The following is a 55464-nucleotide window of genomic DNA, read 5'->3' as shown; positions in this document are numbered from 1 at the left end:
GTCCGCCTGCGGACAACCGCCGCAGCCTCCGCTTGTTTGCCGGCCGCGATCAACTTCGCGTTCCGCTGGAGCCGCTGAACGAACACGCTGCCGAATTTGGCTTCGAGCATCTCGTACGCCACTCTCAGCTCGAACGGCCTTCGCTCGCAGTCGTGCGCATCCGAGGCGACCAAGTGGATGTAGCCCCGCTTGCACAGCGTCAAGGCCGCGGTCTGCGTCTCCTTCCCGAATCTCCCGGTCAGGGAATGCGAGGTGAGCTGGCATAGGGCTCCGGCTTCCACAAACGGAAGAAGCCGCTCCGGATGCTTCGCGATTTCGCGATTCCGCTCCGGATGCGCGATGATTGGCCGCCAGCCGAGGACGCCCATCTCGTGTATCGCGTGGGGTAGATGCTCAGGAATGCCGGCGGAGGGCAGTTCGATGAGCGTGTAGGTGGTGCCGGACAGGGGCAGCAACTTGCCTTCATAAGCTTCGCGCAGCCATTCCGGCGTCATCCGGATTTCCTGGCCCGCACGGACCTGGAGCGGAATTTTTGCCGCCCGGAGCGCTTCGGACAGTCTGGCGACCGCCTTCACGACCGTTGACCGTTCGTTGTCGTAAGGGGGCAGCAGATGATGGGGCGTCGCATAGACGACCTCGATCCCCTCGCGAACGGCCATGCGGGCCATTTCGAGGCTCATCTCCAGGGACGCAGGTCCGTCGTCCATCCCGGGCAAAATGTGACTATGCAGGTCGACCAAGCTTCACTCCCCTTTCCAAGCGATCTTGTCAACATTATGTCACAGCCCTTTCCGGCCGATGGAGAGAGGAAAGACTTAAATTGATTTAGACCGACGCGATTATTTTCAGAAAATAGACAAAGGAAGAAATCCCCATTGTTTTTGGCGAAACAACAGACACAGAGGGAGGTTTTTCCACCCAACGAATTCCTGTAAATGGATATTGTTTAATTTAATTTACTTTATATGGTTATTTTTAAAGCATAAATTATCGAGACTTTAGCATGAACGCCGAGAATGCCCCCAACCCGCTCCATTGCTGGGTTTTCGTCTTCTGCCATCCGACTTGCGTCGATCTGTGGCAATTCTGCCGCTTGGGCCTTGCCGCACGTCCGACGGCTGCGCTTAGTCCTTTCGACACGCAACGTCGGCGAACGACGGCGGATCACTCCGGCCATTTGTCGAATCAGCACCCGCGCCGACTGTCCCGGAATACCCAATTTTCCTCTTGGCAAATCGGGATTCGCGGTCGTGCGAAGGTCCATTGGCGTTCGCTCCGCTCCCAAATACCGGGTTCCGAGCGAATGGGCTTGGGCGGATGAAACAAATGTACAACCATTGTCATCTCGGATCGCATCCCGTTCCCGAACTTTGTAAAATTTCGCGGACCGGGACCCGGTGTTTACATACGGCGGGTCGCTTGTCCGGGTACCGATTCGGGGCATTTGGGCCGTACCTCCTAACGACGGGGCTGAACCGTGTCTGGGCGCCCGCGCCGGAAAGCCGTCTTGGCGGCCCTCCTTGCCCTCGCAACGTCGGAATGTACTCAGGTGCAGTACGTTTACCGCTCATCGTTCGCATGGAGTCACATCATCTGCATGTGCGGCACATCTTCCCGTTCCTCACTCGCCTCGTCTCTTCGTCCCTCGCGGAACTTTTCACCACTCATCGCCTCCCTGGCGCCCCCTTCATTCGCATGTACGGAACATCTTTCCGCTCATCATCCGCCTAGCGAGCCCCATTATCCGTGTGTACGGAACTTATTTCCACATCTATTTCTCCTGCCGCCCCTTTATCCGCAGGTCCTCCTGGCGCCCCATCCTCCGCATGTATGGTACTTCTTCCCACACATCATTCTCCTGGCGCCCCATCATCCATATGTACGGAACTTCTTACCGCTCATCATCCTCTCGGCTCTCCGTCCCTCGCATGTACGGAACTTTTTACCGCTCATTGCCATCCCGACGCCCCCATTATTCGCATGTACGGAACTTCTTTCCGTTCATCATCCTCCCACCGCCCCGCTGCCCCTCAGGAAAGATGCTTTTCACCGCCTATCCCCCTCCGCCCTTGGTCCGCATGCCTCCCGAATCTAAAGAAAAAGCCGCCCCCCGGACCGATTCGGTCCTGGGGACGGCTGCTAATCGAACTTGGCGAATTAGAGGCGCGCTTCCAGTTCTTTTTTCTTGTCTTCGAAGCCGGGCTTGCCGAGCAGGGCGAACATGTTCACCTTGTAGGCTTCGACGCCGGGCTGATCGAACGGATTGACGCCGAGCAGATACCCGCTCACGCCGCACGCGATCTCGAAGAAATAAACGAGCTGGCCGAACGTATGCGGAGTCAGGTCCGGCAGCTGCACGACGAGGTTCGGCACTTGACCGTCCGTGTGCGCGAGAATCGTGCCCTCAAACGCCTTTTTGTTGACGAAGTCCAGCGTTTTGCCGGTAAGGAAGTTCAGGCCGTCGAGATCCGCGGCGTCGCTCTGGATCGTGATTTGGTCCTGTACTTGGCCAACCTGGAGCACCGTCTCGAAGATGATCCGGTTGCCCTCCTGCACGAACTGCCCCATGGAATGCAGGTCGGTGGAGAAGTCGACGGACGCCGGGTAGATGCCCTTGAAGTCCTTGCCTTCGCTCTCGCCGTACAACTGCTTCCACCATTCGGAGACGAAGTGCAGGCCCGGCTCGTAGTTAACGAGAATCTCGACCGTCTTGCCCTTGCGGTACAGAGCGTTGCGGATCGCGGCGTACTGGTAAGCCGGATTCTCGCTGAGGTTCGGATTGTTCAATGCGGTGGACGCGTCCTGCGCGCCCTTCATGATCGCCTCGATGTCGATGCCGGCCGTCGCGATCGGCAGCAGGCCGACCGCGGTCAGCACGGAGTAGCGTCCGCCGACGTCGTCCGGAATGACGAACGTCTCGTAACCTTCGGCGTCCGAGAGCGTCTTCAGCGCGCCGCGCGCCTTGTCGGTCGTCGCGTAGATGCGCTTGCGGGCGGCTTCCTTGCCGTATTTCTTCTCCAGCGCCTCGCGGAAAATGCGGAAGGCGATCGCCGGCTCGGTCGTCGTGCCGGACTTGGAGATGACGTTGATCGACCAGTCCTTGCCCTCCAGCGCCTGGAGCAGATGCGTCACATAAGTGGAGCTGATGTTGTTGCCGGCAAAGAAAATTTGCGGCGTCTTGCGCTGTTCCTTCGTCAACGTGTTGTAGAACGAATGGGACAGCATCTCGATCGCCGCGCGGGCGCCGAGATAGGAGCCGCCGATGCCGATGACGACGAGCGCCTCGGAGTCGGATTGGATCTGCTTGGCCGCCTGCTGGATGCGGGCGAACTCCGCCTTGTCGTAGTCGAACGGCAGGTTGATCCAGCCGAGAAAGTCCGAGCCTGCTCCGGTACCGTTATGTAGCTGCTCATGGGCCAGCTTGACGGCGGGTGCCAGGTTGTCGATCTCGTGCTGACCGACAAACTGCAGTGCTTTGGAATAATCGAGACGAATGCTTTGGCTCACTTTTCCTTCAAACCCCTCTCAGTCCATGTTGGCCGCTTCGTTGAAGCATGTAGCCTTAGCATACTGAAATTTGTCCCGCGGCACAAGTTGAGGGGGAGACGGCGGTCCGGCAAGCGCGCGAGAACTAGTCGAACGAGCGGCGGGAAGGCCAGGAGCCCTGCAGCTTGCGGGTCTGAATGACGGCTCCGGTATGATACGCGTCGTGGGCGATCAGGCTCATGTACCGCTTCCCGATCTCCGCCTTCAGCACCCGCTTCGCCAGCTCCTCCTCGTCCATCCGGTCGAGCTCGGCCGCGAGCGCCCGGTGCACGGAGTCGAGCCGATTCAGGAGGACGTTCCAGGAAGCTTCGTCCGTGCCGTCCGTTCGGAACGTGTCGTCGTTGGTCAACCCCTCCGGGTAGTCGGCATTCCCGGTCCTGAGCATCTGCAGCAACCGTTCCTTGAAGAAGACAAGGTGATGCACCGTCTCGCGGATCGTGTTCGCATGCTCTCCCTCCGGACGCCAGTCCGCTTGTTCGGACGTCAGCCCGCTCACCGCGTCCCGCAGTGGCGGAAACCAGTCTTCCTTATCGTAGGCGAATTCCCAATATTGCTTCAGAAGCTCCAATGTGCTCATGGCTATGTCCTCCCGTCGGGCGATCTCGCCGCCCTTCATTTCGTAATCATATAAACCAGTTATACTGATTACATATGAAGTTTAGCACATCTTCGAACGATTTTCGAGGGAATGTCCAAGGATTAGCGCTTAACCGCTAAAAACAATTATCGCTTTACCGCTTTATAAGGACTACCGCTTTACCGCATTAATGTGGTATTCTAAGGGAGGAGAAAGCGAGGTGCGACGGAAATGAGGTTATGGATTGATTTTGCGAACAGCGAATGTCATGATTGGCGAGGCAGCGGCGTATCCGAAGATTGGCTGGGAGATCCCGCATGGGTCGAAGAATGGCTCAGACGGCATGACCTGCCCCCGATGGATTACCCGACGCCCGACGAACTTAGACGGCTCAAGCAGCTCCGGTATCTGATTCTGCGCATGGTGAGCGCTTACGCTTCCGAGTCGGTGCCCGGTCCCGAGGACCTGATCGAATTAAACCGCTTTCTGGCCGAAGGGATGTCGATCCGCTCTCTGACGGCGGCCGACGGCTCCTACCGCGTCGAGTCGCTGCCCGCGGGACGCGACTGGAGGCAGATCCGCGCGGAGATCGCGGCTTCGTTCGCGGCGACCCTCTCCGAAGGCGAAGCTCGGCGTATCCGGATTTGCGACAATTCGGACTGCATGTGGGTGTACTATGACGATACCCGCAACCGCTCCAAGCGCTTCTGCGACGACAAGCTCTGCGGCAACCTGATCAAGGTGCGGCGTTTCCGCGCCCGCAAGAAAGCGATTGCCCGCGGCTTAAACGGCTCGGAAGAGCTGAATGTCGGCCTCGCCGAATAGGCCGGACCGCTCGGGCGACCGGGGACGGACGCCCGGCTTTCGAAAACGTGAACAGAAATCTCATCGCGCCATAAATGAAATCGGGCAGTTCCGATCGTTGTCGGAACTGCCCTTTGTTTTGCTATTGAATTTTGCGCAGGCGGCAGGTGACGCTCTGAAAGTCTCCGTGCAGCTGCGGAATCGGCAGCCCCGCGTACATCAACTGGTCGCCGCCGAACCGTTCGCCCGTCTCGACCACCTCGTAGTCCGCCTCGGCATCGAGACCGCTCAGCCGCAGCCAATCGAGCGGCTCGTTCGGCTGCGCCAGCACGCGGAAGAACGCGACGAACGCTTCGCTCCGGTCCTCGGACACGACCATCCACGCCGTATCGTTGCCCTCGAACGGATTCCGCAGCCGGTACAGATCCCCGAACTGCACGAGCTGCCGCAGCTCCTTGTACTGCGCCACTTGCCGCTTGACCTCTTCCTTCTCCTCGTCCGAGAACTTCGTCAGGTCCAGCTCGTAGCCGAAGTTGCCGGACATCGCGACGTCCGCGCGCGTCTTGAGCGACGTCATCCGGCCCACCTGATGGTTCGGCACCGCGGACACATGGGCGCCCATCGTGCTGATCGGATAGACGAGGCTCGTGCCGTACTGGATCTTCAGACGGCAGACGGCGTCCGAGTTGTCGCTCGTCCACGTCTGCGGCATGTAATGGAGCATGCCGGGATCGAAGCGGCCGCCGCCGCCGGAGCAGCTCTCGAACAGGACGTGCGGGAAGCGCGAGGTGATCGATTCCAGCACGCGGTACAGCCCCAGCATGTACCGGTGCGCCGTCTCCCGCTGGCGCTCGGGCGGCAGCAGCGCCGAGCCGATCTCGCTCATGTTGCGGTTCATGTCCCACTTCACGTAAGCGATCGGAGCCGAAGCGAGCACGCCGCCGATCGTCTCGATCAGGTAGTCGCAGACGTCGTCGCGCGACAGATCCAGGATGAGCTGGTTGCGTCCGCGCGTCCGGCGTCGGCCTTCCACGTGGAGACACCAGTCCGGATGGGCGCGGTACAGATCGCTGTCCGGCGACACCATCTCCGGCTCGAACCAAAGGCCGAACTGCAGACCGTAGCCGTTCACGCGCTTCGCCAGATCGTCGAGGCCGTCCGGCAGCTTGTTGCGGTCGACCGACCAGTCGCCAAGCGACGTCGTATCGTCGTCGCGGTGGCCGAACCAGCCGTCGTCCAGCACGAACAGCTCGATGCCGAGCTTCTGCGCCTCGGCCGCGATGCTCGCGATCTTGTCGGCGTTGAAGTCGAAGTAGGTGGCCTCCCAGTTGTTGACCAGCACGGGCCGGGTCCGGTCGCGGAACTCGCCGCGGCACAGTCGGGTGCGATACAGCCGGTGGTACGTGCGGGACATGCCGCCGAGACCTTCGGCCGAGTAGACGAGCACGGCTTCGGGCGTCTGGAACGACGCGCCCGGCTCGAGCCGCCAGCCGAAGTCGAACGGATTGATCCCGATCGAGACGCGGGCGGTGCGGAACTGGTCGACCTCGGCCTGGGCGGCGAAGCTGCCGCTGTACACGAGGCTGAAGCCGTATACTTCGCCGGCTTGCTCCGTCGCGTCCGGAGACAGCAGCGCGACGAACGGATTGTGCTGGTGAGAGCTCGAGCCTCTGCGGCTCTCGATCGCCTTCGCTCCGGGCCTCAGCGTCTCGCGTGCCATGCTGCGCTCGTTGGCCCAGGCCCCGTATAGATGCACCAGATCGTAACGGTCGTGCTTGAAGTCGACGCTGGCGCTTAACGCGCGGAGCAGCTCGACCGGCGCCGCGCTCTCGTTGACGAACCGGACGGAGCGCGCGATCGCGTCATGGTCGCGGAAAACCGTATAGTTCAGGACGGCGCGCAGTCCTGCGACGCGGTCGACGAGCGTCAGCTCGAGCGTCTCGGCTTCCTCGTCGGTTTCCGCATAGGTCGCGGGAAGTCCTTCAAGTCCCGGCTTGCCCGCGTAAACGCGATGGCTCTCATAGACCAGCTCGGTGATCGTCGAGCCGTTTGCCAGCTTCACCTGATAGGCCGGATGGCGGAAGTCGCTCGTCCCGTATGCCGGGTACTCTTGCGACAGCGTATCGAACGAAATCGTGCGGTCGTCCGGGTACGGATTCGGCGAGAAGCTCGCCCGCTCGCGAAGCGTCAGCATGCCCGGGCCGGCGGCGGAGCGCAGCTTGGGGCCCCAATAGACGTGGGCCGGATGGCCGTCCTTGATCAGTTGAATCACATAGCTCGAACGCGGGGTCTGCAGATGGAACAGACGCTGCGCTTGGTCGAATTGTATCGGCATGACGATCCTCCAGCTTCCAATATAGGCGCGTTTTCCTCTCTTTGATTCAACCTGTTCACCGGGAGGATGTCAACCCCTCTCCAGAGATTGAAACGGATATCGTCACGAATCGGAGATTTGCAGCAAAAAAGGCGCGAGAGGGCTTATTCCCTCTCCGCGCCTTCCAGCATGAGCGGTGCATAACGCCGCAGCATGTCCTCGTTGACATGATGATAATGAAACGTTCCCGACTTCGTGATCTCGACGAGGCCGCAATCCGTCAGTTGCTTCAAATGGTGGGACAGCGTGGATCCCGCGACTTGGTCCAACCGATCCCCGATGTCGCTGCAGCTCAGATCCCGATGCCGGACGAGGAGCTCAACGATCGACAGGCGCGTCGGTTCCCCGAGCGCTTTGTATACTTTTACCGCATCCTGAAAGGAATCGTGGTCGTTTGCCATGGACCGAACCCCCTATCAATACATCCTTCTAAAGAATAAAAGGTAGCACATGCCCGGCCCGTCTGTAAAGGTGGAAAAGCCTTTTGGGAGCGGGGAAAAGGTTCCCTTTTGGCCGCCGGTTGTGATACAAAGGAAAGAGAGCGAACGCTAGCGCGTACGGAAGGAGCGAACGACAATGAAATCAATCGGATTCATCGGTCTGGGGACGATGGGGCTGCCGATGGCCGCCACTCTGCTCCGCAAGCACTACCCGGTTACGATCTACAATCGCACGCCCGGCAAAGCGGAGGAGCTCGTCCGGCTCGGCGGCGAGGAAGTATCGAGCCCGCTGGAGGCAGCCAAACGCAGCGATGTCGTCGTTACGATGATCAGCAACGACGCCGCCGTGGAGGAAGTATACTACGGGCGGAACGGCATCATCGCCGGCCTTAAGCCCGGCATGGCCGTCATCGACAGCAGCACGATCTCGCCCGCGTTGGCGCAGAGGCTTGCACGGGATATCGCCGACGCCTTCTGCGACTTCCTGGACGCTCCCGTGACGGGCAGCAAGCCGGCCGCGATCGACGGCACGCTGCTGTTCATGGTCGGCGGCGACCGGGGGACAGTCGAAGCGCAGCAGGACGTCCTGCTGGCGATGGGCCGGGAGGTCATCTATATGGGGCCGAGCGGCAGCGGCGCCTCCGCGAAGCTCGCGCACAATACGATCGTCGGCATCAATGCCGCCGGCCTCGTCGAAGGCATGGCGCTCGCAGCCAAGGCGGGCATCGACGCCTCGTCCTTCCTCCGCGTCGTTCAGGGCGGCGGAGCCGCGAGCAAGCAGGCGGATCTGAAGGGCCGCAAGATCATCGAACGCGACTTTGGCGTGCAGTTTTCGCTGGCGCTGATGCTGAAGGACCTCAAGCTGTCCTCCGTCCTGTCGGACGGGCTAGGCGTGCCTACCCCGATGCTGGAGGCATCGAAGAGCCTGTTCCAGACGGGCGCTGCTGCGGGATACGGCGAAGAGGACCTGGCCGCGCTTGCGAAGGTGTACGAGCAGTGGATCGGCGGCGCCATCGGCGGCGGGAACGAGACGGCCGCTGCCGCGGAGCCTGCTGTCGCCGGGGCGGATCCGGTCGGCCCGGAACGGCGTCGGCAGACGCGCATCTCCCTGGACGTCCCGATCATGATGTCCATTTACCAATGGGAGCAAGCCGGCGCGTTTGCGGGCCAGAGCGTGGAAGGTACGCTGCGCGACGTTTCGGAGGACGGGCTGCAGATCTCCTCGACGCTCCCCTTGGAGAAGGACATGTTCGTCGTCCTCCACTTCAAGCAGGAAACGGGGCTGCCGCCGATGACAGCCCGCATCATTCGAATCGAGCGCAGCAACAACCAGTTCCAATACGGCTGCATGCTCTCCGGGCTCGCGCTGTATCAGCGGCTGCAACTGAAGGAATATATCGAGCGGCATGCGGGGGATTGAGGGTTTGGGGTGACCAATAGGAATTGACGGGAAAAGGCGTATGCAAACTCCGGGCGGAGTGGCATGCGCCTTTCGTATATAAAGATAGAAAGCCGCATGGAGATTTACGCTAAAACTTATAAAGTCATAAAAAATTTGAAGTCTCCCTTCTACTCTCATTCAATATACCACTATTTACAAGATAACCAACGCCCGTTCACGCAAAAAATCCCCGACCCATCTCGGATAAGCCGGAGATTTCTATTCCTTTCGATCAGCGCAGCAGCTTGAGAAACTCCCGCATGAAGCCGGGCAGGTCCGGCCAGGCATGGCCGCTGACGAGCTTGCCGTCGACGTGCAGCGTGCCTTCCGGATACTTCGCCCCGAGCGACTCGACCTCGAGCCGGCAGGCGTTGTAGGCTGTCAGCGTCTTGCCTGCAAAGTAGGACCGGTCCTTGAGCGCGAGGAACACCTGCGCCCCATGGCAGATCGAGCCGACCGGCTTGTCCGCGTCCAGAAAGTGCGAGATGATCGCGGGCAGGTCCTTGTCGTTGCGAATGTACTCGGGCGCGCGTCCGCCGGGAATGATCAGCGCGTCGTATTGCGAGGGATCGACATCCGCAAACGCGACGTGCGATTGCAGCAGGTGAGCCGGCTTTTCCGTGTACGTATCCCAGCCTTCGATGAAGTCGTGGCAGACGGTGTGCAGCGCCTTGACTTGCGGCGAAGCGATGACCGCTTCGTAGCCTTCCTCCTGAATGCGATAATACGGATAGTAGACCTCCAACACTTCCGCGGCATCGCCGGTAACGATCAACACGCGCTTGGACATCGGAACACTCCCTTTGGAAAATGGTAGGCGTTTCTTCCATTATTCCGAGGCGCGCATAGGACCGTCAATAGTTCGCAGGGCGGGAGTGGTCGACAGATTTCCGCATCAAAAGTGGCCGCAGAGCTGCCGCCAAGGTTCAACCCAGACGCGCGCTGACAATCTTCTCGAAACAGCAGTAGCGCTGGTGCCCCTCAGGCTTGAACGGCAAGATGATATCGCCCCGATGGCTGTAGCCCTGCTTGACGTAGAAGGCTAGCGCCGTCTCGTTCTCCGTGAAGACGTCAAAACGAAGGCCGTCATAGTCTCCCGCACGCGCCGTCTCCTCGCAAAAATTCAGCACCTTTTTCCCCATCCCGCCCCCTTGCGCCTCCGGATGAACGAAGAGGGCATGAAGGACGAGATACCGGCCCTCTTCATAAACCCAAGTCGCCTGAGACCATTCGGGAATCTGATACTCGTCGAGGACAAAGGCGCCCGCAACGCCTTCTTCTCCTTCCAGCACGTACAACTGGGATTGCGCGAGCTTGTCTTCGAAATACGCCGCATTCGGATATTCGTCGGTCCACTGGTAGATCCCCTTTCGCTCGAGATCCAGCTTGCACGCTGCGAGCACGTCCAGCATTCGGGAGATATCCGCGGAGATGGCCTGTCGAATCCCGACCGCGAGGGGGATGCGTTTTGTCATGGCATAGCCTCTTTTCGAATGGATCGTTGAGAGCATCTCGACCAACTAGTTGCAAAAGTACACTACCTATGACGTCGATCGCGCCAAATTCCTCGATTTGTTGCAAATCTACATCTATTATTGTGAAAACGGGGGTTTTGCAAAGTTTTTCCAACTTTTTACATGTACAAATGCAACTAAACGACTCTACAGGTCCTCAAACGTGAAAATTAGATGTAACGATTGCAATTAACCAAGCGTCTAGCGAGCAAACCAAGTCAAACCGGCTTCCTCTATGCGTAAAAAGGGACCGAGCGGCGGCTCGGTCCCTTCTTCTCCATGCCCTTTGTCCCCGCGTCCTGGCTTAAGCGCTCAGATACGAGCAGACATAGTCGGCGACCTGGGTCACCTTGAGCTTGAACTTGCTGTTGGCCGGGACGGTGAATTCGCCCGTGCCGGAGATCGCGATCCACTCGTCGCTGCCGGGCAGCTGGACGGTCAGCTCGCCGGCCAGAAATTCCATGATTTCGGCTTCGGCGGTACCGAACTCGTACTCGCCCGGGAGCATGATGCCCAGCGTCTTGCGCGTGCCGTCCGCGAACAGCACGGTGCGGCTCGTCACTTTGCCGTCGAAGTAGACGTTGGCTTGCTTTACTACGCTTACGTTATCGAATTGCGACATGAACGGACAGCCTCCTATGGATCAGCAACGGTGCGAATTACACCAGCTTCTTGAATTGCGCGACGACGTTCTCGACCGTAAAGCCGTATTCCGCGATGACACGGTCGCCTGGCGCGGATGCGCCGAACGTGGTGATGCCCAGCACGGCGCCGCTATCGCCGACATAGCGCTCCCATCCGAACGGAGAAGCCATCTCGATCGCGAGACGCGCCTTGATCCCCTTCGGAATGACGCTGTCGCGGTACTCCTGCGATTGCGCTTCGAACAGATCCCAGCTCGGCAGGCTCACGACGCGGACATGAATGCCCTGCTCCGCCAACGCCTTCTGGGAAGCGACCGCGAGCTGCACCTCGGAGCCCGTCGCGATCAGGATGCCTTGCGGCTGCCCGTTCGCGGCTTCGGAGACGATGTAGCCGCCTTGCTTGATGCCTTGGCGCGCCTTTTCGGCCGTGCCCGCCAGGATCGGCAGATTCTGACGGGTCAGCACCAGCGCGACCGGGTTGTCCGTGTTCTCGAGCGCGTATGCCCAAGCCGCCGAAGTCTCGTTGCCGTCCGCCGGACGGATGACGGTCAGTCCCGGAATAACCCGGATCGAAGCGAGCTGCTCGATCGGCTCGTGCGTCGGACCGTCTTCGCCGACGGCGATGGAGTCGTGCGTCAGCACGTAGACGACCGGCTGCTTCATGATGCTGGCGAGGCGGACGGCCGGACGCAGATAGTCGGTAAATACGAAGAACGTGCCGCCGTATACGCGCAGGCCGCCATGCAGCGAAATGCCGTTCATCGCCGCCGCCATGCCGAATTCGCGGACGCCGAAGTAGATGTTGCGGCCCGCGTAGTCGCTCGCGTTGTAGACCGGCAGCCCCTTCAAATGCGTCATCGTGGAGCTCTCCAGGTCGGCCGAGCCGCCAACGAGGTTCGGAACGTTCTTGGCGAGTCCGTTCAGCGCGTTGCCGGATGCGACGCGGGTGGACAGAGGCTTGTCCTCGGTCGAGTAAACCGGCAGCTCTTTATCCCAGCCTTGCGGCAGCTCGCGGGCGAGCGCCTGCTCCAACTGGGCGGCCAGCTCCGGATGCGCGGCCTTGTACTTCGCGAATTGCTCGTCCCAAGCGGCATTCGCCGCTTCGCCTTTTGCCTTCACTTCGGCAAAGTGCGCGCGCACTTCGTCCGGCACGAAGAAGTCCGGGTGATCCCACTCGTAGAAGCTTTTCGTCAGCTTGGCTTCCTCGGTGCCGAGCGGAGAGCCGTGCGGGCCGGCGTGGCCGCCCTTGCCGCCCTTGTTGGGCGAGCCGAAGCCGATGACCGTCTTCACTTCGATCAACGTCGGCTTGGACGTTTCGGCCTGGGCTTCGGCGATCGCCTTCGCCAGCGCGTTCAGGTCGTTGCCGTCATCGACGCGGAGCACTTGCCAGTTGTAGCCTTCGAAGCGTTTTTTGACGCTTTCGGAGAACGAGAGGCTCAACTCGCCGTCGAGAGAAATATCGTTCGAATCGTACAGGACGACCAGCTTGCCGAGCTGCAGGTGGCCGGCGAGCGAAGCCGACTCGGACGAGATGCCTTCGGACAGGTCGCCGTCGCCGCAGATGGAGTAGGTAAAGTGGTTGATGACGTCAAAGCCATCGCGGTTGTATGTAGCGCCCAGCTGCGCTTCCGCCATCGCCATGCCGACCGCCATCGCGATGCCTTGGCCGAGCGGACCGGTCGTCGCGTCGACGCCCGCCGTGTGGCCGAACTCCGGGTGGCCCGGCGTCTTGGAGCCCCATTGACGGAAGTTCTTCAGCTCTTCGATTGGCAGATCGTAGCCGCTCAGGTGAAGCAGGGAGTAGAGCAGCATCGAGCCGTGGCCGGCCGAGAGGACGAAGCGGTCGCGGTCGATCCATTCCGGATGCGACGGATTGTGCTTCATCGTCTTCGCGAATAGCTGATAGCCCATCGGAGCGGCGCCCATCGGCATGCCGGGATGGCCGGACTTCGCCTTCTCGATGGCGTCGATCGCCAAGGTACGGATCGTCGTGACGGACAGTTGCTCAACCGTTTTGGAACTTGTTGTCATACGTAAGAGGTCCTCCTTCTCTATTTGCACGAACGATAGATGCTCGTGACATGCGCAATGTACGTTAATCCTTTAACTCGGTGCAGTTAATCCTGCCTATTGTACCACGCCGACCCTCATATTACCACACGGCTTGTACGGACAAGAGAGGGTGCGGAGCGCGCGAAAAACAAGGAATGAACCTGCATTTGCAAGCCCCTGCCCCGCGATCCCGCGAGACCTCCAACTAGCACAAAAACCGGCTTTGTCAGCCGGTTTGCGCGCGCCGAAGCTTGACTTCCAATTCATCGCCGGCAACCAAGGGCGGCTCGCCTTGCTCGGCTAGCCGCCGATTGACCGCCGCGTACAGGTCGCCCATCTCGACGAACTTGTCGTCCACGTACATGACCCACTCGTCGTTCTCCACGTCGTAAGCGACGCGCCCTTCGACGATCTTCCGCTGCTCCGTCATCGCTCGTCTCCAGTCAGCCGCGCCTAGATAAAGACGACGGTCTTGTTTTGATAGACGACGAGACGGTCTTCCGCATGCCACTTCACGGCGCGGGCGAGCACGATCCGCTCGATATGGCGGCCCATCCGCTTCAGCTCCGAGACGTTATCGCGGTGACTGACGCGCTGGACGTCCTGCTCGATGATCGGACCGGCGTCGAGCTCGGCCGTCACGTAGTGCGCGGTAGCTCCGATCAGCTTGACGCCGCGATCGTACGCTTGTTGATACGGCTTCCCGCCCACGAATGCCGGCAGGAACGAGTGGTGAATATTGATGATCCGGTTCGTGAAGCGCTCGATGAACTTGGGCGTCACGATCTGCATGTAGCGGGCCAGAATGACCAGATCGACCTTGCCGGACGTCAGCTCGAGCTGCTGGCGCTCGGCTTCCGCCTTCGTGTCCGGCGTCACGGGGATATGATGGTACGGAATGCCGAACGACTCGACGAGCCCGCGCATATCGTTGTGGTTGCTGATGACCATGGCGATGTCCGCTTCCAGGTCGCCGGCCTGCCATTGCCAGAGCAGCTCCAGCAGACAGTGGTCTTCCTTCGAAACGAAAATGGCAAGACGCTTCTTGCGGCTGGCGCGGTAGACGCTCCAGCGCATCTCGAAGCGGTCCGCGACGCGCGTAAAGTCCTCCTGCAGGGAAGGCAGATTCTGCTCCAGGTTCTGCAGGTCGAACTCGATGCGCATGAAGAACATGCCGCCTTCGGGGTCCATGGTGTACTGATCCGATTGGACGATGTTCGCGCCCTGCTCGTACAGGAATTGCGACACGGCCGCAACGATACCCGCGCGATCCGGGCAGGAGATCAGCATTCTCGCGCGGTTCGTCTTGTCGTCGCGCCCCTTGGCGTCTTGCGGTTGATACACGTTTTGACTCATGGGTAAGTTCCGACCTCTTTCCTTCGATTGCGGATTGCGTCCGTTAAACCTTGGCCAGCCATTCCTTGCCGGCGAGGTAAACGGTCAGGCGCTGATTGACCGCTTCTTCGCTGTATTCCGGCGACAGGACGCGGTGCTCGATCGCCAGGTCGTACAGCCGCTCCATCGGCTCGCGCGGATCGGCCTTCTTTGCCTTGGCGTCGGACTTGAGCACCTCCCACGTGTTCAGGATGAACGAGCGGGGATGAATGTCCTGCTTCTGGAAAAAATGATGGAGACGCTCGACGTCCTCCAGGAACTCGCCGCCGAAGCGCGCGTCCACGTCGCCGCGCAGGAGCGCGATTTCCGCTTCGTACATCGGGCGTTCGCCGCCCGCTTTTTTCCCGATCCAAGGCGTCTCGAGCACGAACGGACGGTCGCGGAGCAGCTCGTGGTTGACCACGTTGTTGAGCGCCTCGTAACCGAGCCAGCCCGATCCGACCGGCGCGTGGCGGTCCTTGGCGGCGCCGACCGGATTTTTGCTGTCGTTCAAGTGGACGACCGCGATGCGGTCCAGGCCGACGACCTCGTCGAACCGCTTCAGCACGCCGTCCAGGTCGTTGACGATGTCGTATCCCGCATCGTGCACGTGGCACGTATCCAGACAGACGGTCAGACGGTGATTGTCGCGCACCTTTTCGATGATGGCCGCGAGCTCCTCGAAGCTCCGCCCGATCTCCGAGCCTTTGCCCGCCATCGTCTCGAGCGCGATATTGACGTCGGTCTCCTTGGTCGCCTCCAACACTTCGTTCAGGCCTTCCGCGATGCGCGCGATGCCGTACTCCGCATCCTTGTCCGTGTAGGCGCCCGGGTGCAGGACGATGTTTTTCACGCCGATCGCGTTCGTCCGGCGAATCTCTTCCTGCAGGAAGTTGACCGCCAGATCGAACGTGTCTTCCTTATAAGAGCCGAGATTGATAATGTAGGGCGCGTGCACGACGATCTCGCCGATGCCGGCTTCCGCCATCGCTTCGCGGCCTTCGGGAATGTACAGGTTCTCAATGGGCTTGCGCCGCGTGTTCTGCGGGGCCCCGGTGTATATCATGAAGGTGCTGGAACCGTAGGTTTTCGCTTCATTGGTCGCGGTGAGCAACCCCTTGTCCGAAAAAGACACGTGCGAACCGATCTTCAGCATAATCATGCTCCTCTCCGAATCGGACGCCGCTAGCCCGAGAGGGCCCGGCTCGTCCCATTAAAATCACCCCCTATTGTATCGCGAACGTCGAAATAAATCTAGAAATCGGCTATAATTTAGAAACGAGGTGACGGAAGATGTGGATGAAATCCGCTCCCGACTGGTTTATGTACAGCATCGGGTTTTGGACGATCGTGCTGGTGGCGTTTATGGCTATCGGCGGATTCTTTATGTTTCGCAAATTTTTGAAAGTGCTGCCGAAATCCGACGGCAAGTCGAAGCTCGACTGGCAAAATCACTGGGTCGAACTGAGCCGGCCGCTTTGGACCGAGGAAACCAAAGCGCTGCTGGACAAGCTCGTCTCCCCGGTTCCGAGCGCGTTCCGCGACATCGCCAAGCATTCGATCGCCGCCCAGATCGGGCAGCTCGCGGTCGAGAGCGGCGAGCCCCACGTGACGGAGGAGCATTGCATCCGGGGTTACATCCTCGCCACGCCGAAGCGGGATCACACGTTCCTGATCAACTTCCTCGAGAAGAATCAGATCGATTATACGCCGTACCGCCACCTGCTCGGCTGAAGCTGCATTCGGCGCCGTGGCACTGCGTTCGCGCGCGTCCATATGGCGTCGTGGCATTGCGTTCGCGTGCGTCCATTCGGTGTCATGCCGTTGCTTCGCGTGTGTCCATATGGCGTCGTCGGTATCGCGTTCCGCGCGTCGGTTCGCGGGATACACACCGTTCCGCCAACGTTTCGAAGCCTCCCGATTCCATGACCGGCGTCCCGCCCCGGGAAAAAAACGAAACCTTTGGGCTCGGTCATCGTCTAACTCTAGTGAAGGTATTCAACGCAACTGAGATGGACGACTGCTATGGAGGTGCACGATTGCATGTTGAACAACCTGAACCGCTATGGAAAACACTCCGCTTGGGCCGTCGCCGTGCTGACGATGCTCTTGATGGGCACCGGCTGCAGCGACAACGGCAACAAAAACGCGAACGCCTCGCCGTCGGCTAGCCCGACGTCATCCGCCAGCGCACCGGCTTCCAACGAGCCGTCGCCGTCGGCCAGCGCATCCGATTCCGGCACTCAGCCGGCGGACAAGGAAACCAAAGAAGACACGGGTGAATTTACCGGACTCGGCGACACGCATTCTATTGAGATCAAGACGTCCGACGGTCCGACGACCTTCCAGGTGGACCCCGATATCGTGGACAAGGTCTCGGATTGGGCCGAGGGCACAAAGGTCAAGTTCAAATACGAGATTACGAGTGTCGATGGCGATGCGTCGCAGAAGCAGTTGACGATTCTGTCGATCGACAAAGCTTGATTCGACAAGCCATCATCAAACCGGGGTGAGGTGTTCCGTCATGCGCGTCCTGATCTGCGGCGGTACCGGATTCATCGGAACGGCGCTGACCCGCGCGCTCGAAGCGCGCGGAGACGAAGCTTGGATCATCACCCGCCACAAGCCTGCGGCTCCTGCCGCAGGCTTTCGCTATGCGACGTGGGACGAATGGGCCGCCGATCCGACGCTCGGCGGGGGCACTTACGCCATCGTCAACCTGGCGGGCGAATCAATCAATCAGCGCTGGTCGGCTGCGGCCCAACAACGCGTCCTCCAGTCTCGCTTGATCGCCGCCGAGCGCGTCGCCGATATCGTCCGGCGCTTGGACGAGCCGCCCGCCGTCGTCGTGAACGCCTCGGGCATTTCGCTCTACGGCCACTCCTATACCGGCGGCAGCGCAGGTCCTTCGTCCGATGCTTCTGCGTCCATCGTAAATGAGAGCGGCGACTCGATCCGTCCTTTCGACGAATCCGCACCCGCCCGGCCCGCCGACTTTCTTGGTCGTACCATTATGGAATGGGAGGCTGCGGCGGATCGCATCCCGACCCGGCGTCTCGTGAAGCTGCGCATCGGTCTCGTTCTTGGCCGGACGGGCGGCGCCTTCCCCCTCCTGCGTCTGCCTCACCGGCTATTCGTCGGCGGACGGCTTGGCTCGGGCAAGCAAGGCATGCCTTGGATTCATCTGGACGACATCGTCTCTCTCATTCTGTTCAGTCTCGACACTGCGGAAATGAGCGGCCCCGTCAACGCCATCGGCCCGGAGACGGTCGATAATGACACGTTCGGCAAGACATTGGGCCGGGTTATCGGACGCCCGCACTGGTTCCCAGTCCCCGCGTCGCTGATCCGAACGGCTCTTGGCGAGATGTCTTGCCTGTTGCTCACCGGGCAGCATGCCGTCCCCCGCAAGGCGCTCGACCACGGCTTCCGTTTTCGCTTTCCCCGCTTGGAGGATGCGCTTAGGAACCTGCATCGGTCCCCGTCGGGCGAGAGAGCGTAATCGCAAATCGATTATTCCTATCAAGATCGCGAGACCGCCTGCATGGGCGGTCTTTCCCTGTTGTACTTCGAGCCGTGCGGCCTCCTCGCGTATCAAATAGAAGCAGGCTGACCTCGGTAGCGATAGATCGAGCTCGAGATCTGCAATTGGTCGCCCGACTCCAGCGGGTATGGTTCGTAAGGCGTCATCGGCTGACCGTTCAGCCAGCTCCCGTTGCGCGATCCGAGGTCCTTTGCAACCCAGCGGTCCGCCTGACGAAGCATCTCCAGATGGGCGCGGGAGACGCCGTTCGTCTCGTCCACGTGCTGGGCGGCATCCGCCGAACGTCCAATGATCAACGAAGACCCTTGCAGCGCGATGTTCAATTTACGATCTCCCGATTCCCATTCCAGGTATGAGAGCGCTCCCGGTCGCCCCGCATGGCCGGATAACAATGCGGTGGCCTCGTCGGCGGACGACAGCCTCGCGGTGAGGAATTCTCCCGCCATCTCTGAATTCTCCCCGCGCTCCCAGCCGGCGGATGCGGCACCATGGCGCGTTTCGCCCGTGGACTCGCCAAATAGCGAAGATCGCAACCCCGGCATTTCATTCAATGGAGAGCCGGACGAAGTTGGCGCAAACGCGGGGCTGTGTCCCGCATCCGTCGACCAGAGAGGAGGCTGCACATCCGCTTCCCGCCCGACCTCCTGGTCCAGCTCCGCCCAGGACCTCAACCCCCGCTTCGGAAATCGCTCTGCCACGCGGGAATCCGATCCGCTCTCCCCTCCTTCCGAGGACCGCGGCGTCGTGCCGCTGCCGCCCGTGTCCTCGTCCAGTTCGCGGTAATGGTCCAATCCCGGCGAAGAAGCGACCTTGCGTCTTCGCGTAGCCGGCGTCCCGTTCCATAAATAGGCGCAAACGCCCGCTGCGCCCAACGTAACTCCCGCCGCCAACAGCAATCCGCGTTGGCCGGGATGATCGGCGTACAGGAACCTCCACGCCAACGCGCTAACCGCAAGCCCTCCAACCGCCAACCAAGTCCGCCATCTTCCGATCGGCGTCCCGCTTTCGCTGCCGGACGGCTCGTCTTTATCGGCTTCTCCGGCTTCCCCGTCCCCGATCAGGCCCGATAGCGTCTGCGGGTCGCCTGCCGGCGACGGCAGCCATCCGAACGCCTTTCCGCCAGGACGGGAAGATTCCTTCGCCGCTTTCCTTTCCCCGCCAGGATTGTCCGGAGGATCGCTTCTTCCCGCTAGTCGGTTTCCTTGTTGACTGTCGTCGCGTTCTCTTCTTGGCGGACTGCGACCGTCCATATGCTCCCTGCTCGGCGTACTCCGAACGGATCTCGCGTTCCCTGCCTCCGGATCGGTCTGCAGCCTGTTTCGGCTATCGGAGCGGAGGGCCGCCTCCGTCGATCGCTGCGTTCCGACTTCCCGATCGGGCCGCAGCAGCCGATCCGCCATGTATTGGCGAATGTACCGCTTCAAGAGGCCCGGCGTGAAATCCGGGGAGGACGCAATACGAAGCAGCTGCTGCATCGCCGTGCCGTCCAATTCCGCGACGCGCATCAACCAGCGAACGATAAGACGTTCCAGATCGTCGGCATAAGGAACGTCCGGATTCGCGATGGCGACGGGCAAGTAGGCAAACCGCAGATCGTGCCAGCCGTCCCCCGCAAAAATATAGTCGTCCAGAAGCAAAAGCCGATCCGCATCCAGCATGCAGTCCTGGCACTGCTCCATCGCCTCGGCCAAGGCGTTCAGCGCGGCCATCGCATCTTCCATCGTCCATCTGACCGCCCGGCAAGCCTGGCTCAACATCCGCCTGCCCGTCAAGGAATAGCGGAATTGGACCGCGCCGTTCATTTCCTCCGTCTCCAGCGGCAGCAGCCGCGGCAAGTCGCAGGACTTGAGCATGCCAAGCTGCACCGGATCGATCTCTTCCCGCCGGAGCGGCGCCTCTTTCTCCAGAATCATATAATGGCCGCGTCCCTGCTCGAACCTCACCCGGTATCCGTTCATCGTCCCTTCCCCTCTCGCGTTTCCCTGTGCCGCCGTTTCCTATAGTTCGTTAAGCGCTTCTACCCGACGATCGAGCCGCTGTAGACGAGCGCCGCGTAGGCAGGCGCAACCGCCAGCATAAACGGAAACTTCGCTCCCCGGCGAGCCACGGCGGGGTGCTCCCCCCACGGCCACTTCAGATGCAGGGCAATCGCCCGTATGCCTGGCAGCCTGAACGCCATTAACGCCAAGGCGATCGCCCCCGCAAACAGCACCGATCCGACGACCAGCTGCAAGGAAACGAATGCCCCCGCCCATGTCCCGAACGCCGCGAACCATTTGACATCGCCGCCGCCGATGCCCCGCAGCGCGTACAGGAGCAGCAGCGGCAGCATGCCCGCCGCGGCGCCGACAAGCGCCCAACCGATCCGTACGTATCCATAGGCGATTCCTTGGTAGAGGAGTCCGGCCGCAGCAAACAAAACCGTCAATCGATTCGGAATAACCATCCGCCGCAAATCCGTCCAACAAGCCGCCGCCAGCAACGTGACGGTTGCGGCCAATACGGTCGTATTCATCCCGCTCCCTCCTTTCGCTTCGACCTTGTTAGCAGCGCTACTGTTCTTTTCCAGCGACCTCGAAGGTTTGCCGCCATGGCGCGCCGTCGCTTGCGCGCGCTTCCCATGCCCAAGTGCCGATCGTCGTATTGCCCGAAACGTGCCAAGTCCAACTCACCAAGCCCGACGCGTCCGCCGTCGCCGTGCCTAGATGCTTGGCCTGGCTGGGACCGCTCTTGTAGAGGACGGTCAGATCCACCGTTTCTCCGGGCTTCGCCCGCAGCGTCAATGTCGCCTTGCGTCCGCGACGGACCGGATTCGGCTCGAGAGAGACAAAGGATAGCAAGCTTGGCTCCTCGCCGTCTTCCAGCGTCGATCGCGAAGGCGCCCCGCCGATCCATGCCCGCTCGCTGGCGGATTCGCGAAGGACAAGCGTCCTGCCCAGGAACGGAACTTGGAAGGGGAGCCGGTATTCCGCCTCCACCGTCAAATAAGCCTGTGACAAATCGTCGACCGCCGGCAGCGTCACCGAGACGACCTCCAGCCGGTCCGGCCGGAGAACTCTTGGGTCCGAGGTGCGCAGGAGAACTTGCCGAAAAGCCTGTCTTGCCGCGATCTGCTCAGGATTCCAGTCGCCATCGGCCGCCTGCTTGGCCCACTCGCCGATCGGTGCCGGCAGCAACCGTCCGTATCGGCTCAGCGTGTCTCCCAAATTCGCCAACGACTGGCTCCATTGCTCGGATTTTTGATAGATCGGAGAAGACCGGACCTGATCCAGCCCCGCGGAAATCGGATACCATGCCGTAGCGGTCTGTCTGGCGGTCTGCGACAAGGCGCCATGCAGCGCCATGGAGATCACGGCGGTCTGGACGAGATAGATGAGGAAGAGGATCGCCAGCATGAATACCGGCATGACCAGAGCGGCTTCGAGCGTGACGCTTCCTTCGCCTGTCCTATTGGTAGGCGTCTTCGGCCAAATAGGTCGCCTCATAGCGGCCCTCCTTTACCGTGCCGCCCCACTGGCCGGCCTGGCCGAGGAGCTTGGTCAGCCCCGGCAAAAACCAGAGCCGCAGCGAGTTCGTGCTCTCGCCCTTCACATAGGTATAGGCGCCTTTCAGAGCAATGCCCGTCTCCAGTTCGATGACGGCAATCCGTCGGGACGTCTGCGCAGCCGAACCGCCGTGCAGCAGGAGGAACAGACGCAGGTAATCGACGTAAAACGTGTCGATCTTGGCGTATTTGGACAAGGGAATCGCGCCTTTGTTCAACAGCAGTTGCAGATCGGACAACGCTTCGCGTATGCCGTAAAGGGTGGCGGCGGCCAAAACGACAAGCGGATGGCCGTACGAGCGGCATTCGATGAGCCCTTCCATCGTCCGAATCGCCAACCGAAACGAAAACAGCTCGCCATACGAAGCGGCGATATTTCTCGCCGGGTTGTTCAGTCCGTACAGCACGTACTCTACCTGCTGACCGGACGGCATCATTAGCGCCTTCCCGTCACCACCGTCGATCAGCGTCTTGACGGCGGACGGCTCCGCGCGCGTAAATCGGGCGATCGTATACTCGGCGTCATACAACGCGTCTCTAACGCCGGCGGCCGAGCCGATGAGCGAATCCAGCCACCCGTCCGCGCTAGCCAAAGCTTGGCCGCGGCCGGCCTCGGGCCGATTCGGGATGCCTGCGGACTGGGCGGCCTCCTCCTCCGCCCGGTTCCAGTCCCGATTGTCGCGATAAGCGCGATCCAGTCGGTTGAACGCCTCCTGCGCTTCCGGCGGCACCTCTCGACCGCTAAGGGCGTCCAGAAAGGCTTTGACGCCCGACCAAGCCGAGCGGGATTCGCTTTCGAAGGCTTTGCGCTGTTGGTCCGAAGCCCGGTGCGCCTCTATCGTCTGCCGCCTCGTCTTGATCACGATCCCTCCGTCCCCGTAGTAAGATAGAGCATAAGACGAGTTGGTCGATTGCAGAGCGTCCGCTTGACGCCGCAGCTCGTCTCCCTTTCCGGTCGATCGCGGCACGGTCGACAGCAGTCGCGCGAACGAATTCGCGGCCCCCGTCACTTGCGCTGCCGACGCTTTCTGGGCGGTTAGCTCCTGACGGTAGCCCGAGAAAAAAGACGGCTCCAGCGACAACGCCGCCGTCATCTGCCGAAGCTCCTGCATCGCATCTGCTTGTTCGCCGCCGACGACGGACGCTTCGTCAGCCGGGGGCGACGCCATAGAAGCGGCCTCGGCGGCGATGCGGCGCATTTCCTCGTTGGCCGCTTCGGCCTCGGCGACGGCCGCATCCGCGGCAGCCAGAAGCCCATCCGCTTCGGAGACTGCCCGCGATCCGGCAGCGTCCAACTGCTTGGCCAGAGCGGCGACGCTTTTCTCGTAGGCTTCGATTTCCGCCGAGTAGCGAGGGGAAAAGTCCGGTTTGGGCGGCGGAGTTCCCGTCCCATCGCCCGGGGTGTCCCCGCCCTTGTCCGCCTCCCGCTTCCGCTCCTCCTCCGCCTGCTCCCATTGTCGCCGGGCTTCCTCCCTTGCCGCATCTTCAGCCACCTTCGACGCATAATCCTCATACATCAGAGCGGCATCCGCGATGTCCTTAGCCCGGCCGGCGGGCCGAATTCCCTTGAGTTCGACGGGCGGCCGGGGCACTTTGCCTTCCCATGCGTCCGCAACGACCCGACCGGCCTCCGCTTGGGCGCTCATCGCCTTGTCGAGCGCCGCCTCGCGGCGATCGTAAGCTTCCTTTAGGCGTTCCAGCCCGTCGACGGTCGATTTGGCTTCCTTCATGACGGACGACAGCCCCCGGAATCGCGAAGCCATCTCGATGGTCAAATCGATCGGAGCTTTATACTTCATTTCCTCCAGAATCTGCCTGCGGAACACGTCGTGCAGACCGAGGGGACGGCTTTCGGTCACGTCCGTTTTCTCCCACCGGGTATCGAGCAGCCGGAATGCCCCCTCGTCCTCGGGCTCCCGGTTGCCTTCGAGCGCGCGCAGGAACAGATCGTCGCTCGGATCCCCGCCGCGGGCGAACAGCCCGTATCGGGCGTACAATGCGGGATCGTAGGAGGACAAAATCGCGCGCGCCCCCGCTCTGACCGAAAGCTCGGACTGCTTGCGAAACGCCGCGATCCGGGACAAATCGATCAAGAGGCCGGTCAGCAGCATAAATGCGGCCGTCGCAGCGATCAAATAAACGGACACCGAACCCTCATTCGCGTTCCTGTTCCCGATGAGTAGAAACGAGGCTTTTCGTCTTCCGGCGCGCATCGTTCGTCCCCCTTTTTACCCATTGTCTAATCTGCGGCGCCCGCCCGCTCCTCCAACACGCGAACCGCCTTCAACCGATAGGCGCTTTCTCCCTCTTGGGCGCCGCGAATTTTGGCGGTGTAATACCGGACGAGATCGAATATCCTGACCGTCTCTGCGGGATCTACGACGGTCGCGCTCATTCCAGCCTCAACTTGCGCGGATCCCATGAACCGCCTAAGGGGCGCCAGCTCGAACGGGTCTTCCGCATGGACGGACACTTGCCGCCAGAGCAGCTTGTTGTCGTACCCGATTTCTCCGCGGAGCGCCGGCGAGAGCTTGACCGCTCCGGCGCGGAGCTTGCGCGAGGCGAGTGAGCCGCCGGCCTCCTCTTCGGATGCCGGAAAAGAGACGCTTAGCGCACGGTCTTGGTCCGACTCCCCACCGCCGAACAATCCGGTCAGAAGCCCATCGTTCGATAGTCGCCAGTAGAGTCCATCATAGCTGCCCTCGGGGTACCCGCCAGTCCGCCATTCCTTGGCCGAGTTCGTCCAGTTCGAGGCGACTCGTTCCCCTGATATGGCCGCCGCGTAGTACGCCATCGCTCCCTGAGCCTTAAACAAAGCAAAAAATAGCATGAGGAACGTGACGATCATGATCGCGGGAAAGACCAGGGAGGCGTCCAGCGTAACCGAGCCCGATGCGTCTTCGCGCAGCACACGCCATGGGTTTCCTCTTTTCGATAAAGATCGAACGTGTCTCATTTTTCTTTAGGAGAAGAAGGAGTCCGACTTGCCCTCCACCTTCTCGAACAGTCCGCCGAGAAAATCCATGATCCAATCGCGGAACAGAATCGCGATCGCGATGATGACGGCCGCGATCAAAACGATCTCCAGCGTTCCGAGCCCCGACTCGTCCTTCCAGAGCCCCTTGGCCCAACGTGTCGCATTCCGGCGAAGCCGATAAGTTCCTCTTATTCCATTCATCCTCTATTCCTCCTTGGGTGATCATCCGTTCGCCATCAAAAAGAACGACGGCGCTCCTACTAAAATCATGATCAACAGAAAGATCAGGGCCAGCGGAAACGCGAGCCGCGAGGAAGCCTGCTCGCCCAATGTCCGGGCGGCGGCTTTGCGGCGTTCCCATAGCGTCCGCGACAGCTCCCGCAGCGCCGTCACGAACATCTCTCCGCCACGCCGCGCGTTCATCAGCAGCGTCGTCGCGAACAGCTTGGCTTCCGGCACCGCGCAGCGTCTCCCGAACTCCTCCAGGGCGACGGCGAGCGGCTCGCCGCGATTCACGGCCTCGAGCGCGGCTCCCAACTCCGCATAGAGTGGATGGGGAGCGGATCCCGGCTTGCGCTGCTGGCATCTCTCCAATGCCCGCATCACGTTCTCGCCCGCATTCACCATCAGCAGCAGCCGATTCAGCAGCTCCGGCAGCTCCAGCACGATGGTTTGGCGGCGGAGATCTAGCTTCTTGCGCAGGTCCTGCCAACGGAGCAGCGGCATTCCCGCGCCGAGCACCAAGCCCAGCCCGACAAGCGTGGGACTGCCTGACGCCGTCCCCAGCAATGCCGAAGCCAAGAGAGCGCCGACGCCATAACCGGCCGCTTCGCTTGTCCAGCGCCGCAAAGCCTCTTGGGTACAGTAGCCGCCGTGCATGATGGCCAAAGCGGTCTGAGGCTGCTGCAATCGCGGCCCCAGCCAGCGCCAGACGGGCTTCGCCGACAAGAGGGCTTCCATCGGGTCGAACAGCAAATGCCTGGGACGCCGCTTGGTCCCTCCCGGCCGACGACGCCATGATGCGAGAAGCAGCCAGATATAGCCAACTCCCAACAGCCCCGCGTACATGCCGATGGCGATCCTGGTCATAAGCGGATATCCATGATTTTCCGCATCCATAGGCAGCATCCGGCCAACATCAGCAAGCAGATCGTCATGACCAGGATGCCTCCCCCCTGCCGAAGCGGCTGCATATAATCGCCGGCGAAGAAACCAAGGAGCCCTACAAATCCGAAAGGCATCCCCATCATCAATCTGGATTCAAAGCGTTTTTGCGCGATCAAAACGGCGACCTCCTGTTCCACTTCCATTTGCTCTCCGATTAGGCCGGACGTTCGACGCACGACCTCCACCAGATCGCCTCCCGCCCTTTTGCAAATTCGGAACACTTCGGCGAAGTGGCGAATCTCCTCCACCCCGCTTCGTTCGGCGAAATCGGTCAACGGACGTTCCAGCGGCTCCCCGTTGCGCAAGCGATTCACGATCATTCGGACCTCGCGCAGCAGGTCGGCATTCGGATCAATGATCAGAAGAGACAGGTCGTCCTCCAGCTCGGCGAACGCATTCTCCACCGACCGGCCGGCCGTAAGCAAGGAAGAGAGCGCGTGCAGCGCATCTTTGAAATGGAGGCGCAGCCTCGCCTGGCGCTTGCGCCGCAGCCGCTCCTGCAGCAGTCGAGGATAGAACCAGCCGAACGGAGCGCCGATCAGGGCGATCACCGGCTGCCGATACAACAGCCAAACGGCGCCGTAGCAAAACGCGCAGCCCGCCGCGATCGCCGTGATCCGCTGCCATTTGCCGAGCCGATAAACGCGATAATCCGTCATCTCCGAGCAGCCTCCCCTCGTCCCGCGAAATGCAGCTTGCGTACGTCGGCCAACTCGCCCACGCGGCGGAGACGCCCGCGCACCTGGCCATCCGTTTCGCCTTCCTCCTCGAACCGATATAACGGATGAAAGGCGACCTCTCCGCCCTTCAGTCCCGCCACTTCGCTGATCTCCACGACCTTGCGGCTGCGGTCGCGGAACCGGCTAAGATGGACGACCACATCCAGCGCCGATGCAATCTGCTGCCGGACGACCGGCACCGGAAGGTCCGCGCCGCTCAGCACCATCGTTTCCAGCCGGGAGATCATGTCTTTCGCCCCGTTGCTGTGGCCGGTGGAGAGGCTGCCTTCATGCCCCGTATTCATCGCCTGCAGCATGTCGAGCGCTTCTTCGCCCCGAACCTCGCCGACGATGATGCGATTCGGCCGCATTCGCAGCGATGCCCGGATGAGCTCCCGCATGCCGATGCGCCCCTTGCCCTCCGTATTCGCGTTTCTCGTTTCCAGAGAGACGACGTTCGGTACGCCGCGAATCCGCAGCTCCGCCGCATCTTCGATCGTGATGATCCGTTCATCGGGCGGAATCCATTGGGCGAGCGCGTTCAGAAACGTCGTCTTGCCGGAACCGGTGCCTCCGCTGATAAACAAGTTGTACTTGGCCTGAACGAGCTCGCGAAGCAGATCCGCAGCCTCCTGCGTCAATGCCCCGCGTTCCACCAGATCGGCCATCCCGAGCGGCTGCTCCGGAAATCGCCGAATCGTCACCGTCGGTCCTTGCAGCGCGATCGGCGGCAGCACGACGTGCACCCGCGAACCGTCCGGCAGCCGGGCGTCGACGATCGGGGACGATTCGTTGACGATGCGGTTGACCTTGCCGACCATCGATTGGATCAGATCCTCCAGCCGCTCGCGGCTTTCGAAGCCGATTGATACAGCTTGGATCTCTCCGCTCCGCTCGACGAAGATCCGATCGTGTCCGTTGATCATGATTTCCGTGATTTCCGGATCCTCCAACAGCGGTTGCAAAGCGTCCAGCCCCCGAAACGAATGATACAGCCGATTGACCGCAGCGTTCCGATCGGCGGCGGTCAACGAACGAATTCTGCTCCAACGGAACAGTTCGGCTTCGATCAAGGCCCGCAGTTCCTCGTCGGAGACGGCCGATTCCCAAGCGAGTCGGGAGCGTACCGCTTCCTTCAACGCTGCCAGATCATCCGTAGTTAAACTCATGGCTGCCACGACCTGTCTGCTCCTGTCGGTACCTTTTCATGCCCAGCTGAATCGTCCCGGGACGGACAAAGTCGATCCAACAACCGGTCCACCGCTCCGCTGTATGCGGAAGAATGGAGCAGCGTCTGCATGGTCGAGAGTCGATTCCATTGGGGAATCTCGGGCAGCGGGTGTAGGGTCGTCCCTGGAGGCGTCCGCCAGTCGTTGCCCGGCGCCCCCTCTTGCCGGTTCAGCGCGAATGTGCACTTTCCCGGGAAGCCCGCAACCTTGCCTTGCCATTCCTTCACGAGCCTCTCGGCCTTGCGGACGCTCTGGACGTCGTCCAACGCAAGCCACAGCACCTCTTCGCTCCATTCGAGCAGCGCCCGGTGCCACTCCCCGCAGCCGCTGTCCGGGTCGACGACGATCACGTCGAACCTGGCCGACCCGCGCAGCGCGTCGAGCAGCATCCGCAGCCGTTCCGCGGTCAGCGCGAGGCGCTCGGCAGGATGCTCCGGCGCGTCCATATAACCGGTCCCGATCGGAGACGAACGTTCGGCCAACTGCTGTAGCATGCGCCCTCCTTCCTCTGGATGCGCCTGCAGGGTGTAAAGCACGCTCGTGAGCCGGTCGGGCTCGCCGCGTCCGAACAGCTGATCCGTGACATTTAACGGTTCGAGATTCAAATAGAAAGCGCGGACTCCCCGTTCGTTCAACTGACGAGCCAGATTCAGGGCCAACGTCGTCTTGCCGACCCCTCCGGAAGCGGAGAAAACCGTCCAGACGGCCGTTCCATCCCGACTTTGCCGCCGAACCCCTCCCTCGAGCAACGCACGGAGAGTTGCCGCAAGTCTGGACATGGGCTGGAACTGGGCTACGGAAGGCAGAGTCTGATCATCGCTTCCCGCAGTCTCTTCTTCCAGTAGCAACACTACGTACATACTCGTCGGGAGCCGCTCTTTCACTTGCGCGTACAGATCCGGGTGAATCAAAAGCATATCGGCAGGCGGCACGTCCTGGACATAACGGGCCAGCGCCATCTCCTGCGTGAAGGCGGCAACCTCCCATTCCCGCTCCGTCTCCTTCAAATAGCGGGCCAGCTTGACCGCATATCCGGGCTGCGGCGCCGCCAACGCGATCCTTGCCCCCATCGATCCCACCCCTCGTCTGCTACGGCCGAACGACAAAAAGCACCGCAAATCCCGATGACGCGCATCGAAATTCGCGGTGCTTCCGCTTTGCCGAATGAATTGTAAAACTAATTTAGCATGGCTGGAAGAATTCGTCAATGCCTATCATTTCTCGTCTTGCTTTTTTGCGATCCAACCCACCAAACTTCGAAAAAGAATCGTAATTAGGATTCCGATTGCAAACGTATATTCGTTTACAAATAATCGGTTTGTGTATTGGTTGACGAATGGATAACGATAAATAATGGAATTCGGATGGTCTGTCCATCCCCCCAATTGGTGAATCGTGTCTCTTATCAAGTGAATCTGAGCGTAAATAAACGCTCCTAGAAGCAATATTAAGCCAATTGACAGCCATAGATTGGCGATGTACTTGACGCGTCGATTCTCGGCCAATAGCTGAAATAGAAGATACAAAAATGAAGCATATACGGGAATGAATAACACTATGAATAGGAGTCCGATATTCCCATTGCCCGATACCCCTTCGCCTTTATAAACCAGCGTAAAGCGGTCAACAAGAAATAACAAAATCAAACTGAGAAGGAATAGTCCTGGTAGCATCATCTTTTTCTTTTGAAGCAAGGATACACCCCGTTAGTTTTTTTGTTTAAACAATGCTGCAAAGCCGATATCTTGGTCGTTATCACTCCATAGCTTCCATATTGTCCCTGTGTTGTTTTGGCCGCCATCAGGATCTTTAAAGCCAAAATAGTTCTGTGAATATAACACATATCCAACACCAGCAACGAAATGATAGTTTGTATATGTGGTATCTGAGACCCAGTAATCAAATCGAATCCCAATAGGTAAATCCTCATTTATAAGCATACCAAGCCATTTCGTTCGTCCCCCTATAATCGGTAGCAACCCAGCGCTCTCCATCATGGCGCAAATGAGTAAGTAAACCCAGCATAAAATCGGTCAAGCTGGTCCCAAATATACCCGATTTCATTTCAGTATACAGGTGATTTACTAAATCTGAATTTCCTCCATAGTATGTTGAATTCCGCACATTATGTCCCTTAGATTTTAAATAATTCGTAATCATTGTTCCAGTTGCAGGGCCGCAAGATGAACTGGGATTGTTTATGCCAGATAACCTTTGCCATACTCTTGTTACGGCAAGCTCTTTTGAAATAGGATCAGCAAAAGTAGAACTGCTAGAATACAACGTACTCCATTCTTTCCTGCTACTATCTGGCGTCTTGGCCAATGGTTTTATAGAAATTCCAAGTGAAGCTGCTTTACTAAATATATCAGCGGCACTTGGGGCATGAATGATTCCGTTTATCAAGTATCCCTTCCTTCCTTCAATTGGATCAGAAAGACCTTTATCTCCGAATTGCAAGATTGGCCCCCTATCCTTAGTGGATGACACAATTATATGCCCTACGATCCCTGTTCCTTTGCTTACATTGAATGCATATCCAAGCAATTCTTCTTCAATCCCATATAGGGGTTCAACGAAAGATAAGTTTGATAGATTCCAAGTATCTCTGTAAATTGATTGTGTCAGAAACTTTTGTGCAACTAATTGAGCTTCGTCAAAAGGCACAAGGTTATCTTTCGCAGAGTTACTTTGGCCTGTTCCATAGGCAGTTGGCACAGTCAAAAAGAAAAGCAAAGTACAAACTAACAATAAAAACTTCTTGCTCATTAATATCATTCCTTTCTACTCATTTAATCACTACATCCAAACAATACCATTTTTAAACCTTTTTTTGTATAATTAAATTTAAATATACCTTTTTTCCAAATAATTAAGTGACATTCTCTATCGCTTCTCATTCTCTAGAACTTTGCCCGAATTTATCTCCGGAACATTATTGCCTCCTTAACCATGATCCATTTTTTCTAAAACTTGTAATATGAATGCACAAAAAAGTGCCGCCGTCTTTCCAAGACGCGGCACTTTCGCTTTTCCCCACAACGTTCAACTACGCTTCTCCAACGGCAGCCATTCCAGCACGCGCTGGATCTTCTTATCCCAGTAGCCCCAATCGTGATCGCCCGGCTCTTCCTCGTACGTCAGGTCCAGCCCCAGATCGCGGGCATGCGCGAGGAAGCGCTGATTGTCCGCGTACAGGAAATCCTCGGTCCCGCAGCATTGGAACAGCTTTGGCGCCGCCGCGCCGGATTGCTTCAGCCGCGTCGCCGCCGCCAGCAGATCGTCGTCGCCGCCTTCCGCCGCGTCGCGGTCGCCGAATACGTTCGCGTATTCGCGCCGAGCGAGGGGCGCTTCGTCCGCATCAAGCGTCAGAATGTCCAGCGCGCCGGAAAGGCTGGCGGCCGCCGCGAAGCGGTCGGGACGGCGCAAGCCCAGCTTAAACGCGCCGTAGCCGCCCATGGACAACCCTGCAACGAACGTATCTTCGCGGCGGTCGGACAGCGGGAACAGCGTCTGGGCGATATGGGGCAGTTCTTCGCTGATGAACGTCCAATACGCGTAGCCTTGCTTCATATCCGTGTAGAATCCGCGATAAACGGTCGGCATGACGACGGCCAGATTCATCCCGCTGACATACCGCTCGATCGACGTCCGGCGCTGCCAGATCGTATGGTCGTCCGACAGACCGTGCAGCAGGTATAGTACCGGGTACTTCTCTCCTTGTCCGATCGTGCCGTTCTGCTTGGCTTGATGAAAGCTGCGTTCGGGCAGGATCACGTCCATGGAGACGGACAAGCCGAGCGTCTCCGACCCGTAATTGCAATGAATAAGCGCCATCGAATCAAAACCTCCTGTAACCGCTGTCTTCTCCTCCTCATCGTAATGGATGCGCGGCGGGTGCGCAACCGTCGGTTTGGCGGATGCCGCGATTGGCAATGCTAGGGTCCGACGGACCTCGCTTTGAGACCACCAACATCAAGGAGTTGGAACAACGACGATGACGAAAAAAATGGCGCTCCTGCTGGCGCCTCTGATGCTCGCGGTTTGGCTCGTGCAAGCTGCCGCGGCGGGCGAAACCCACGCGCAGCTCCGTTCGCAAGCGAACGCAACAGGCGATGGCCTAGCTGGACATGCAGCCGCAAAGGCCGACACTCTCCAAAACGCTCCGGATCCGCGCCCGGCGCCGGCGCCTTCGAGCCCGCAAACGGCTCCCCTTCGGCTGACGGTCGTGCAATTCGTCGATATCCGTACGGGCTGGACCCTCGGGATGGGCTCCGACCAAGCCGCGACAACCCGCATTTGGCAGACCAAGGATGCAGGCCAACGCTGGCGATCCTATCTCGTGCCTGGGGTGGAGCAGGCGGCTTTCTCGTTCGGCGACCGCAAACACGGCTACGTCGTCGGTCTTCAAAATTGCGGAACGCAAAGCGGGGAAACCGTCTGCGGCCGGTTTGCCATTTTGCACACCGACAACGGCGGCGCCAAGTGGGGAGAACAATACGCGGACGCTTACGCCGACCCGAGCGGGGCCGGCATCGAGGTTCAGGCGCTCAATGCGAAGCAGGCGATCGTCCGCGCCGGCTCGCGGATCCTCCGCAGCGACGACATGGGCCGCAACTGGATGGATGTCTCCATCCCGGACAAGCAGGCTTCTCCCTACCGCCTTTCGTTCGTCTCCCCGGATACGGGCTACGCGGTCGGCCGGATCGGCGGCGCTTGTCCCGCGCGGGGCGCGGTTCCCGCGGAGCCGAACGCCGATTGCCGCACCGCGATCTGGCAAACGCGGGACGGCGGAAGCCACTGGTCCCGCCTGTCTTCCGCCCCGAACCTGAGCGGCGAATGGTCCCCCGTCGACATCCAGTTTACCGATGCGAAGATTGGCTTCGCGTTGTTCGCGAATCCCGACACCCATGCGGCTCAACTGTACGCCTCGGAGGACGGGGGCGCCGCATGGAAGCTGCGCAACGACAAGCTTCCGGGCATTCGCCCTTACCCCGTCAAGCTCGATTTCGCGGACCCGGCAATCGGCTGGATTCCGCTCAGCGTCGGCGCCGGCCCGGTCGAAGGCGGACTGATGCGCACCGGCGACGGGGGCCTCACGTTCTCCAAAGCGCCGGACGCGCGGCTCGTCAGCGTGGAGGACAGCGACTTGATCCGTCCCCGCGAAGGCTGGGTCATCGCCATGAACCCGGACCGTCCCGAGGGCCGGCTGCTGCTCCATACGAGCGACGGCGGCGCCGTCTGGCACGACCGGACGCCGATGCCGTAAGGCGGCTCGCCCGGCCATTTCCCGGCTTTCCGCAGCAACGCCACTCAGGCATCCCCCCGCGCTCCGACGGAGGGATGCCTTTCTTCTGCCGTTCTGCCATACCCCGACCTTCTATACGGTCAATCCGATGCCGATCAGTCCGATGATATCGCCATTCCCCTGCGCGCCATCAAGCCCCTCACTTGGCCGGCCTGAACAGCTCTCCGATCGCCCCTACGCTGCCAAGCGATTCGACCGCTTTGGACGGCAGGAACACTTTGTTGGCCGGTCCTTTGGCGATTTCGGACAGCGCTTCGAACGACTTGTACGCCAGCACGTTCTCATCCATATCCGCCGCGCGAAGCAGCTCGATCCGCTGCTTTTCCGCTTCCGCGATTGCCTGGATCGCCTTCGCCCGGCCCTGCGCTTCGAGCTCTTGCGCTTGCCGGAGGCCTTCCGCTTCGCGGATGCGGGCTTCCTTGTCGCCTTCGGCCTTCAGAATCTTGCTCTGCTTGTCGCCCTCCGCCCGGAGAATCATATCCTGCTTGGCGGCTTCGGCTTCCAGGACGATCGCGCGCTTGCTGCGCTCGGCCTTCATCTGCTTATCCATCGCGTCCTGGATGTCGGACGGCGGCTTGATGTCGATTACTTCCACGCGTTCGATGCGCACGCCCCACTTCTCAGTCGCTTCGTCCAGGGCAAGTCGAATCTCGGTCGAGATGCGCTCCCGCCCGGACAGCGTTTCGTCGAGCTCGAGCTTGCCGATGATCTGGCGCAGCGTAGCGGTCGTGATGTTGCGGACGCCCGACACGTAGTCGGAGATGCCGTACGTCGCTTCCTCCGGCGCGACGACCTGGTAGAAGATAATCGTGTCGATCTGCACCTGCACGTTGTCCTTGGTGATGACGGTTTGCGGGGGCACGTGCGCCTGCTGGATGCGAAGATCGTGGTACAGGCGTACGTAATCAACGAACGGGACGAGGACGTTTACGCCCGGGGTCAGCAGCCGATTGTACTTGCCGAGCCGCTCGACGACGCCTACTTTTTGCTGCGGAACGATTTTGAGCGAGAATCCGACAAAGGCGACTGCCAGCACAATGACGACGATCGCGATCACCAGGCCCATCTACGCTTCTCCTCCCGTTCTTCTCGCGACTTCCAGCGTGGTCGTACCCCGCTTCAGAACGACGACCGTTTCGCCCGCCGCGATCCGTTCTCCGGCACTCGCGCTCCAGGTCTCGCTGCCGATCCGGACGATCCCCGGATTGCCGGGGGCGATCTCCTCCACGACGACGCCTACCATGCCGACCAACTCTTCGATCGCATCCCGGTATCCCGGGCCTTTATGCCAACGGCCGGTGAGCCGCCTGGCGAATACGGCCAGCACGACGGCCACCGCAGCCGCGGCGAGATACGGCCATAGCCCGCCCCCGTCCGGCGCGAGCCCGGCGACGAGCGCGCCTGCTAGCGCGCCTACGCCGAGGCAGAGCAGATAAAACGTGAGCGACACCATCTCCAGAATGACGAGCGCGATGCCGACGATGAGCCAAATCGTCCATGCTTCCAAGCGGGGGCTCCCCTTTCGTGCGTGGACATTCTTCTACGATTATATGCGGGCGGACGAGCTGGACAGTACAGCGGTTGCAAAGAGGCGAAGGCGCCGGCCCAAGGAAGCCCTATTCAACGCAAAAAGCCCGCCGAGGCGGGCAGAGTTTCGTTCCATCTTGATCTATGAGGGCGTTAAGCGTACCAGTAGCCGGTCATGCCGCGTTCGAGACGCATGAGCGCTTCCAGATAGAAGTAATCGCCCCATATCGTCAGATCGTCCGGCGAAAAGTTGCCGAGCACATGATAGGAGCCGCGCTTGATAAAGCCTTCCCGGCCGTCGTCCCCGATCGTCGCATAGTGGCGGACGAGCGACGTCATGGAGCGTTGCAGCCCTTCTTCCAGCAGCCCGCGGTCCGGGTCCGACGCTTCGAGATGGCCGAGCAGCTCCAGAATGCCGGCCGACGCGATCGCCGAGGCGGAGCTGTCCCGGTAGGTCTCCGCGTTCACCGGCGCATTGAAATCCCAATAGACGACGCCGTCTTCGGGCAGCCGCTCCAAAAAATACTTGGCCAGCCGCTTCGACGTCTCGAGATACAGCGGATCGCGCGAATAGCGGTACGAAAGCGCAAAGCCGTAGATCCCCCAAGCTTGCCCGCGTGTCCAGGTCGAGCCGTTCGTGTAGCCCTGGTGGGTGTCGCCGCCGATCGGCTCCCCCGTTTCGGGCTTGAAGTGGAACGTATGGTAGGAGGAATCGTCGCCCCGCACCAGGTAGCGCCGGCTCTTGTCGGCATGAACGATCGCCGTGCGGCGGTAGCGCTCTTCACCGGTCTGCTCGTACGCCCAGTAAAGAAGCGGCAGGTTCATCAAGCAGTCGATGATGATGCGTCCGCCATTGACGGGGTCGCCTTCCGGTCCCCAAGCCTGAATGTATTGTCCCTTCTCGCGGAACCGCGACATCAGCTTGTCCGCGGCGTCGAGCGCCAGTCTGCGGGCGGATTCGTCCTTTTCCACGATCCACTGCGCCTTAGCCGACAGCGAATAGAGGAAGCCGATATCGTGATGATCGAGCGCGAGATCGCCCGCCAGCCGCTGCCGGAAGCTCTCCACCGTGCGGGCCGCCGCCGACCGGAAAGCCTCGTCGCCGCTGTATTGATAGGACAGCCAGAGGATGCCCGACCAAAAGCCGTCCGTCCAATCGGTATTCGGATTCAGGTTCGTCGAGTACCGCCGGCCCCCTTCGCCGTCCGTGCTGACATGCGGGAACGCGTCCCCGAACAGGCCGATGTTGCGTCGCGTTTTGCCCAAGGCGTCTTCGATGGCCGCCGACCAATGACTCATCTCGATCTCTCCCTTGCGTTTCGATAGTGGATGGATGTTCTACCAAGGATTATAGTAGGTTCGTTCGAATATGTATAGTTATGTTTCTTTTCGTTCGTTTCTAATTTTTGAAAAGGAGCGCGAAACCCGCCCAAACCGCAAAAAAAGCCGCCGCGAAAAAGGCTTTCGCAGCGGCAGTGTCCGTTAGTCTGTATATGGATTAATAATAGTCGCGCAGGTCGATTTTTTGGCCCGTCTTCGCGCTTTCGATCGCGCCCAGCACCATCGCCATGCTCTTGATGTTGTCCCGGCAGTCGGTCTCGGCGCGCCGTCCCTCCGAGAGGGAGGCAAACATCTCGTCCAGACAGCCGTGATGCCCGGACCGCCCCTGCCATTCGAAAGCGGCGGACACGGTCGTCAGATCGCGGTGGAACTTGCCGTCTTGATCGCCGGGCGCCACGATTTCCGCATAGGGCGCGCCGCGGCCGTCCCAGATCGCCGTTCCCCGCTCTCCGGTGACGCGCCATTCGGACTCCCACGACGTGTGCGCCCCTTCGGCGCACCAGGAACCGCGGTAGCAGAAGACGGAGCCGTCCGACAGCTCGTAGATGCAGATGGCGGCAGCATTGCCGGCGTACCAGGAGCCCGGAGGATTGAACTCATGGCAGTAGACCGAGACTGGGTCGGCGCCTGTGACGAACCGGGCTTGGTCGAACGTGTGGATCGCCATATCGAGGATCAGCGGGCTGTCCATCGCGTCCCGGAAGCCGCCGAAATGGGCGCCGATGAAGAAATCCGCGCCGATGTACCCGACCTTGCCGATCGTCTCAGAGGCGATCAGGCCCCGCAGCGCGCGAATATTGGCGTCGTATCGGCGGTTCTGCATGACGGCGAACGATCGGCCGGTCTCGTCCGCGATTCGGATCAGCTCGCGCGCCTCCGCCATCGTCGCGGCCATCGGCTTTTCCCCGAATACATGGCTGCCCGCCCGCAGCGCCGTCGAGCATACCGTAAAATGGCTCGCAGGGATGGTTACGTCGAAGACGACATCCGCGCCCGTGTCCGCGATGGCTTGCGCCAGATCCGTATAAATCCCTGCGGAGCCCAGCCCGTACCGGTCCGCCATGGCCTGGGCGAATTCCGCCTTGATGTCGACCAGAGCGACGATCTCCGCATCCTCCCGCGCGATCGCGTATTCGACCCACGTACGGGCCATGCCGCCGCATCCGGCGACGACGATTTTGTAGGTGCTCATGGGCAACCTCCGTTCGATTTTGAGATCCAGTTCCGTATCCGTCGTCGATTGCGCCGCGTCAGACCGGATTCGGCACGAAGTCTCCTCCGCGGCAGCGCTTAAGATAGTTCAAGGCGTGCACTTGCCCGGTCATTTCCAGCTCGTCCTTGTAGACGGGGTCGTGCCAGCCTTCGATGTCGATCGTTCCCCGGTATCCCGCCTGGCGCAAAATCGTAATGACGTCCGACCAGTTCGTATCGCCGAAGCCGGGCGTTCGATGCCAAACGAACTCCTTCGGCCCGTGCACCCCGTATTCCCGCACGACGTCCCAAGCGATCGTGGCGTCTTTGCCGTGCACGTGGAACACTTTGTTTACCCACTTGCGCAGCTGCGGGATCGGATCGATCAAGCTGACCATCTGATGGCAGGGTTCCCATTGAAGACCGATATTGTCGGCTGGAACCGCGTTGAACATCATCTCCCAGGCCGTCGGGTTGTGCGCGATGTTCCAGTCCCCGCTCTGCCAGGTGCCGCCCATGTCGCAATTCTCAAAGGCCAGGCGCACGCCCTTGTCCGCCGCCCGGCGGGACAGCTCGCCGAATACTTCGGCGAACTTCGGGATCGACTCGTCGATCGGACGGCCCGGGATCCGCCCCGTAAATCCGGCGACCAGGTCGGTGCCGAACAGGTGCGCGTGATCGATGAGGCGCTCCCAGCTCGCGAGCGTATCGGCGTTGTCTCCTTCTCCGGTGAGCGGATTGCCGAACACGCCGAGGCTGGAAATGACGATGTCCCGGTCGCCGATCGCCTCGCGGACCCGCTTCGCCGTTTCGGCGAGATCCGCCGAGCCCGTCGACTGCCAGTAGGTGAGCGAAAACGATTCGAAGCCGTGCGGCGCGATCTGCGGGATGACGCGGGCGGCATCGTGACCGCCGACTAGGGTGCCGATTCGAAGCTTTGAGGTCATGGTTGAAGACCACTCCTATATTAAGCTATATTGGGGAAGACAACCCGATTATAGCGCGATTTTACCGGTCGATCTCTATACAATCTTGTGGTTTTGTAGCCCGATCTTGCGCTGAATGGAGGTCTCGCAATGACGCATCCGAGCGAGCTGAGGGAGAACACTTGGCTCAATATGGACGCCTATCCGCTGAACGTGTTCCGCAATCGCTGCCCGGCCGGCGCCAAAGGCCGCAACGCCCTTTATTTGCACTGGCACGATCATTTCGAGCTGATCTACGTAGTGCGCGGCCAAGCCGTCTTCCACATCGACAGCCAGCCTTACGAGACCGAGCCGGACGATCTGCTCGTCGTCCCGTCGGGAGCGCTGCATGTCGGATACGCCTCCTCGGAGGACGAGATCGAATATTTGTCGATCGTCTTCAACCGCTCGCTGCTCGGCGGCCTGCCGCTCGATCCGGCGCATGACAAGTTTCTGAGACCCTATCTGGAGGGTCACCTGCGTTTCCCGGTCAAGCCGGAGGGTACGCCGGAGGAGCGCGCGCTTTTCCGCGAGCCGGTGCGCCGTTTGGTCGAGGAGTTCGAAAGCAAGCCGCGGGTTTACGAACTGGCGGTCAAAGCCCATCTGTACCTGCTGTTTACGATGCTGTCCCGGACCTACTTGCCCGAGCGCGTGGCGGACAGTCCCCCGGGCGCAGGCGGAAAACGCATGGACCGGTTCAAGCAGCTTATCCTCCACATCGAGTCCCATTATGCGGACAAGCTGACGGTGAACGAGGCGGCCAGGCTCGTCAATTTGAATCCGTTTCACTTCTGCAAAATGTTCAAAAGCGCCACCGGCCGCACGTTGATCGATTACGTCAATCATCACCGCATGAGCGTGGCTGAACGGCTGCTCGGCGAGGGGGAGTTGACCGTCACCGAGGTGGCGGAACGCGTCGGCTGCGGCAACCCCAACTACTTCACGAAAATGTTCAAACAGTACAAGGGCCGCACCCCTTCCCAGGCGCGTCGGTCGGACTAGGGGGGGCGGCGTGCTCGTGGCAAAATGTAGGTAGTTTACATACGCTCTTTGGCGCGATCCCGGCACTTTTGGCAAATGTAGGTAGTTTACATACGCTCTTTGGCGCGATCTCGGCATTTGGGGCAAATGTAGGTAGTCTGCATACGCTCTTTGGCGCGATTCCGGCATATAGGGCGAATGTAGGTAGTTTACATACGCTCTTTGGCGCGATCCCGGCACTTGGGGTGAATGTAGGTAGTTTACATACGCTCTTTGGCGCCCGTCATGGAAGGGGTCACTCGCGGAAGGCTTGGATCATGGCGGCGTCAGCAACCGGAAGGAGATACATCCCCCAGCAACTCCATCGTCCATAAAAAAGGAGGGGCTATCCCGGCGCCATGAAAATGACGATCGGGACAACCCCTTCTCCCATTGTTCTTCCTGCGGTTAGCATATTTCCGCTTTCGCCCTTCCTCCGCTCAGTGCGCCGCCGCGCGATCCTTGCCCTTGTCGGATTCGCCGGCGTTTTTGTTCGCGGCTTCGCGGTCCTGCTGCATCTCCTCGACCGTCTTCACCTTGAGGCGCGCGGCGCCCCGGTATCCTTCCCGGGTCGGCAGCAAGTCGCCGGACGCGAGACGGGCTTTCGCTTCGGCAATGGCCGGGCCATACTGCGGCAGCCACCGCTCCTGCGCGACGAGCATCTCGTCGACCATCTGCCAAATTTCCTTCGGATTGCACACCGCGCCGACGAGCGGATCCATCATGAACGCCTGGCGAAGCAGCTTGTCGTCGCCGGTCACGGCCGCTTCGACGGCGAGGCGCTGCACCGAAATGCTGACGTTGCAGACGGCGGCCGGGCCGAGCGGCAGATCGCCGATGCGCGGCATCGATACGCCGTTGCGGTCGACGTACCCCGGCGCTTCGATGACGGCGTCCGCCGGCAGATTCGCGATGACGCCGTCGTTCACCACGTTGAAGTGGCCGCGGTAGACGCGCCCGGTCTCTAGCCCCTCGATGATATAAGAGCCGTGCTCTTGACTGCGCTGCGAAGCTTCGTACTTCAGCGCCGGATCCTTCATCCAGTTCGGGAAGTCCGTCTCGAACCAATTGCGTCCCTCGGTGCAGACGCGAAGATAGCCGCCCGTCTCGCCGTTGATCCAGCTGCCGAGATCGATCCATTCCTGAATCTCGTCCGGGCGCTTGCGGTACCACGGCACGTATTCGCTCAGGTGGCCGTTGGACTCCGTGCTGTAATAGCCGAACCGCCGCAGCATGTCGATGCGCACCTTTTCCGTACGGCTGAAGTCCTCGTGCTGCTCGAACGCCTCCAACAGCTTCCCGGTCAGGTCTTCGCCATTGTGGCGGATCTGAATGTACCACGTCTGGTGGTTGATGCCCGCGCAGACGATGTCCACGTCCTTCATCTCGAGGCCGAACGCCTGCGCGATTTGCCAGTGGCCGCCCTGCACGCCGTGGCACAGGCCGATCGTCCGCACGCCCCCGTACTTGTTGCACGCCCACGTGAGCATCGCCATCGGATTGGCGTAATTGAGCAGCGTCGCGTCGGGAGCCGCCATCTCGCGGATGTCCTTGCAGATGTTCAGCATCTCCGCGATGCCACGTTGGCCGTACATGATGCCGCCTGCGCACAAGGTGTCTCCGACGCATTGGTCGACGCCGTATTTGAGCGGAATGTCGACGTCCGTGGCAAAGGCCTCCAAACCGCCGACGCGAATCGTGCAAATGACGTATTTGGCGTCCTTCAACGCCTCTCTGCGGTCGGTCGTGGGCTGAATGACGATAGACAGTCCGTTTTCCCGGATATCCCGCTGGCACAGCTCCGTCACCATGTCCAGGTTATGTTGATTGATGTCCGTAAACGCAACTTCGACGTCGCGGAATTCGGGTACGCTGAGCAGATCCCGCAGCAGTCCGCGCGTGAATCCGATGCTCCCCGCACCGATGAATGCGATCTTGAAAGACATGGTCCGATCAACCTCCGTCTGGTTTGGGCTTCTCCCCCATTGTAATCGCAGCCGGACGGAAAGCGTGATCAAGATCGTGACTTCCTGGAAAGGGTAGGTGTCAACTATCGCAGCTTGTTACGGTTCGTCCGGCCAGCTCTGCGTCGCGACGGATCGGCGAAACGAAACGGGCGTCCGCCCCGTATACTTCTTGAACAACACGTGGAAATACTGCCGGCTCGCCACCCCGACGTACCCGGAGATGTCGGCGACCGGGATGTCCGTGTGGAGCAGCAGCATTTTGGCTTTCTCCATCCGGTGGGCGGTCAAGTATTCCGTCAGCGTCTGGCCCGCATGCGCCCGGAAGATGCGCTGCAGATAGCTTGGATGCAGATTTACCGCACCGGCGACGTCCTTCACCTGGATGTCCCGGTCGTAGTTCTGCTGCATGAACGCCATCGCTTGGCGGACGTACCAATCCGACGCGGGAACGCCGCTCGCAAGCTGCGCCGAGCGCAGACGCGCGACCCGAACGAGCAGCTGCGCGAACAGCAGCTGCGCCAGCATGCCCGCTTCGGCCCGCTGCGCGTCCAGCTCCAGCACCAGGCTTTTGAGCGTATGGTACACTTCGTCCGGGTCGCTCAGCACGAGATACGGGTCGGTCGCCCGAAACAGGTCGACGAGCGCCGCGTCTTCGGCCGCCAGCTCCCGGAGCGACGGCACGACGCCCCTGCTCGCGGTTTGGCCGAACTCGACGTTCAGCATCCGGCACGTCTTGTCCACCTGCAGCCGATGGGGCACGTTCGCGTTCAGGATGATGAACTCGCCTTTTTTGAGCGGAACGGATTCGTGCTTGCCCGGGCCCGTGTGCAGCGCGACGCGGCAAGAGTCCGACATGACATACATGATCTCCGTCGAATCGTGCGTATGATAAGCCATGTCGTAAGCCGACCATTGCTTGAAATAGTAAGCGTGAACGCGGGGGCGGTACTCCCCGTCCAGCCACCCCGCGTGGAACAAACCTCCGCCGTTCGTCATTCGCCGTCTCTCCTCCAGGGCCTTTTCTTCCGGTATGCTGTCCCCATCATAAGCCATGTCCGGACGAAGTGGAACAGACCGCCCGAATCACGTATACTAAGATCACGGACATTCGACAGAAGGTGACTCTTATTCATGGATGAGGAATTGAAGCAAGCTTATGCTGTCCTAGGCCTTTCTGAAAACGCAGACAGAGAACAATTGGAAAACCGCTATTACCTCCTCGTCCGCAGAGCCCGCGCGCAGAAGATGCGCGAAGGCGGGGATCAGTCCGGCGCCGAGCGCGTCGACGAGGAAGCGATCAGCCGCGCTTACCGCTTTATCAAGGACTACGAGGAATCGAAAGCCAAGGCCGAATTCACGGAGCAAAACTACGGCAAGTACAAGAAAATGGCCGGACGCGCGCAGAAATGGGATCATTTCCTGCACTACTACAAATTCCATATCATCGGCGCCATCATCCTCTTGATCGCGATCGGCTACGGGATCAAAAGCTACGTCGACCATCGCCACGAGCAAGCGGAGCTGGCCAAGCTGCCGCCCGCCAATCTTGCCGTCATGTTCTACGGCAATTATTTCTACGGCGACGGTCTCTCCCCGGACACCAAGCCGCTGGCCGAGGACATTCTGAAGGAGTTCCCGGACTGGCAGCGCGTGCTGGCGGAGCTGACTTACGTCCCTTCGGATACGAAGAGCGAGCAGGATATCGCCCTCCTGCAGAAAAGCATGCTCGTTCTCATGACCGACAAGTCGGACCTGTACATCATGGACAAGGCGAACTTCGCCAAGCTCGCCACCCAAGGCGCTCTCCAGCCGCTGGACGACAAGAGCGGAATCGAGCCCGCCCTGGCCATGAAGGCGAAGACCGAGGAGGACACCTCCGAGCGGGTGTACGGCGTGGATCTGTCGGGCACGAAGATGGCGGAGGAGCTCGGCTTGCACGGTACGGAGTTCGTCGCCGGCATTCGCGTTTCCGCCAAGCATCCGGACGAGGCGATGACGTATATCCAGCATTACGAAGCGAAAAAGTAACGCAAGTAAATCCGGCTTTGCCGTCTTTCCAGACGGCGACATACCGAAAAAGCAGGCCCTCGGGCCTGCTTTTTCGATCTCTGACGCTTTCGCCTCATCGGCACCGCCGCCATCCGCTTTTCGCGAATATCGCATTCCGGCAACGCCGGCCGGCGCTTGCATCGGGCATCCACCTATGTCAATCCATGGTTACAAATCCAATGCGTCCGGGTAAGCAATCTATACTTATGTTTATCCCAACCGGTTCAGGAGGCGATCATCATGTTCGTCCATGGCAAACGCATCGGCCGGCAGTTGTTCGTGAAAACCCGCTCCGGCCGATGGCTGCAGCTCAAATCGTTTCAGCCGCGCTGACGCTCAGGTCTCGCCGCGCCCCAGCTTGCCGAACAAGTCCCGGAACACGCCGTCCCGGTGCACGTACCGCACGCAGCGGATCGGGTGCCGGGACGCGTCCTGCCCGCCCCAACGTCCGTCTTCGGTCAGGACGGGGCTTGGGACGATCTCGCTGGGCGTCCAATCCTCGTTCGCGAGGTAGGCGATCGTCGATATGTCCCAGATGACGCGAGAATAGGCAAAATGGTCGGCGCTGCACCGTTCGAACGTATCGTACAGATAACGGCCGACCGGTCCGCGGTCCCGGACGTAATCCCGCACCTCGGACAGCGTCGTGGCGAGATGAGAGCTGACGCCCATGCAGGGGATCAGGACGAGCGGAACGCCGCTGTCCAGCACGACGCGGGAAGCGTAACGGTCCTGATCCATGTTGAATTCGCGCGTGTCCGGCCAGTGCAGGGCGTGTCCGCCCAGCCAGACGACCACGATGCGCTCCAGAATCCGCGGCTCCAGCAGGATGGCCGACGCCACGTTCGTGATGGCGCCGATCGCGACGACGTAGAGCGGGTCGTCCTCCGGCGAAGCCATCGCCCGGGCGACGAGATCCCGCGCGGCTTCGCTGTCCACGGGCGTATCCGCTCCGGGCAGGTACGTCTCCGAACCGCGCAGCCGCGGCACCTCCGCCATTTCCGGCAGCAGGCCGGCGATCTTCTCCAGCTCCCGATAGCTTTTCTCCATCCCGTCCTTCGGGCCGTCCGACAGCTCGTTGTGAAAGGGCGCCGCGTAAAAAGCTTCCACCCGAACCCGCTCGGGCGAGCGCATCGCGTAGATGACGGCGAATTGGTCGTCGATCTCGTTGAAGGTATCGGTGTCGAGCACCATCCGCACGGCGCGGTACGGATGCGCGAGCCGCGCGAGCAGCCGTTCCGGCGGCAGCTCCGAATAGGGAATCGCCACGCTTGTCTCCTCCTTGGGCGAACGGACCCGACAGCGCTTGCAAGCCGGCGATCCGTCTTCTATGATTTGGTTAACGATACCTCCATCATAGCGGACGGAGCGCTTTTTGTTTTTTACGTTTCGGCGTTCATTTTTCACGATCTGGCGCTCCTCCGCCCCGATGCCGCCAGGAGGCGATTCCGATCCAAGCCCAACTGGACTTCCTGTTCGAAGCCCGTCACGCGCCCGGCAGCGCCGTCGCGCTTCACCGGCACGGCTGCCACGAACTCGTCTACTACGCGCGGGGAACCGGGCGGACGCGCATCGGCGATACCGCCTATCGCTACGCTCCGGGCACCTACGCGCTGATCGCGCCAGGCGTCCCCCATGACGAACGCCGCGAGGCAGCGACGGACGTCGTCTGCGTCGGCTTTTCGCTGCCGGCGGAGACGCCGGCGCCGCCGCGCACCGGCTTGCATGCGCCCGCCGATCCGTCCGCGATCGCGAACGCGCTGTCCCTGTTGCTGGAAGAGATGCGCGCAAAAGCGGCCTATTACGAGAATCAAATGAACCTGCTGGTCGGCCAGCTGCTGATCGCGCATCTGCGACTAGCGGGCGCCGAGCCGCCTGATCGGCCGGACCGGCGGCTCGCCTACGCCCGCAACTACCTGCACGAGCACTACAACGAGAAGGTGTCGATCGAAGCGCTTGCCGGCATGGCCGGCTATAGCTACCATCATTTCCGCCACCTGTTCCGCCGGCACTACGAACAGTCCCCGATCCAGTACCTGTTCGGCATCCGCCTCGAGCAGGCACGCCAACTGCTGCGCCACACCGAGCTGTCCGTCTCGGAGATCGCGAGACGCTGCGGCTTCTCGACAGATGCCCAATTCTGCACGATGTTCAAGCGGGAGACCGGCGAGACGCCGCTTGCCTTCCGCCGCTCTCCCTTCGGCAGCCGCCTGTTCAAGCCTGTTTAGCGCGTCCGGCATCCGGTGGACGGCAGGCGTCCGCTCCACCTCCCCCGGTGCGCCCGCGGCTCATCTTTCCTCCCCTCCCGGGTTCCTCCTCCGCCCCCGGTTATTCCCATCATTAAGATCATCTCAAATTTTCATATCTTATTTTCCTCCCATGCTATACTTGCCCCTGTATTCCCAATTCGATCTATCCCAGGAGGAAACGATGAAAACCAGACAAACTTTGCGCAAAATAGCAATAGGTGCCGCCTGCTTCGCCATCTTCGCAACCGCAGGAGTCGTAGCGGAGCCGCGCGGCGCCCATGCCGCCACCTCCTCGACCGTTAAAGCGGCGGCGACCGCATCCCAAAAAGCGGACAAGCTCATCGCCTTCGCCAAATCGACGCAAGGCAAAGTCCGTTATAAATTCGGGGTCAACAGCCCCAGCACGATGACATTCGATTGCTCCTCCTGGACCAAATACGTATTCGCCAAGCAAGGCATCTCCCTCAAGTGGGGCACGAAGGCACAGAGCAAGCAGGGCACCTACGTGGCCAAGAGCAATCTGAAAAAGGGCGATCTGATTTTCTTCAGCGTGAGCAAGCCCGGTCAAATCAATCATGTCGGCATCTACATCGGCAACGGGCAATTCATCCACAATACGACGGGTTCGAAAAACGGCGTCGTCATCGGCAACCTGAATTCGGGCAATTATCCGAAACGGTACATTACGGCACGCCGCGTCCTCTAATGAACCGGCCGCCTCGTGTGCAGGCAGGAAATTCGGTGCCGGAAAGCGAATGAATTTCGGTAACGAATTTCAACCCTGCGAGGTGTACGCACATGACGACCGCTCCCAAGACCGCGCTGATCGTCGTCGACGTCCAAATGGCGATGTTCACGTATGAAGGCTTCAAGCTGCACGACGAGCAAGGCGTGCTTGGACGGATTGTTCGTCTAATCGGACTGGCCCGAAAAGCCGGCACGCCTGTCGTGTTCATCCAGCACACGAGCCAAGACGAAGGCGACGAATTTCTCGAAGGGTCTGCCACTTGGGCGCTTCATCCCGATCTGGGCGTCGCACAAGATGATATCGTCGTGAAAAAGACGGTATGCGACGCCTTCCACGAGACGTCCCTGCAAGCCGTCCTGCAAGAGCTCGGCGCGACGAGACTCTTGATCGTCGGCATGCAGACCGACTTCTGCATCGACACGACGACGCGACGCGCCTTCAGCCTCGGGTACGACACGGTGCTCATCCGAGACGCGCACAGCACGTTCGACCGCGGCGCGCTGACTGCCGAGCAGATCGTCGCCCACCACACGAGCGTCCTCGGCAGCGGTTTCGCCCGCTTGCAGGCGGCGGACGAGATCGCGTTTTAACCGGCTGCGGCCGGACCGTTTCATTCTTCCGGATTCGGGTATATAGCACTATCCCATCGATTCGGAGGTTCGTTATGCCACTGGCTTTTCTGTTCGTGCTCTGTCTGACGGACATCGTCGCCGCGGCCGCGATGCTCGCGACGAACGCCAACTCGGGCATCGGCATCACGATGATCGTCGCCGGCTGTCTCGTCTCGTTCGCCGGTCTCGTCTACGCCGCCCGCCAGACTCCGCAAAGCCGCCGCGCGCGCTGATCCGGCCCGCCGTTTCCGGCCCGCTCGACGGCTACGCCCGTTCGGATGCAGCATCCTCCCGATGCGCTTCGGACGGGCTTTTTGCGGATTCGCCGCCGTGACGCCTATGGGCGGGTCCGAAAAGTTGGCGCTTCGGCAGAACCGTTTGTCCGCTTGCGCGTATACAAGGGAAAGACTGTCACTCCAGATGCCAAGAGGTGTGCCGATTGAACAAATGGCTCCGCGCGATCCTATACCTGGTCGTATCCGTGTTCCTGACGCGGTTGATTCCGTTCTCTTCCTTTTTCCGCAACCTGGATACGATGATTCACGAATTTTCCCATGCCCTGGTCGCGCTGCTCGTCTCCGGTCGGGTGCTGCGAATCGAGCTGCATGCCGACCATAGCGGCGTCACCTATACGCTCGTGCCCACCGACTGGGGGCAGCTGCTTGTCTCACTGGCAGGGTATGTCGGCGCTTCGCTGTTCGCGCTGCTTTTGTTCGCGCTCTATCGCAAGCAGCAGCAGAAGCTAGGTCTGGGCCTCGTCACAGCTATCGCGCTGCTCATGCTGATCCTGTACGTCCATTCGGGCTTCGGTGCCCTGTGGCTCGCAGGCTTCATCGCGCTGAACGTCCTGGCCTTCTTCGTGCGCCCCGCATTTCGCAATTTCTATTACCTGCTGCTCGCCTTCCTCAGCCTCGAAGAATCCGCGATGAGCCCGGTTTCGCTGGCGATCATGGCCTTCCAGGACGGATCCCGCGCGGGAGACGCCTCGAATCTGCAGCACTATACCGGCGTGCCGGCGCTCGTCTGGGGAATCGGCTTCACCCTTTTCGCGCTCTGGTGCGTGACGATGGCGCTTCGCGCCTTTCTCGGCGAGAAAGGAAAACGCCGCTCGGCGTCCCTCACGGCTTAGGGCGAGCGGAGCCTAGCGGGCTCGCCCAAAACCAAAAAAGCTTCCGAGACCGCGATCGGCGGGAACGGAAGCTTTTTTGGCGTTGGGCAAGTATCGTTTGCTAGGCCTTGATCTCCCGCAGCACCTCGAGCAAAAAGCGCCACGTCCGCTCGACGGAGGCGATGCGGAACCGCTCGTCGGGCGTGTGGATGTCGTACAGGTCGGGACCGTACGAAACCGCGTCCAGACCGGGGATGCGGTCCGCGAGAATGCCGCATTCGATGCCGGCGTGAACCGCTTTGACCTCCATCGGCCGCCCGTATTCCCGCAGGTAGACGGCCTGGAACAGATCGCGCAGCTTGGAGTCGACGCGATAGGGCCATCCCGGGTAATACTCGCCCGCCTCGAAGCGGCAGCCGAGCGCTTTCGCCGTCGCCTCCATCCGGGCGACGACCGCGTCAAGCTCCGAACGGAGCGAGCTGCGCACGAGGCTCTCGAACCGGACGGCGTCCGGAGTCGTGGCGACGATGCCGACGTTGGTGGACGTTCGCGGCAATCCGGGGATCGCTTTGTCCATTCGGAGGACGCCGCTCGGGACGAGCAGCAGCGAGTCGATCGCCGCCTGCTTGGACGGTTCGGCGAAGACGCGCCGCTCTTCCTCCGCCTGCCCGTCGGACGGAACGGCCGCGAATTCGACGCGGACGTCCGGATCGGCTAGCGCGAATTCCTCCCGGAAGATCGCTTCCCACGCCGTCACGGCCGCTTCCGCTGCGGCGCGAAACTCCCGGGCGATCGCGATCCGCGCCTCCGCTTCGCGCGGAATGGCGTTCGACGCGAGACCTCCTTGCACCCGCGCAAGCGAAAAGGGAACCTTGCGCCGCAAATCGTCGAGCACCCGGCCGAGCAGTTGGCACGCATTGGCCCGTTCGTGGACGATATCGTCGCCGGAGTGTCCGCCGATCAATCCGGCGATCCGGATCCGGCAAATCGGCTCTTCCGCGGCGCCTTCCGCCCATTCGACCGGCACCGTATGATAGGCCCGCGCGCCGCCGGCGCTGCTTACGTAGACGATCCCCTCCCGGTCGGAGTCTAAGTTGATCATCGTTCTCCCCTTCAGCAGGCCGACGTTGAGCTTCCGTGCGCCCTTCATCGACGTTTCCTCCTCCGTCGTCAGGAGGATCTCCACTTCGGGGTGCGCTGCGTCCTTCGCATCCAGCAGCGCCATGGCGAACGCGACCGCGAGTCCGTTGTCCCCGCCGAGCGTCGTGCCGTGCGCGGTCATGAACTCCCCTTCCACCACCAGCTCGATCGGATCGCGGAGAAAGTCGTGGTTCACCCCTTCGCGCTTTTCCCCGACCATGTCGAGATGCCCCTGCACGATGACCGGCGGCACGCTTTCGTAACCCGGGGAAGCGGGCTTGCGGATGACCAGATTGTACGTCTCGTCCTGGACGGCTTCGCAGCCGCGTTCCCGCGCGAACCGCGCCACGTAGTCGCTGATCTCCTTCTCGTGACCGGAGCTCCGCGGGATGGCCGACAGCGCTTCGAAGTATCGGATGACCGGATTATCGCCTTGATAGACGCGTTTGTTTGCTTCCGTCATGGGTTTCACCTTCTCTTAGGTTTTGGCGCGCGACCGCTCCCATTGGTCGATCCACGTCCGCGCGTATTCCATAAACTTGCGGGCCGCCGGGGAAATATCCTTGACCGCCTGCATCGCCATGCCGAGCGTCCGGCAGCTCCCGTCCTCAAGCGGGATGAGCGCCAGATGATGCTGATGCGCCTGCAGGACCATCTCCGGCAGGACGCTGACGCCGAGCCCGTTTTCCACCATCGCGATGATGGCCCGGTCGTCCGCCGCCTCGTATTTGATCTTTGGCTGCACACCCGCCTTGCGCAGGACCCGCTTCACGTCGTAGTCGGACCCTTCCTTCGGCATGACGAAGTCCTCCTCCGCCAGCTCCGCGAAGGTGACCGCCTCCCGCCCGCTCAGCGGATGATCCTTCGGCACGAGACACAGCATCCGGTCTTCGCTGAGCGGGATCGCGTCGAAGCCGTCGCGCGTCGGCAGCGAGAGGAAGCCGAAGTCGATCTGCCCGTCCCCGATCCAATCCTCGATTTCCCGGTAATCTCCTTCATAGAGCTTAACCTCGACCGCCGGATAATCGCCGCGGTACCGCTTGATAATGCCGGGCAGCCAATGAACGGACACGCTCGTAAACGTGCCGATGCGCACCGTCCCGATCTCCATGCCGTGCACGGCGGCCACTTCCTGCTTCAGCTGCTCGTTCCAATTGACGATTTCGCGGATCGACTTGATCACGCGTTCTCCGTTGGCGGTCAGCTTGACCCCCGATCGGCTGCGGGTGAGCAGACTGAAGCCGAATTCCCGCTCCAGGCTTTGGACGGCGTGACTGATCCCCGATTGGGTAAACCCCATTACCTCCGCCGCCCGCGTCAAATTGCCCGTTTCCACCACTTTGAGCAGCACTTCGTACTTGGCGAGGCTCATCGCAGCTCCTCTCCCGTCCCGGCTCGAGATTATGAACAGTTCTCATGGATAACATGACAAACATTCGTTTTTCTTATACTTACCACGCTTGTAATATATAGCAGTAGCGATTGATTAGCAACCTCGAAGGATGATTATACCGCATGAAACCGTTCAAAGCCGACATGTTGATGCTCCTGGTGACGCTGTTCTGGGGAAGCTCCTATTTGTTCATGAAAATGGGGGCGAGCGATCTCGGCGAATTCAATCTGGTCGCCCTCCGTTTCGGATTCGCCTTTCTGATCGCCGCACCGTTCTTCGCCAAGCGTCTGCGGAAGACCGACTTCCGCACGCTGCGCTTCGCCGCCCTGCTGGGCTTGCTCCTGTTCGGCGTCATCTCGTCCGTCCTGTTCGGCTTGCGGTCCACGACGACCTCGAACGCCGGCTTCTTGGTCAGCTTGACCGTCATCTTCGTCCCGATCCTGAGCTTTTTCTTCCTAAAAAAGCGCATCTCGGGACGGCTGCTGGCCGGCGTCGTCCTCGCCATCGCGGGCATCGGCCTCATCACCTTGCGAATCCCGATGCGCCTTAATCCGGGCGACGCGCTCTGCGCGTTCGGCGCGCTCTGCTACGCAATCCATATTCTCGTTACCGGCCGCGCTGCCCAAGGAAGCGATACAGTAAACCTCGGTATCTGGCAGCTCAGCTTCGCAGGCTTGTACGGCCTCGTGTTCTCCTGCCTGTACGAGACGCCCGCGCTGCCGGGGACGGGCAAGGGTTGGTTCGCCGTGGTCATGCTCAGCGTCTTCTGCAGCGCGCTCGGTTACATGCTGCAAACGATCGTGCAGCAGTACACTTCGCCTACGCGGTTGGGCCTCATCTTTGCGCTCGAGCCCGTGTTCGCCGCGCTGTTCGGGATGCTGTTCGAGCATCAGCGTCTGTCAGCTTCAGGCTACGCGGGCGGCGCGCTGGTTCTGCTAGGCGTCATCGTCTCCGAATGGCGGCCGAAACGGGCCGGCCCTCGCCGCGTCAAGCTCGACCGCAAGGGCCTGCGTCCGCCAATCGCCGCCAGGCGCCTGTAGGACAACGAGGCTTCGGCCGCCCAGTAACGTCATCATTCCATTACGAAAAAGGAGCTGTCGTCTTCGGCAGCTCCTTTTTGCGATCCGACTTCTCCTTCCGCAACGCTTTTTTCTCTTATTGTCGGAAAAGCGCTCCCGTCTGCATCCAAGCTGCACCGTCACCGTGGCGATTCGAAAATCGGGTCGGCATTCGCCCATGCCAAAACCTAGGCGTTCGCATAACTTATACGGAAACGAATATCCCGAGGAGTGAATGCCATGCAAGCTTACCCTGCCATGCACATCCAGACCGTATCGCTGGTCGATCCCTATGTCGTAGAAGCGCTAAGGCGCTTGATCGGGCGATGTGTCGTCTTCGAGACGACGCGCGGCAGATTGGAAGGAACGATCTTGGATGTCAAGCCGGATCATGTGCTCGTCCAGCTCCACTCCCACCAGGCATGCTTGCGGATTGCCGAGATCGTCTGGACGATGCCGATCTAACCCGGCGCACCGGAACTGCGGACAGCAGTTCCTTTTTTATTGTACATACGCCAATATTGGCCTTCTTCCGCGGAACAATCAAGGACCACATGCGTATGAACTGGAAAAGGAGCTGACGCGCATGTTTTTATTCGCCATTCTCTTCATCGTCATCGCGGTCGTGAATATCATTTACCCCCGGTTCGGCTGGTATATGCGGTACGGCTGGGCGGTCAAAGGCGATTCCGAGCCCAGCGAGGGCTACTTGCTGTTCAGCCGGATCTGCGGCATCATCGTGCTGCTCGTGTTTCTCTTCGTCGTCCTTCCCTCCTGGAGCTAAATCCCGGTTGGCTTCGGCACGTTGCTTGCCGCTGCCGAGTCACACGGCTTCGCCACCCATCACCCCTCACCCCTCACCTCGAATCCGATAAATCGTCTTCGATTCCCGCACGGACAGCGGGATACGAGAGCCCCGCTTTCCGCGGCGGTCCGCGGTCGGGATCTTGTCCAATTCGCCGCCGTGCAGGTAGGCCAGCTCGACGTCCGACAGCATGTACGTCACGACCGGTCCGGTCCCCGCCGACACTTCGCCTCTCCGATTCGGCACCGGATAGCGCATGAGCGTCACTCCTTCCGCAATTCATTCGTTAGTGAGTAGCCCTATATTATTCTATTTGATTAATTTTAAACAAATAGCATGATCAGCAATAACGGGCTATTACTCTAATAGATGACAGTCTTTCCTCCAAAATTCTCCTATTTGCTTAAAATCGCTTCAATACAGCCTCGAAAAGCCTCATAAAACCTCCAACTCGGCACCCAAACTCGGCCTTCGGATTGATTTTTAATCATATAGATGATAATCTGACGATAGCCGCAAGAGAGAGGAAGGATCCGTACGTGGAAGGATACGCGCGAATTAGGAGCATTCGGCGGGAGATGAATCTAAGCGGGACCGAAGTGGCAGACAAACTTGGCATTTCTGCGCAGTTCTATTACGATATTGAAAAGGGCAAGAAAAAGCTGAGCGCGGACAACGCCGTTCAGCTGGCGGACGTGTTCGGCGTCTCTTTGGATTATTTGCTGGGCAAGACCGACGCCAAGGAGCGGACGGTCCGGCCTTCCATCTCGGGCGAAGCGCTGTCGGCCCGGGAAGAGCGCGACATCGGGAGGAAGCTCGAAGCGATGATGAACGAGCTCGAGAGCGATACGGCGCTAGCATTTCACGGGGAGCCGATGGACGAGGAAGAGCGGGAGCTCATGCGGATCTCCTTGGAGAATACGTTGCGATTATCCAGGCAGATGGCTAAGAAAAAGTTCACCCCCCGCAAATACCGTCAGTAACCGGAGGACTTGGGATGGGCTATATACGCGCTGAGGTTCACCTGCTGATCCAATCGGCAGGCACTAGCGACCCTCTAGAGATCGCAGCTCAGAAGAACATCCTGGTTCTCTACGAGAATCTTGGAACCAACATCTGGGGGTACTTCACGAATGCCAACCGCATTCCGATGATCCATGTGAACAACAAGCTGGACGAAGTGGCCGCCCGATTTACCATTGCCCACGAGCTGGGCCATTACGCGCTGCACCCGAAGCTGAATACGCCCTTTCTGAAGCACAACACGCTGCTGTCCGTCGACCGGATCGAACGGCAGGCCAACCTGTTTGCCATGCATCTCCTGACGATCGGCCGCATGCCCGAAGCCGACGCGACGCTGGCATCCTTTCTGAGCCAGTGCGGCATCCCCGAGGAGATTCACAAGCTCTACCGCTAACGCCCGTTTTCATGCTTCAGTCGTTTTTTCGTATCGCATGCTCCCGGGAGCATGCGTTTTTTTTGCGTTTCAGTCCCTCTCTTCCGTCCAGCCTTCTTCCTGCAAAACCAAACGGCAGGCTTGGATCCCTCTGCGTTACTGATACAGGTGAACGGGTCAGTAGCAGGGGCTGCATTTAAAGCAAGGCAGCCCCTGTTTGCATGCCCTCTTTCTTCTCCTTCTGCTTTAGTGTCGCGTTGAATACCAGTTCAACACTCGTAAGGCGCGTAGTGTGTTCCACCGGCTCGGTCGGCCCTCGCCCTCGTCGATCTCGACCGGCATCACGCCGGGATACCGGGTCTCAAGCGGCCACCTTCCATCGCAGTCGCGCTTCGACGCGACCAGTTCGATCGCTTCGGTTACCCTCTCGTCGGGCGTGACGCCGGCGCTGCGCAGGTAGTCGAGCCCCCGCAGCACGTCGTAATGCCACCACGTCGGGAAGGCGAAGCGCGTCCACGCCGCGTCGCCCTTACGATCTCGCTCGATCACCTCGCCGGTCGATCGCCGCCGGAACAGTCGTCGCTCGAGAAGGTACTCCTGTCCGCGGAGGCGAGCTTCGATCACTGCCGGGCTGCCCCCACCAGCCCGTTCGTACAAGAGCAGGGCCTCCAACACGCAGATCGTGGTGTTGAATGAGGACCGTGTCGAACCATTTGCCGCCTCGCAATTCCATCCGCCGTCGGGTAGCTGCTCGCAGAGCAGCCGGTCGACGATGCCCCGGACATCCTGGCCGAAATAGGCGCCGACCGCTCCCACTTGCCCGTTGATGCAGGGCTCCACCTCACCGACGAAGAAGGGATTGCCGTCGTAGGCCGGGGAACCTTGCCAGGTCACGCGGTCACCGACCAAGCGCACAGCACGACGCGCCTGGTCGCTCGCGGGATCGAGACCCATGTCCCGCAGCAGCATCAGGACGTGCATCGTGGAGTTCCACCCACGGTTCCACGCCGAGCCGCCCCACCGGCCGTCAGCCCCTTGGAGCGCGAGCAACCGCATACCTAAGCCTTCGGTGGCGACCCGCGCGCGCTCGGCCGCGACCTCCCCTGCGGGCGCTCCGGTTAGGTCCCGCATCACTTGCCAACGGATCGAAGGGTCAGAGTCAAGCAGCCATTGGATGACCGATGTCTCCATTTGTTGTTCCCCCGTTCTTTGGGAAAAGAAATTTTCACATTAACTTATCAATCAGCTTAATGACGCATCGTCGGTCTAATACTTACTATTCTAGTCTAGTATTTCGCTTCCCTATAACAACAGATTCGACAACAAAAAATATTGCCAAATTACGCTGTCCGCCACCACTTTCGCAGTGAACGTCCAATAGCCCCCGCCTGGCGGCGGGAGCAGACATTGGCTTATCTGTTGCTTCTAATTCATCATTCGGCAATCCGCATCACGAGCGGAGATTGTCATGTTCTACTCTTCGCTGCGCGGCCACTGAGGGTGCCGTGCACGCCGGCAGTCTGCCCCCGCGCCATCGTTCCTGGATAGGATGGCCTGCGATAAAAACGCGATAGCGAAGGTTATATAAATCGAGTAAGAGGGGGCGACTAACCCCCGTCTTCTCACACCACCGTACATGCGG

Annotated in this window: 56 protein-coding genes and 2 pseudogenes (1 of these 58 only partly in view); 21 read left to right on the top strand and 37 right to left on the bottom strand. The window is 60.4% G+C overall.

The features are described from left to right. From LKX83_RS20965 to LKX83_RS20950, 4 genes are all read right to left on the bottom strand, one after another. Window positions 1–740 carry the 5' portion of a tyrosine-protein phosphatase gene (locus LKX83_RS20965; protein ID WP_227884536.1) on the bottom strand. The gene continues 40 nt to the left of window position 1, outside the view, so the window shows 740 of its 780 coding nt (coding positions 1–740); the start codon lies at window positions 738–740; the stop codon falls past the left edge of the window. A gap of 221 nt (window positions 741–961) precedes the next feature. Continuing rightward, window positions 962–1264 carry a hypothetical protein gene (locus LKX83_RS20960; RefSeq protein ID WP_227884535.1) on the bottom strand — a complete coding sequence of 101 codons (303 nt, stop codon included), beginning with the start codon at window positions 1262–1264 and terminating at the stop codon, window positions 962–964. An 893-nt stretch (window positions 1265–2157) separates the two neighbouring features. Then, window positions 2158–3507, bottom strand: a complete 1350-nt coding sequence (locus LKX83_RS20955) for a glucose-6-phosphate isomerase (RefSeq protein WP_227884532.1) — start codon at window positions 3505–3507, stop codon at window positions 2158–2160. 124 nt (window positions 3508–3631) lie between these two features. Then, the gene (locus tag LKX83_RS20950) at window positions 3632–4123 is read right to left on the bottom strand and encodes a DinB family protein (protein WP_227884530.1); all 492 of its coding nucleotides are present in this window, start codon (window positions 4121–4123) and stop codon (window positions 3632–3634) included. 231 nt (window positions 4124–4354) lie between these two features. On the opposite strand from LKX83_RS20950, the gene LKX83_RS20945 reads away from it, so the two are divergent. Further along, on the top strand, window positions 4355–4948 hold the full coding sequence (locus LKX83_RS20945; protein ID WP_227884529.1) for a CGNR zinc finger domain-containing protein: 594 nt from the start codon (window positions 4355–4357) through the stop codon (window positions 4946–4948). Window positions 4949–5069: 121 nt separating this feature from the next. Here the strand turns inward: LKX83_RS20945 and LKX83_RS20940 are convergent, their stop codons facing one another. Continuing rightward, on the bottom strand, window positions 5070–7262 hold the full coding sequence (locus LKX83_RS20940; RefSeq protein ID WP_227884528.1) for an alpha-galactosidase: 2193 nt from the start codon (window positions 7260–7262) through the stop codon (window positions 5070–5072). Window positions 7263–7405: 143 nt separating this feature from the next. Next, window positions 7406–7702 carry an ArsR/SmtB family transcription factor gene (locus LKX83_RS20935; protein WP_227884527.1) on the bottom strand — a complete coding sequence of 99 codons (297 nt, stop codon included), beginning with the start codon at window positions 7700–7702 and terminating at the stop codon, window positions 7406–7408. 175 nt (window positions 7703–7877) lie between these two features. Between LKX83_RS20935 and LKX83_RS20930 the strand changes: the two are divergent. Together LKX83_RS20930 and LKX83_RS20925 are read left to right on the top strand one after the other, a co-directional pair. Further along, window positions 7878–8762, top strand: a pseudogene (locus LKX83_RS20930) (NAD(P)-dependent oxidoreductase); the annotation flags it as partial. Beyond that, complete coding sequence (locus LKX83_RS20925) at window positions 8742–9161, top strand: PilZ domain-containing protein (RefSeq protein ID WP_227884619.1); 420 nt, start codon at window positions 8742–8744, stop codon at window positions 9159–9161. The pseudogene LKX83_RS20930 and the gene LKX83_RS20925, both read left to right, overlap by 21 nt. Window positions 9162–9414: 253 nt before the next feature. On the opposite strand, the gene LKX83_RS20920 is transcribed toward LKX83_RS20925, so the two are convergent. The 7 genes from LKX83_RS20920 to LKX83_RS20890 all read right to left on the bottom strand — a co-directional run bounded on the left by LKX83_RS20920 (window position 9415) and on the right by LKX83_RS20890 (window position 15922). After that, entirely contained in the window at window positions 9415–9972 is a 558-nt protein-coding gene (locus LKX83_RS20920) for a DJ-1/PfpI family protein (protein ID WP_227884525.1), read from the bottom strand. 136 nt (window positions 9973–10108) lie between these two features. Continuing rightward, window positions 10109–10657 (bottom strand): GNAT family N-acetyltransferase, encoded by a 549-nt coding sequence (locus tag LKX83_RS20915; protein WP_227884523.1) that lies wholly within the window; start codon window positions 10655–10657, stop codon window positions 10109–10111. Between the two features lie 343 nt (window positions 10658–11000). Then, on the bottom strand, window positions 11001–11318 hold the full coding sequence (gene ppnP, locus LKX83_RS20910; protein ID WP_227884521.1) for a pyrimidine/purine nucleoside phosphorylase: 318 nt from the start codon (window positions 11316–11318) through the stop codon (window positions 11001–11003). 37 nt (window positions 11319–11355) lie between these two features. Next, a complete protein-coding gene (gene tkt / locus LKX83_RS20905; RefSeq protein ID WP_227884519.1) occupies window positions 11356–13371 on the bottom strand; it encodes a transketolase in 2016 nt (671 codons plus the stop codon). Between the two features lie 247 nt (window positions 13372–13618). Continuing rightward, window positions 13619–13822 (bottom strand): hypothetical protein, encoded by a 204-nt coding sequence (locus LKX83_RS20900; protein ID WP_227884517.1) that lies wholly within the window; start codon window positions 13820–13822, stop codon window positions 13619–13621. A 23-nt stretch (window positions 13823–13845) separates the two neighbouring features. Beyond that, a complete protein-coding gene (gene purU / locus LKX83_RS20895) occupies window positions 13846–14748 on the bottom strand; it encodes a formyltetrahydrofolate deformylase (RefSeq protein WP_227884515.1) in 903 nt (300 codons plus the stop codon). Between the two features lie 43 nt (window positions 14749–14791). Then, window positions 14792–15922 (bottom strand): deoxyribonuclease IV, encoded by a 1131-nt coding sequence (locus LKX83_RS20890; protein WP_227884512.1) that lies wholly within the window; start codon window positions 15920–15922, stop codon window positions 14792–14794. A gap of 143 nt (window positions 15923–16065) precedes the next feature. Between LKX83_RS20890 and LKX83_RS20885 the strand changes: the two genes are divergently transcribed. The 3 genes from LKX83_RS20885 to LKX83_RS20875 all read left to right on the top strand — a co-directional run bounded on the left by LKX83_RS20885 (window position 16066) and on the right by LKX83_RS20875 (window position 18268). Further along, complete coding sequence (locus LKX83_RS20885) at window positions 16066–16500, top strand: DUF2621 domain-containing protein (RefSeq protein WP_227884617.1); 435 nt, start codon at window positions 16066–16068, stop codon at window positions 16498–16500. 309 nt (window positions 16501–16809) lie between these two features. After that, the gene (locus LKX83_RS20880) at window positions 16810–17250 is read left to right on the top strand and encodes a hypothetical protein (RefSeq protein WP_227884511.1); all 441 of its coding nucleotides are present in this window, start codon (window positions 16810–16812) and stop codon (window positions 17248–17250) included. Between the two features lie 40 nt (window positions 17251–17290). After that, a complete protein-coding gene (locus LKX83_RS20875; RefSeq protein ID WP_227884509.1) occupies window positions 17291–18268 on the top strand; it encodes an epimerase in 978 nt (325 codons plus the stop codon). Window positions 18269–18360: 92 nt separating this feature from the next. Here LKX83_RS20875 and LKX83_RS20870 read toward each other — a convergent pair whose 3' ends face one another. The 12 genes from LKX83_RS20870 to LKX83_RS20815 form a co-directional block, all read right to left on the bottom strand. Next, window positions 18361–20268 carry a DUF6382 domain-containing protein gene (locus tag LKX83_RS20870; protein ID WP_227884506.1) on the bottom strand — a complete coding sequence of 636 codons (1908 nt, stop codon included), beginning with the start codon at window positions 20266–20268 and terminating at the stop codon, window positions 18361–18363. Between the two features lie 59 nt (window positions 20269–20327). Further along, complete coding sequence (locus tag LKX83_RS20865) at window positions 20328–20825, bottom strand: A24 family peptidase (protein WP_227884505.1); 498 nt, start codon at window positions 20823–20825, stop codon at window positions 20328–20330. 37 nt (window positions 20826–20862) lie between these two features. Beyond that, window positions 20863–21795 carry a TadE family protein gene (locus LKX83_RS20860; protein ID WP_227884503.1) on the bottom strand — a complete coding sequence of 311 codons (933 nt, stop codon included), beginning with the start codon at window positions 21793–21795 and terminating at the stop codon, window positions 20863–20865. Continuing rightward, window positions 21758–24067 carry a hypothetical protein gene (locus LKX83_RS20855; RefSeq protein WP_227884501.1) on the bottom strand — a complete coding sequence of 770 codons (2310 nt, stop codon included), beginning with the start codon at window positions 24065–24067 and terminating at the stop codon, window positions 21758–21760. The genes LKX83_RS20860 and LKX83_RS20855 overlap by 38 nt, the downstream gene beginning before the upstream one ends. Window positions 24068–24093: 26 nt before the next feature. Next, window positions 24094–24765 carry a pilus assembly protein gene (locus LKX83_RS20850; RefSeq protein ID WP_227884500.1) on the bottom strand — a complete coding sequence of 224 codons (672 nt, stop codon included), beginning with the start codon at window positions 24763–24765 and terminating at the stop codon, window positions 24094–24096. Window positions 24766–24816: 51 nt separating this feature from the next. Continuing rightward, window positions 24817–25032, bottom strand: coding sequence for a Flp1 family type IVb pilin (locus LKX83_RS20845; protein ID WP_227884499.1), 216 nt, complete (start codon window positions 25030–25032; stop codon window positions 24817–24819). Window positions 25033–25053: 21 nt separating this feature from the next. Further along, window positions 25054–25920, bottom strand: coding sequence for a type II secretion system F family protein (locus LKX83_RS20840; RefSeq protein ID WP_227884497.1), 867 nt, complete (start codon window positions 25918–25920; stop codon window positions 25054–25056). Beyond that, the gene (locus tag LKX83_RS20835; protein ID WP_227884495.1) at window positions 25917–26657 is read right to left on the bottom strand and encodes a type II secretion system F family protein; all 741 of its coding nucleotides are present in this window, start codon (window positions 26655–26657) and stop codon (window positions 25917–25919) included. The genes LKX83_RS20840 and LKX83_RS20835 overlap by 4 nt, the downstream gene beginning before the upstream one ends. Continuing rightward, complete coding sequence (locus LKX83_RS20830; RefSeq protein ID WP_227884616.1) at window positions 26654–27886, bottom strand: CpaF family protein; 1233 nt, start codon at window positions 27884–27886, stop codon at window positions 26654–26656. Before LKX83_RS20830 ends, LKX83_RS20835 begins: the two co-directional genes overlap by 4 nt. Continuing rightward, window positions 27883–29016: an AAA family ATPase gene (locus LKX83_RS20825; protein WP_227884493.1), complete on the bottom strand. Its 1134-nt coding sequence runs from the start codon at window positions 29014–29016 to the stop codon at window positions 27883–27885. Before LKX83_RS20825 ends, LKX83_RS20830 begins: the two co-directional genes overlap by 4 nt. A gap of 856 nt (window positions 29017–29872) precedes the next feature. Next, window positions 29873–30715, bottom strand: coding sequence for a Spi family protease inhibitor (locus LKX83_RS20820; protein ID WP_227884491.1), 843 nt, complete (start codon window positions 30713–30715; stop codon window positions 29873–29875). 276 nt (window positions 30716–30991) lie between these two features. Further along, a complete protein-coding gene (locus LKX83_RS20815) occupies window positions 30992–31783 on the bottom strand; it encodes an alpha/beta hydrolase (RefSeq protein ID WP_227884489.1) in 792 nt (263 codons plus the stop codon). Window positions 31784–31943: 160 nt separating this feature from the next. Here LKX83_RS20815 and LKX83_RS20810 point away from each other — a divergent pair, with 160 nt between their 5' ends. Then, window positions 31944–33215: a WD40/YVTN/BNR-like repeat-containing protein gene (locus LKX83_RS20810; RefSeq protein ID WP_227884487.1), complete on the top strand. Its 1272-nt coding sequence runs from the start codon at window positions 31944–31946 to the stop codon at window positions 33213–33215. Between the two features lie 178 nt (window positions 33216–33393). On the opposite strand, the gene LKX83_RS20805 is transcribed toward LKX83_RS20810, so the two are convergent. From LKX83_RS20805 to LKX83_RS20785, 5 genes are all read right to left on the bottom strand, one after another. Next, on the bottom strand, window positions 33394–34320 hold the full coding sequence (locus LKX83_RS20805; protein WP_227884485.1) for an SPFH domain-containing protein: 927 nt from the start codon (window positions 34318–34320) through the stop codon (window positions 33394–33396). Continuing rightward, window positions 34321–34761, bottom strand: coding sequence for an NfeD family protein (locus LKX83_RS20800; RefSeq protein ID WP_227884483.1), 441 nt, complete (start codon window positions 34759–34761; stop codon window positions 34321–34323). A gap of 173 nt (window positions 34762–34934) precedes the next feature. Beyond that, window positions 34935–36080, bottom strand: coding sequence for a glycoside hydrolase family 88 protein (locus LKX83_RS20795; protein WP_227884481.1), 1146 nt, complete (start codon window positions 36078–36080; stop codon window positions 34935–34937). A gap of 199 nt (window positions 36081–36279) precedes the next feature. Continuing rightward, the gene (locus tag LKX83_RS20790; protein WP_227884478.1) at window positions 36280–37314 is read right to left on the bottom strand and encodes a Gfo/Idh/MocA family protein; all 1035 of its coding nucleotides are present in this window, start codon (window positions 37312–37314) and stop codon (window positions 36280–36282) included. 58 nt (window positions 37315–37372) lie between these two features. Further along, window positions 37373–38260 carry a sugar phosphate isomerase/epimerase family protein gene (locus LKX83_RS20785; RefSeq protein ID WP_227884475.1) on the bottom strand — a complete coding sequence of 296 codons (888 nt, stop codon included), beginning with the start codon at window positions 38258–38260 and terminating at the stop codon, window positions 37373–37375. 129 nt (window positions 38261–38389) lie between these two features. Between LKX83_RS20785 and LKX83_RS20780 the strand changes: the two genes are divergently transcribed. Both LKX83_RS20780 and LKX83_RS20775 read left to right on the top strand, forming a co-directional pair. Then, window positions 38390–39280, top strand: a complete 891-nt coding sequence (locus LKX83_RS20780) for a helix-turn-helix transcriptional regulator (RefSeq protein WP_227884474.1) — start codon at window positions 38390–38392, stop codon at window positions 39278–39280. A gap of 68 nt (window positions 39281–39348) precedes the next feature. Beyond that, entirely contained in the window at window positions 39349–39633 is a 285-nt protein-coding gene (locus tag LKX83_RS20775) for a hypothetical protein (RefSeq protein WP_227884472.1), read from the top strand. Between the two features lie 105 nt (window positions 39634–39738). Here the strand turns inward: LKX83_RS20775 and melA are convergent, their stop codons facing one another. Both melA and LKX83_RS20765 read right to left on the bottom strand, forming a co-directional pair. Beyond that, window positions 39739–41244: an alpha-glucosidase/alpha-galactosidase gene (melA, locus tag LKX83_RS20770; protein WP_227884470.1), complete on the bottom strand. Its 1506-nt coding sequence runs from the start codon at window positions 41242–41244 to the stop codon at window positions 39739–39741. Window positions 41245–41361: 117 nt separating this feature from the next. Beyond that, on the bottom strand, window positions 41362–42261 hold the full coding sequence (locus LKX83_RS20765; protein WP_227884468.1) for an AraC family transcriptional regulator: 900 nt from the start codon (window positions 42259–42261) through the stop codon (window positions 41362–41364). A gap of 135 nt (window positions 42262–42396) precedes the next feature. Between LKX83_RS20765 and LKX83_RS20760 the strand changes: the two genes are divergently transcribed. Continuing rightward, a complete protein-coding gene (locus LKX83_RS20760; RefSeq protein WP_227884467.1) occupies window positions 42397–43293 on the top strand; it encodes a J domain-containing protein in 897 nt (298 codons plus the stop codon). Between the two features lie 357 nt (window positions 43294–43650). Here the strand turns inward: LKX83_RS20760 and LKX83_RS20755 are convergent, their stop codons facing one another. Then, window positions 43651–44583: a nucleoside hydrolase gene (locus tag LKX83_RS20755; protein ID WP_227884466.1), complete on the bottom strand. Its 933-nt coding sequence runs from the start codon at window positions 44581–44583 to the stop codon at window positions 43651–43653. Between the two features lie 176 nt (window positions 44584–44759). Here LKX83_RS20755 and LKX83_RS34455 point away from each other — a divergent pair. The 6 genes and pseudogenes from LKX83_RS34455 to LKX83_RS20725 form a co-directional block, all read left to right on the top strand. Continuing rightward, window positions 44760–45041, top strand: a pseudogene (locus tag LKX83_RS34455) (cupin domain-containing protein); the annotation flags it as partial. Window positions 45042–45128: 87 nt separating this feature from the next. Further along, window positions 45129–45542, top strand: a complete 414-nt coding sequence (locus LKX83_RS20745; protein WP_227884465.1) for a helix-turn-helix domain-containing protein — start codon at window positions 45129–45131, stop codon at window positions 45540–45542. 202 nt (window positions 45543–45744) lie between these two features. Beyond that, on the top strand, window positions 45745–46269 hold the full coding sequence (locus tag LKX83_RS20740; protein ID WP_227884464.1) for a C40 family peptidase: 525 nt from the start codon (window positions 45745–45747) through the stop codon (window positions 46267–46269). Window positions 46270–46361: 92 nt separating this feature from the next. Then, complete coding sequence (locus LKX83_RS20735) at window positions 46362–46901, top strand: cysteine hydrolase family protein (RefSeq protein WP_227884462.1); 540 nt, start codon at window positions 46362–46364, stop codon at window positions 46899–46901. A gap of 74 nt (window positions 46902–46975) precedes the next feature. Next, window positions 46976–47155, top strand: a complete 180-nt coding sequence (locus tag LKX83_RS20730; protein ID WP_227884460.1) for a hypothetical protein — start codon at window positions 46976–46978, stop codon at window positions 47153–47155. A 206-nt stretch (window positions 47156–47361) separates the two neighbouring features. Next, window positions 47362–48051, top strand: coding sequence for a M50 family metallopeptidase (locus LKX83_RS20725; protein ID WP_227884458.1), 690 nt, complete (start codon window positions 47362–47364; stop codon window positions 48049–48051). A 100-nt stretch (window positions 48052–48151) separates the two neighbouring features. On the opposite strand, the gene LKX83_RS20720 is transcribed toward LKX83_RS20725, so the two are convergent. Next, window positions 48152–49633, bottom strand: coding sequence for an aminoacyl-histidine dipeptidase (locus LKX83_RS20720; protein WP_227884456.1), 1482 nt, complete (start codon window positions 49631–49633; stop codon window positions 48152–48154). A 15-nt stretch (window positions 49634–49648) separates the two neighbouring features. Beyond that, window positions 49649–50542 (bottom strand): LysR family transcriptional regulator, encoded by an 894-nt coding sequence (locus LKX83_RS20715; protein ID WP_227884454.1) that lies wholly within the window; start codon window positions 50540–50542, stop codon window positions 49649–49651. 143 nt (window positions 50543–50685) lie between these two features. Here LKX83_RS20715 and LKX83_RS20710 point away from each other — a divergent pair, with 143 nt between their 5' ends. From LKX83_RS20710 to LKX83_RS20700, 3 genes are all read left to right on the top strand, one after another. Further along, the gene (locus tag LKX83_RS20710; RefSeq protein WP_227884453.1) at window positions 50686–51603 is read left to right on the top strand and encodes a DMT family transporter; all 918 of its coding nucleotides are present in this window, start codon (window positions 50686–50688) and stop codon (window positions 51601–51603) included. A gap of 258 nt (window positions 51604–51861) precedes the next feature. Continuing rightward, window positions 51862–52086 carry a DUF2642 domain-containing protein gene (locus LKX83_RS20705; RefSeq protein WP_227884451.1) on the top strand — a complete coding sequence of 75 codons (225 nt, stop codon included), beginning with the start codon at window positions 51862–51864 and terminating at the stop codon, window positions 52084–52086. A gap of 121 nt (window positions 52087–52207) precedes the next feature. Continuing rightward, a complete protein-coding gene (locus tag LKX83_RS20700) occupies window positions 52208–52405 on the top strand; it encodes a DUF6199 family natural product biosynthesis protein (RefSeq protein ID WP_227884449.1) in 198 nt (65 codons plus the stop codon). 66 nt (window positions 52406–52471) lie between these two features. Here the strand turns inward: LKX83_RS20700 and LKX83_RS20695 are convergent, their stop codons facing one another. Next, on the bottom strand, window positions 52472–52684 hold the full coding sequence (locus LKX83_RS20695; RefSeq protein WP_227884447.1) for a hypothetical protein: 213 nt from the start codon (window positions 52682–52684) through the stop codon (window positions 52472–52474). 281 nt (window positions 52685–52965) lie between these two features. On the opposite strand from LKX83_RS20695, the gene LKX83_RS20690 reads away from it, so the two are divergent. Beyond that, window positions 52966–53409 (top strand): helix-turn-helix domain-containing protein, encoded by a 444-nt coding sequence (locus LKX83_RS20690; RefSeq protein ID WP_227884445.1) that lies wholly within the window; start codon window positions 52966–52968, stop codon window positions 53407–53409. A 14-nt stretch (window positions 53410–53423) separates the two neighbouring features. Next, complete coding sequence (locus LKX83_RS20685) at window positions 53424–53843, top strand: ImmA/IrrE family metallo-endopeptidase (protein ID WP_227884443.1); 420 nt, start codon at window positions 53424–53426, stop codon at window positions 53841–53843. Window positions 53844–54068: 225 nt separating this feature from the next. Here LKX83_RS20685 and LKX83_RS20680 read toward each other — a convergent pair whose 3' ends face one another. Beyond that, window positions 54069–55013: a hypothetical protein gene (locus LKX83_RS20680; protein ID WP_227884442.1), complete on the bottom strand. Its 945-nt coding sequence runs from the start codon at window positions 55011–55013 to the stop codon at window positions 54069–54071. Window positions 55014–55464: the final 451 nt, after the last annotated feature.

Source organism: Cohnella baijiui (assembly GCF_020731285.1).
Lineage (GTDB): Bacteria > Bacillota > Bacilli > Paenibacillales > Paenibacillaceae > Cohnella.
The sequence above is the reverse complement of the archived record's forward strand: the minus strand, read 5'-3'. Positions and strand labels throughout refer to the sequence as shown.

What these genes read in the sequence shown, in the direction of transcription:
- tkt (WP_227884519.1), bottom strand. Translation starts at nt 13,371, where the DNA reads ATGACAACAAGTTCCAAAACGGTTGAGCAACTGTCCGTCACGACGATC.
- LKX83_RS20780 (WP_227884474.1), top strand. Translation starts at nt 38,390, where the DNA reads ATGACGCATCCGAGCGAGCTGAGGGAGAACACTTGGCTCAATATGGAC.
- LKX83_RS20710 (WP_227884453.1), top strand. Translation starts at nt 50,686, where the DNA reads ATGAAACCGTTCAAAGCCGACATGTTGATGCTCCTGGTGACGCTGTTC.
- LKX83_RS20855 (WP_227884501.1), bottom strand. Translation starts at nt 24,067, where the DNA reads ATGCGCGCCGGAAGACGAAAAGCCTCGTTTCTACTCATCGGGAACAGG.
- LKX83_RS20760 (WP_227884467.1), top strand. Translation starts at nt 42,397, where the DNA reads ATGGATGAGGAATTGAAGCAAGCTTATGCTGTCCTAGGCCTTTCTGAA.
- purU (WP_227884515.1), bottom strand. Translation starts at nt 14,748, where the DNA reads ATGAGTCAAAACGTGTATCAACCGCAAGACGCCAAGGGGCGCGACGAC.
- LKX83_RS20845 (WP_227884499.1), bottom strand. Translation starts at nt 25,032, where the DNA reads ATGAATGGAATAAGAGGAACTTATCGGCTTCGCCGGAATGCGACACGT.
- LKX83_RS20950 (WP_227884530.1), bottom strand. Translation starts at nt 4,123, where the DNA reads ATGAGCACATTGGAGCTTCTGAAGCAATATTGGGAATTCGCCTACGAT.
- LKX83_RS20680 (WP_227884442.1), bottom strand. Translation starts at nt 55,013, where the DNA reads ATGGAGACATCGGTCATCCAATGGCTGCTTGACTCTGACCCTTCGATC.
- LKX83_RS20915 (WP_227884523.1), bottom strand. Translation starts at nt 10,657, where the DNA reads ATGACAAAACGCATCCCCCTCGCGGTCGGGATTCGACAGGCCATCTCC.
- LKX83_RS20960 (WP_227884535.1), bottom strand. Translation starts at nt 1,264, where the DNA reads ATGGACCTTCGCACGACCGCGAATCCCGATTTGCCAAGAGGAAAATTG.
- LKX83_RS20815 (WP_227884489.1), bottom strand. Translation starts at nt 31,783, where the DNA reads ATGGCGCTTATTCATTGCAATTACGGGTCGGAGACGCTCGGCTTGTCC.
- LKX83_RS20685 (WP_227884443.1), top strand. Translation starts at nt 53,424, where the DNA reads ATGGGCTATATACGCGCTGAGGTTCACCTGCTGATCCAATCGGCAGGC.
- LKX83_RS20715 (WP_227884454.1), bottom strand. Translation starts at nt 50,542, where the DNA reads ATGAGCCTCGCCAAGTACGAAGTGCTGCTCAAAGTGGTGGAAACGGGC.
- LKX83_RS20870 (WP_227884506.1), bottom strand. Translation starts at nt 20,268, where the DNA reads ATGAACGGATACCGGGTGAGGTTCGAGCAGGGACGCGGCCATTATATG.
- melA (WP_227884470.1), bottom strand. Translation starts at nt 41,244, where the DNA reads ATGTCTTTCAAGATCGCATTCATCGGTGCGGGGAGCATCGGATTCACG.
- LKX83_RS20730 (WP_227884460.1), top strand. Translation starts at nt 46,976, where the DNA reads ATGCCACTGGCTTTTCTGTTCGTGCTCTGTCTGACGGACATCGTCGCC.
- LKX83_RS20810 (WP_227884487.1), top strand. Translation starts at nt 31,944, where the DNA reads ATGACGAAAAAAATGGCGCTCCTGCTGGCGCCTCTGATGCTCGCGGTT.
- LKX83_RS20825 (WP_227884493.1), bottom strand. Translation starts at nt 29,016, where the DNA reads ATGGGGGCAAGGATCGCGTTGGCGGCGCCGCAGCCCGGATATGCGGTC.
- LKX83_RS20875 (WP_227884509.1), top strand. Translation starts at nt 17,291, where the DNA reads ATGCGCGTCCTGATCTGCGGCGGTACCGGATTCATCGGAACGGCGCTG.
- LKX83_RS20865 (WP_227884505.1), bottom strand. Translation starts at nt 20,825, where the DNA reads ATGAATACGACCGTATTGGCCGCAACCGTCACGTTGCTGGCGGCGGCT.
- LKX83_RS20735 (WP_227884462.1), top strand. Translation starts at nt 46,362, where the DNA reads ATGACGACCGCTCCCAAGACCGCGCTGATCGTCGTCGACGTCCAAATG.
- LKX83_RS20820 (WP_227884491.1), bottom strand. Translation starts at nt 30,715, where the DNA reads ATGAGCAAGAAGTTTTTATTGTTAGTTTGTACTTTGCTTTTCTTTTTG.
- LKX83_RS20765 (WP_227884468.1), bottom strand. Translation starts at nt 42,261, where the DNA reads ATGACGAACGGCGGAGGTTTGTTCCACGCGGGGTGGCTGGACGGGGAG.
- LKX83_RS20720 (WP_227884456.1), bottom strand. Translation starts at nt 49,633, where the DNA reads ATGACGGAAGCAAACAAACGCGTCTATCAAGGCGATAATCCGGTCATC.
- LKX83_RS20830 (WP_227884616.1), bottom strand. Translation starts at nt 27,886, where the DNA reads ATGAGTTTAACTACGGATGATCTGGCAGCGTTGAAGGAAGCGGTACGC.
- LKX83_RS20805 (WP_227884485.1), bottom strand. Translation starts at nt 34,320, where the DNA reads ATGGGCCTGGTGATCGCGATCGTCGTCATTGTGCTGGCAGTCGCCTTT.
- LKX83_RS20740 (WP_227884464.1), top strand. Translation starts at nt 45,745, where the DNA reads ATGAAAACCAGACAAACTTTGCGCAAAATAGCAATAGGTGCCGCCTGC.
- LKX83_RS20945 (WP_227884529.1), top strand. Translation starts at nt 4,355, where the DNA reads ATGAGGTTATGGATTGATTTTGCGAACAGCGAATGTCATGATTGGCGA.
- LKX83_RS20700 (WP_227884449.1), top strand. Translation starts at nt 52,208, where the DNA reads ATGTTTTTATTCGCCATTCTCTTCATCGTCATCGCGGTCGTGAATATC.
- LKX83_RS20785 (WP_227884475.1), bottom strand. Translation starts at nt 38,260, where the DNA reads ATGACCTCAAAGCTTCGAATCGGCACCCTAGTCGGCGGTCACGATGCC.
- LKX83_RS20900 (WP_227884517.1), bottom strand. Translation starts at nt 13,822, where the DNA reads ATGACGGAGCAGCGGAAGATCGTCGAAGGGCGCGTCGCTTACGACGTG.
- LKX83_RS20795 (WP_227884481.1), bottom strand. Translation starts at nt 36,080, where the DNA reads ATGAGTCATTGGTCGGCGGCCATCGAAGACGCCTTGGGCAAAACGCGA.
- LKX83_RS20695 (WP_227884447.1), bottom strand. Translation starts at nt 52,684, where the DNA reads ATGCGCTATCCGGTGCCGAATCGGAGAGGCGAAGTGTCGGCGGGGACC.
- LKX83_RS20920 (WP_227884525.1), bottom strand. Translation starts at nt 9,972, where the DNA reads ATGTCCAAGCGCGTGTTGATCGTTACCGGCGATGCCGCGGAAGTGTTG.
- LKX83_RS20880 (WP_227884511.1), top strand. Translation starts at nt 16,810, where the DNA reads ATGTTGAACAACCTGAACCGCTATGGAAAACACTCCGCTTGGGCCGTC.
- LKX83_RS20940 (WP_227884528.1), bottom strand. Translation starts at nt 7,262, where the DNA reads ATGCCGATACAATTCGACCAAGCGCAGCGTCTGTTCCATCTGCAGACC.
- LKX83_RS20835 (WP_227884495.1), bottom strand. Translation starts at nt 26,657, where the DNA reads ATGACGGATTATCGCGTTTATCGGCTCGGCAAATGGCAGCGGATCACG.
- LKX83_RS20840 (WP_227884497.1), bottom strand. Translation starts at nt 25,920, where the DNA reads ATGACCAGGATCGCCATCGGCATGTACGCGGGGCTGTTGGGAGTTGGC.
- LKX83_RS20890 (WP_227884512.1), bottom strand. Translation starts at nt 15,922, where the DNA reads ATGCTGAAGATCGGTTCGCACGTGTCTTTTTCGGACAAGGGGTTGCTC.
- LKX83_RS20790 (WP_227884478.1), bottom strand. Translation starts at nt 37,314, where the DNA reads ATGAGCACCTACAAAATCGTCGTCGCCGGATGCGGCGGCATGGCCCGT.
- ppnP (WP_227884521.1), bottom strand. Translation starts at nt 11,318, where the DNA reads ATGTCGCAATTCGATAACGTAAGCGTAGTAAAGCAAGCCAACGTCTAC.
- LKX83_RS20745 (WP_227884465.1), top strand. Translation starts at nt 45,129, where the DNA reads ATGAACCTGCTGGTCGGCCAGCTGCTGATCGCGCATCTGCGACTAGCG.
- LKX83_RS20860 (WP_227884503.1), bottom strand. Translation starts at nt 21,795, where the DNA reads ATGAGGCGACCTATTTGGCCGAAGACGCCTACCAATAGGACAGGCGAA.
- LKX83_RS20885 (WP_227884617.1), top strand. Translation starts at nt 16,066, where the DNA reads ATGAAATCCGCTCCCGACTGGTTTATGTACAGCATCGGGTTTTGGACG.
- LKX83_RS20935 (WP_227884527.1), bottom strand. Translation starts at nt 7,702, where the DNA reads ATGGCAAACGACCACGATTCCTTTCAGGATGCGGTAAAAGTATACAAA.
- LKX83_RS20705 (WP_227884451.1), top strand. Translation starts at nt 51,862, where the DNA reads ATGCAAGCTTACCCTGCCATGCACATCCAGACCGTATCGCTGGTCGAT.